The sequence below is a fragment of the Shewanella saliphila genome, assembly GCF_014648295.1.
Lineage (GTDB): Bacteria > Pseudomonadota > Gammaproteobacteria > Enterobacterales > Shewanellaceae > Shewanella > Shewanella saliphila.
Genome location: NZ_BMQV01000009.1, coordinates 1 through 57,671, shown reverse-complemented (window position 1 = coordinate 57,671; position 57,671 = coordinate 1). Strand labels below are relative to the sequence as shown.

The following is a 57,671-nucleotide window of genomic DNA, read 5'->3' as shown; positions in this document are numbered from 1 at the left end:
CAGCTTTTGTAAAAAAATTTAAATTCGTGTAAATTAGCAATTCGATCTCGCTGAATATTTATTAAGCATTAGTATCGAATTATATATGGAAGTGAGTCGATTATATGCTAATCTTCCATTAGGTGTGTTTGGACAATTTATGGGAAGACTTTGAATATGAAAAAATCAGTAATCGCGTTAACAACGGTTTTATTAATGATCGGTTCAGCTCATGCAGCTGATGGTACTGAAGCAGGTTCTGGTACTGGCGGTGCTGCTGGTAGTGCTGGTGCAGCTGCAGGTGGATTAGGTGCTGCTACTGTAGGTGGTTTAGTTGTTGCTGGTGCTGTAGTAGTTGGCGTTACCGCTGCTGCTGCAAACGACAGTAACTCTGATGATGGTACAGGTACTGGCACAACTACAACTAGCACTGGAACTGGTACAACTACAGTTACTAACTAATTTGTAATTTTTTTAAAAAAAGCACATTTTTTAATGTGCTTTTTTATTATGTTTTTATTGCAATGCCAAAGCTTAAGGAATTGAGCTCATATGTTTTCCACTTACCAAAAGCTACTCATCTTAATTTTATTTTGTACTTTGACAGGTTGTAGTAATACTTTTGTACAGATTGGTGGCATGTTCAAGGAAAGCGTCATTGGTTTACCTGATGATGATATAACTTCTGTTGATATTGAAAAGAGCCCCTACGCCAGTATCCACGTTAAAATCAACAATGCTCACAGATCTTACGTTCTATTAGCTTTTGCCGAAGCACCTCAAACATTACCAGCAACAAACGTGAGTCCCCAAAATATGGAACTAAAATGGGTATCATCGGATTTTGGTATGCTAGTGACTCGCAATGGTCGCTTATTGAAAACACTAAACTTATTCGACGGCAATCTTCTAGGAATAAACAGTAAGCAACCTGATCCACTTACATTAGGTCTGCACTTAAATAGCACGCCACTGCATTGGCAAAGTACCATCGATTGGCAACCTGGCTATCATATTAACTATGAACAGCGGTCAACATTTAGCTTCGTCGCTGATGAAACGGTAATCATTAATGACAAACCATTAAACCTTAAAAAATTTAATGAGCATATTATTGTTCCGAGTCTCGACCTTGAATACGACAATCAATTTTGGGTTGATGCAACAAATGGCGCTGTCATGAAAAGCTATCAGAAGATAGCCCCTAACCTGCCTTACATCGAAATTACTCTTTTGAAGCCTTATGGATTTAAGGACGTTAAATGAAGCCGTTAATTCAAGTATGCCTATTTTTATTAATGTTGTGCTCGCAATATGGTCATGCCACGACATCAATTACGGTCACCCAAACAGTTCACGATAAATCATCAATGACATTGCAATATGAACAGGCACCACGCTTAGCTCAAGTCATGCAAGACAGTCTGATAAACAGTAACAGTATTGCAATGACTGCTCAGCCAGAAGCAATCTATTGGCTAGGGGCAGCACTATACGATTACAACAGCGAAGGTGTATTTCAGCAAAAACAACGCAATGTATTAAATGCACTTAAAACCCAATATACCGACATGGATAAGCCAGACCATATTCAATCTTTACAATCTTTGTCAGCCTGGGTTAAAAATCAACAGTTTCTAAAACGTGAATTCATTCCGTTAGATTTTGATTCTATTCGATTAAAAGCAGAGTTAAATCCTTTATTAAACGGCTCATATTTACTCACTCTCCCCACAAAACCACAAGATGTCACCATATTAGGTGCGGTTACTCAAAATGGTTCACAGCCATTTGAACTGAGGCAACACGCGAGTGAATATCTAAATAACGCAATGCCATTAGGTGATTCAAATAACAGTTTCGCTTGGTTGATTCAGCCCGATGGGACATTGCACAAATATCCCATTGCCTACTGGAATAAACAGCATATTGATATTGCACCTGGTGCAATTGTCTATCTTGAGTTTCAAGGGGTTAGAGAAAACGAACAAGCATTAAACCAACAGATACTCGAATTATTAAGACATTGGATACGTTAGCCATGAATCAAGCAAAACAAACTGCCTTTTCTGTTTTTGCCATTTCATTCATGGTAAGCGGAATTGCTATCAGCGCTGCAGCGCACAGCGATGAACTATCAACGCCAAAGCTGACACCTTCACAATATGATTTTGGTGGTGTGGGTCTCATTCAAATGCCGACGGGCCGAATGGCGCCTGAAGGTGAATATAATGTCAGTGCAACCTTCAATGAAGATTATTACCACGCTGCAATGTCATTGCAATTATTCCCATGGCTAGAAACCACCATACGCTACACTCAAGTCCCTGACGTACTCTACAGTAATGATCCCAGCTTCAGTGGTGATACCTATTACACAGATAAAGGTATCGACGTTAAATTACGCTTATTGGAAGAAAGCTATTGGATCCCAGAAACCTCTATCGGTGTAAGAGATATTGGCGGAACAGGCTTATTTGATAGCGAATATATCGCCATGACCAAAGGTTTTGGCCCATTTGATGCCACGGTTGGATTTGCATGGGGTTACATAGGTAATCGCGGTAATTTTAGTGACTCAGACAAAGCAACATCAGTAGATTGTAATCGTAACACTGGTTATAAAGGTACGGGTGGCGATGTTGATTTTGAGCGTTGGTTTAAAGGCTGTGGCGCCGTTTTTGCTGGTATTGAATACCAAACCCCCTGGGCACCATTACGCTTAAAAGCGGAGTATGATGGTAATGACTATCAATCTGACTTTGCCGCACTGCGCACTGGTAATGAGTTAACACAAAGCAGTCCTTTTAATTTCGGTTTATTGTATCGAGTTAGTAATTGGGGCGACTTGAGATTAAGTTACGAGCGTGGCAATACCGTCACACTAGGGTTTAGCTTATCGACAAACTTTAATAAATTAAAATCAGATTGGCGCGAATCACCAAAGCAAACCATTGAAGAGAAGCCAGACCTTGCTGATCGCAAAGTTGATTTACCTGAACTCAATAAGCAATTAGCCTTTGATGCGGGCTATAAAGGGGCCAAGATTTACATCAAAAATGATGAAGTTACTGTCGTTGCTACCCAAACTAAATATCGCGACCGAAAGCATGCTCATGATCGCGCAGGGCGGATTTTAGCCAATCAATTCCCGCAAGCGAGTACCTTCAAGATTATTGAAGAAGTGGGCCATCTACCGACCACCGAAACTCATATTGATGCTAAGCAATTCAAAAGTGCATTACAACATGAATATATTGGCGCTAATATTGAAGATAGCACCACCATTGTAGAACCTGTAATGCCTACCGAAATAGCTGATTGGGAAACGCCAAATAAGTGGAGTTATGGTTTTGCGCCCAAATTAGCTCAGTCTTTTGGTGGCTCTGAAAACTTCTATCTGTTTAATTTTGGTATCAATGGCTCAGCAAGCCGTTGGCTTACCGACAATATTGAAATCAGCAGCTCTATTTATATCAATTTATTCGATAACTATGATGAATTTAAATACGAAACGCCGCCCGATGGTACGGACCTTAAGCGTGTTAGAACCTTAGTGAGACAATATGTATCAGACACACCTGTACGAGTGGATAACTTGCAACTAACTTGGCTAGATAAGTTAAGTGAGAATATTTATGCTCAGGCCTATGCCGGTTATCTCGAAATGATGTTTGGCGGTGTGGGGGCTGAGGTACTTTATCGCCCATTAGACAGCGAGTGGGCTTTTGGTATTGACGCAAACTATGTCAAACAGCGCGATCCTGACAACATACTCGGTTTTTTCGAAAATGAAATTAACTATGATGCCGACTCGGGACGTTACTATCGTGCTCAAACCGGCGCATTTACCGGTCATGCAAGTGTCTATTATCAACCAAACTGGTTTGAAGATGTATTACTTAAAGTCAGTTATGGCCAGTATTTAGCCGAAGACCGCGGTTTTACCGTGGACTTTTCTAAACAGTTTGACAGCGGCGTTATAGTGGGTGCCTTTGCATCTAAAACCGATTTATCTGCAGAAGAATTTGGTGAGGGTAGTTTTACCAAAGGGTTTTATATTTCAATTCCTTTCGATGCAATCTTACCCACGCCAGTATCAAACCGTGGCAGCCTAGCATGGCAACCATTAACACGAGATGGCGGCCAGAAACTCGGCCGCAAGTTTGAGCTCTATGATGGTACGGATGCCCGAGCGCCTTGGTTGAACAAACCTAGCACCGTGAAATAACCAACATTTACACTCACAATAAAAAAAGGCAGAACTTTTACGTTCTGCCTTTTTTTATCTTTTGTTAATCACCCGATGACCTGCAACACTTAAGCCTTATCGTATGCCTCAATATAATCCACGATTCTCACCGATGCTAAGCCATCAGTTGGCCCTATGTGCTCCTGAGTATATCGCTGTCTATTGGCTTGATAAGCCTGTGGGTTCGCTAACTGTTCAGGAATCGCTTTGATTAGCGATTTATACTTCTCTACATGTAGCCCTATATCACTATACAACACATTATCTTTACCAAAACGCTGCTCAAAACGATACTTGAAGATACCTCGATAAGACCATTTCAATTTGAAAAAGTTACACACAATCACAGGTCTATCTACGGCAGCAAATTCAAACAATGTACTCGACGCTTCGCTTAATAAAATATCGGCATGCTGAATAAAAGGGAGCAAAGAAATGTCGTTTTCATTGGCAACATAAACGTTTGGATAGGTTGACCACTTAGCTAATTTAGCCCGTTGATTTGCATACTGCTTCCTCACTTGAGTTAATGAGTGAGGCTTAATTAAGATATTATATTCTTTAAAATCATTGGGCCAATCATCAGGGAAGCACTCTAAAGAGCTTGGATTAAACGTCGGCGCGTATAAAATGGTTTTTTTGCTGGTATCTAAGCCTAAAGCGGTTAAATCTAAGCCCAAATCTTGATGTTTAAATAATGGGTCAAGCTTACAAAAACCCACTTCTACAAAATTATCATTTGGATAATACTGTTTGATTTTTGCTAAACGCAGCGAGCCTTCAATAAATCTCACTGTCATTGGCGTAATAGATTTATGGTAATACGAAGGCTTAGGGCCGACACCATGGCCTAATTGAGCCGTTTTAGAGTATTGATGTACTGAATCTAAATGTGGAAATTGATTACCAAAAAATATCCAATCCGGTTTTATCGTTAAATAGACTTGTTCAGCTTCTTGAGTATCAGTGACCCAAAGACACTCGACCCCGACATCATCAAATGTTTTAGCCAGAGCTTCTTGGTCATTTTTACTGCTATAACACACTAATTTTACTGTGTGTCCCCGAAGCGTTAACTCTTGAATAACTGGCATGTACTGCGGAATGTAGTACACATTTAATGTATCGAAAACGATAAACATAATACTCTCTTAATCTTTGATAGATCGGAAAATAGCTGCAGCTGTACAGCCAAAAATTGATTATAACAACAAATTGTTATCTCTGTTAAAGTCACTGATGACGCCATCTTTAAATAGTCATAAACGATAAAATCCTACGAAAACGCTTAGATCCCCATGCTGAGATAGACTCATAGATTCTGATAACTTAAGATATAAGCAAATTTTTGAACAATAAAGCCCTATCATGCCACAATCTACTTTACGAAAATTTGATTACCCACAAAGCTTAATTAAGTCATATCAGCACTGGTATTTGTTACTCAGACCTGATCAACCCACTCTTGGTTCAATGGTGTTAGTGTGTAAAGAAAATGTCCATCAATACTCAGGCATTTCAAGCGAAGCGGCGAATGAACAAAAACAAATTATTTCCGATGTAGAGAATGTGCTAAATCACAGGTTTGACTGCCACAAAGTCAACTACCTTATGTTGATGATGGTTGATCCTGCTGTGCATTTCCATATTATCCCGCGATACGAATTTGCTACTGAATTTTGCGGTAAAGAATTTAGCGACAATCAATGGCCTAAAGCACCAAGCTTAGTTGATGAGTTACAGCTCGACGCTATCTTTAAAGCCGAACTATTAAAAACCCTAAAAAGTGACTTTGCTGCATTAGAACCTTCAAATAAACCCGCATCAAACAAAATGTATCGCCGCATGTATACCTCAGGTTGTTTTGATATATTCCATCAGGGGCATTTAAATATTCTAAAAAGCACCAAGGCATTATGCGACTACCTGATTGTAGGTGTGTCGACAGATGAACTCATTGAGCAATCAAAAGGCCGTCCACCTATCATTCCATTTGAAGAGCGTATTTCGATTTTAGAAGCGAATCGATACGTTGACGAAGTGATCCCTCAAATTGACAAAGACAAACAAAAAGTTGTGGATGAGTATCAAATTGATGCGATCTCGGTAGGGTCTGACTGGAAAGGGAAATACCCAAAAGTGAGTTGTGAGATGGTCTACTTTGACTATACCCCAAATGTAAGTTCAACCGTGTTAAAACAAAAGCTTAATATTACGCCTAAGTAAGCTGAAAAATAAATTAACCTAAGACAAAAAAGACATTACTCGTTTGCAACTCATGAGTCGTAAACGAGTAATATCTGAGTAGCACAAGTTAGTTATCTTTTAGTTACTGCGAATCCATTAACTTTTTCATGCTCCGTATTACAGCCTCTGTTTCTATCATCGCCATTAAATGTTCACCTTTAGCGCGAGTCCCCCATTTAACCTCAGCAGAAAACTGCTTGGCGATAACTTGTGGGTAAACACTCACAGTGTATTGGCGAGAGTGATAAGGCCCAGTGCGACCAGGGTTAGAATGAGCATATAAACCAATTACAGGTGTTCCTTGAGTGACCGCCATGTGTAATGGGCCGGTATCAGGAGCTAGCACCAAGCTTGCTTGTTTTAACACAGCTAATAATTGGGTTAAGGTTGTTTTACCCACTTGATTGTCGAAAGCGTGCTGACTATGAGATTGAATAACATCAGCTAAATTTTTCTCAAGCGCGGTAGGTCCACCACATAACATCACCTTATAGCCTTGCGATATTGCGTAGTCGGCTACAGCAGCATAACGCTCAGGTAACCAGTTTCGCTCCGCTTTACTGGCAGCAGCGCAAATCACTAACACCTTATCATCACCTATAAGCTGAGTAGCAAAGTCAGTATCGGTTTGTGGCACAGGAATATGCCAACTTGGGGTTAAATCCGTCACACCAATGGCTTTAGCAAAGCCCATAAAGCCATCTAACACATGTGGCTCAGCGATAGGTTCAACAGCATGATTGGTCACCAACCATTGACCTTCTTTGGCTCGCGCTTTATCAAATCCGACTCTAATACGCGCCTTAATCATCAATGACGCTATTGTCGCTCGCAATGCCACTTGCATATGCAACAGCACATCAAAATGTTGGTCTGTTAAATCACTACGTAGCTGAGCATAACTGCGCCAGCCTTTAGATTTATCAAAAATAACAAACTTAATGCCGGGTAAATGCTTAAGTAATTGATACTCAACCTTACCAATAACCCACGTAATAGCTAAGTCTGGATATTGCTTTTGGATAGCTTGAACCATTGCCACTGCGTGACACACATCGCCAATGGCTGACAAACGCAGTAAACATAATGAACGTATCGAACTAAAGTCAGCTTTCATTGAATATCCAATATGCGTCAGTGAAAAAGATGGAAGGAATGCAAGTGAGTGATCTTAAGGTATAATGTTATTTCGATCCACAATCAAGCCCGTGCTATTTGATAATTAGATGCAAATAAAAACTACCCAACAAGGCCATATCGCCTGGTGTGAACCCAGTGCAGCTACTCTAACGCCGCAAGATTTCTCTGTGGATGTTTGGCAAGCCAAAGCCGCAGTTGTAGGCCAGTCTAAAGGGCGCTACACCACCTGGTTTGTTAAAGCGGACACAGCGCAAACCTGGGTGCTACGCCATTATTGGCGCGGTGGTCTCATCGGAAAATTTAATCGCGACAGTTATTTATACACAGGCCTTAAACACACCCGTGCAATGGCAGAGTTAGCCATTCTTGAAACGCTGCACCAAGAAGGCTTTGCGGTACCTAGGCCCATCGCAGCCCATGTTGCACGTTCAGGTTTATGCTACAACGCCGACATTATTATTGAGCATGTTGCTGGCGCAAAAGATTTAGTCGCCTATTTAAGCCAACAACCTATGAATGAGCAACAATGGTATGCACTTGGCCAAACGATTGCTAAATTTCACCTACGTGGCGTGTATCATGCCGACCTTAATGCCAAAAATATTTTATTAGCCCACGAGCGTTTTTATTTAATCGACTTTGACCGCGGAGAGATACGTCAACCAGATAAAGGTTGGCAACAAGCCAATCTAGACCGGTTATTACGTTCGTTTAATAAAGAACAAACAAAACTGCCAAGCCTTGCGTTTTCACAGCAATGTTGGCAGCAGTTGATTGAGGGTTATCGAAGCGTAAACGCAATATAAGTAGATTACGCCATCAACGAATCAATAAACGAAAATTGCTTCGTTAACGCACCACGGTTTTGACTTACCACAGCTAATGCGGCATCTGATGCTTGTTGATACTCAGCAGGGTTACACCACTTAGCTGCTAATAACGCAGCAAGCTCCTCAGCACCGGCAACACACTGCAATCCACCAGCATTGGCAAGTAACTCGGTAATTTCAGCAAAATTCCAATGATTAGGGCCAACGTATACAGGTAAGCCCATTGCTGCGGGTTCGAGCGGATTATGCCCACCCCCCTCAATTAATGTGCCCCCCACAAAAGCCTGATCGGCTGCGCCATAGAGCATTAATAATTCCCCCATGGTATCGCCGAGTAACACTTGGGTATCAATACTGACGTCATCATTCATGCTCCGACGGGCCAACTTAAAACCGGCTTGAGTAATGGTAATGGCCGCTAAATTAAATTGTTCTGGATGACGAGGTGCCATAATCAATAATGCATTAGGAAAGCTCACTAACAGCTGCTTATGCGCCGCTAATATCGCAGCAAACTCGCCAGGATGAACACTGCCAGCAACCCAAATGGGAGTGTCGCTTCGCTGCCATTGACTGCGCATTTGCAATGCCTGCTGTTTTTTATTGGGGTCAATAGTGAGATCAAATTTAAGGCTGCCACAGACTTTAATTTTTTGTGGTTCAACACCTAAGGCAATAAAGCGTTCAGCTTCGGCTTGAGTTTGCACTAATACCAACGAGAGTAGTTTTAGCATCGGCGTTGATAAACGGCGTTTTTTAGCATATTTGTCAGCTGACTTTTGCGACAAGCGAGCATTGGCTAACACCATTGTTGCCCCCTGCTGTTTGGCAAAATGCAGCAAGTTAGGCCACAACTCAGTTTCCATAATAATAAAATGTTTGGGCTGTGTTTGGCGTAAAAAACGTTTAACCGCATAGGCAAAGTCAAAAGGCAGATAACAATGCTGCACCTTATCACCCAATGCTTTTATGACTTCAGCGGAGCCGGTTGGGCTGGTCGTGGTGACGGTAAATGTATATTGCGGATTCTGCGCCATAAGTTGTTTTATCAGTGGCACGGCCGCCAGGGTTTCACCCATCGATACACTGTGGATCAATACATCGGTACGCTGTAGTTTCGCAAAACCAAAACGTTCAGACCAACGACGACGGTAATCAGGACTCTTAATCGCTCTAAAAACCAAATACATTACGACCAGAGGCAGTAAAAGATACAAAAATAAAGAATATAGGGCACGGTTCATGTTAAGAAGAGTCATCGATTTTTGCTTGTCAGATAAGCACAATGTTAACATAATCATATTGAGTCGGCTTAATGAAATGTTATTGCTGTATAAGCCAAAATCCTAAGCTAGAAATGAATATGGAAATCATATGAAAACGCGCGACAAGATCGTTTTTGCCAGTTTAGAACTGTTTAATGAACATGGTGAACGGAGTATTACTACCAACCATATCGCCGCTCACTTAGGCATTAGCCCGGGAAACTTGTACTATCATTTTCGTAATAAAGAAGACATTATCAATTCGATTTTTGCCCAATACGAAAATCACTTAGAGTCAGGCTTTAAGCCTTATGACGATGTACCCATTACCATCGAATTATTAATGGGTTACTTCGATGCCATGTTTTATACCTTATGGCAGTTCCGCTTTATGTATGCCAACTTAGCCGATATTTTAAGCCGTGACGAAGCACTTAAAAAACGCTACTTACATGCCCAACAGCAAGTGCTTACACGCTCAAGCGATATTTTACGAAAATTAAAAAAAGACGGCTTTCTCGACGTTGACGATAATAAAATTACCGCCCTTGCTGACACCATAAAAATGATGGTCAGCTTTTGGATTAGTTATCAGTTAACCCAATCAAGCACATCAAGCATCACTAAAGCCACCTTATATGATGGTTTATTACGGGTACTGATGATTTTCCAGGCTTACGAAACACCGGCATCTTCGGCAACGTTCAGCCGTTTAGAGCAACATTATCTCGATATCGCCAGCCAAGAGCGGCATCAAGCCGCGTAATCAAAAGCTGACGCGATAATGACATACTTAAAGGTATACCGCTGTCTTTCAATCCGCAGATATTCGACTACAATTGTGCTCAGGTATTTGCGGATTTCTATGTGTCAAAATCCACAAATCAACATCCATTGAACGTACATATTTTATATTAGTTTTTTTAATGTGAATAACGACTACCCCTAATCTAATTCATGTTGGTCTGACGACTAAAAAAAACGCTGTGGAGCGGCAAAAATAAAGGTTAGAATGCCAGCAACTCCAAAACACCCTATCAATTACAGCGGTGTTTTACTGCGTGATTTGGATAAGCATAATAACCATATTTAGGAGAACACAGGTGGCATCTACCTCTTTCTACGACCGTATTAATCAACAAATAGCTGACGTTAAAGCAGATGGTTTATATAAAAGTGAACGCGTTATTGCTTCAGCCCAACAGACAGCCATTGAAGTTAATCACGAAAAAGTCATTAACTTCTGCGCCAACAACTATTTAGGTCTAGCCAATCACCCAGAACTTATTCAGGCAGCCAAAGCAGGCTTAGACAGCCACGGTTTTGGTATGGCATCTGTGCGTTTTATTTGCGGCACTCAAGACACTCACAAGCAATTAGAAGCGAGCTTGAGTGAGTTTTTAGGCATGGAAGACACCATTCTTTATTCTTCATGTTTTGACGCTAACGCCGGTTTATTCGAAACCTTATTAGATGCCGATGACGCGATTGTGTCTGACGCGTTAAACCACGCCTCAATCATTGACGGTGTACGTTTATGTAAAGCCAAACGTTTCCGTTATGCCAACAACGACATGGCTGATCTTGAAACACAATTAATTGCTGCTCAAGCAGCCGGTGCACGCAATATTTTAATTGCCACCGACGGTGTATTCTCAATGGACGGCGTGATCGCTAACCTCAAAGGTGTGTGCGACCTTGCCGATAAGTACGGCGCATTGGTGATGGTAGATGACTCACATGCCGTTGGCTTTATTGGTCAAAACGGCCGAGGCACCCATGAATACTGCGACGTAATGGACCGTGTAGACATTATTACCGGTACATTAGGTAAAGCATTAGGTGGTGCGTCAGGTGGATTTACCGCGGCCAAAAAAGAAGTGGTTGAATGGCTACGCCAACGCTCGCGCCCTTACCTGTTTTCAAACTCATTAGCGCCATCAATCGTTAGCGCCTCAATTCGCGTACTCGAAATGCTTAAAACAGGCCAAGATTTACGAGAAGCAGTATGGGAAAACAGCCGTTATTTCCGTGAGCAAATGTCAGCAGCAGGCTTTACATTGGGCGGCGCCGACCATGCGATTATTCCGGTTATGATTGGCGATGCGAAGTTAGCCAGTGACTTTTCAAACAAGTTGCTTGCTGAACATATCTACGTCATTGGCTTCTCGTTTCCTGTGGTACCTAAAGGCCAAGCACGTATTCGCACCCAAATGTCTGCCGCACACACTCGCGAGCAACTCGATCATGCTATCGACGCCTTTACCCGCATTGGTAAAGAAATGGGTATTATCTAACTCGCTCATATCATTAAGCTCGGGAATACTAGGTTACTAAGATGAAAGCATTAAGCAAATTAAAGCCTGAAGAAGGCATCTGGATGGTTGATGCACCAAAACCAGAAATGGGTCATAACGATCTATTGATCAAAATTAGAAAAACCGCCATTTGTGGCACCGACGTGCATATCTACAACTGGGACGAATGGTCACAAAAAACCATTCCTGTTCCTATGATTGCAGGTCATGAATACGTGGGCGAAGTGGTCGATATGGGCCAAGAAGTGCGCGGCTTTGCCATTGGCGACCGCGTCTCTGGCGAAGGCCATATTACTTGTGGTTATTGTCGCAACTGCCGTGGTGGTCGTACTCATTTGTGTCGTAATACCTCTGGCGTAGGCGTAAACCGTGATGGTGCCTTTGCAGAATACCTTGTATTGCCAGCCTTTAATGCGTTCAAAATTCCGGCAGATATCTCTGATGACTTAGCCGCCATTTTTGATCCATTTGGTAATGCGGTGCATACTGCATTGTCATTCGATTTAGTCGGCGAAGATGTATTAATTACCGGTGCAGGCCCTATTGGTATTATGGCTGCCGCTGTGTGTAAGCATGTGGGCGCACGTCATGTTGTGATAACTGACGTTAACGAATATCGCCTAGACCTAGCCCGCAAAATGGGTGCGACTCGCGCGGTTAACGTGGCCAAAGAAAGCTTAAAAGATGTGATGAAAGATCTCGGCATGACCGAAGGGTTCGATGTCGGCTTAGAAATGTCTGGCGTACCATCAGCATTTCACGCCATGTTAGACACCATGAACCATGGCGGCAAAATTGCCATGCTGGGTATTCCTGGTGGCGAAATGGCCATTGATTGGAGCAAAATCATTTTTAAAGGCTTAATCATCAAAGGCATTTACGGCCGTGAGATGTTTGAAACCTGGTATAAAATGGCCAGCTTAATCCAATCAGGCTTAGACTTAACCCCAATCATTACACATCATTTTAATGTGGATGATTTCCAGCAAGGCTTCGATGCTATGCGCTCAGGCCAATCTGGCAAAGTGATTTTAAGCTGGGATTAATCCCCAAGATTATTATCACCGGCACTCTCAAGGGGTTGTATTTATACAACCCCTTGTTGCAAACTGGCCTCCATACAATCGCAATTCGTACACTTTATAGGTAATACCATGTCTGGTTTTAAACACTTGTCTGTTAATGAGCTAATCCATATGTCTGAGGCATCTAACGAGGTGCAGATTGTTGATATTCGTGACGCAGCTAGCTTTACAGCGGGTCATATTCAACACTCAGTTAATTTAACCAATGAAAACTTAGCCCATTATATTGCCGCTGCAGATATGGATAAGCCGCTTGTGGTTGTGTGCTATCACGGCATGAGTAGCCAAAGTGCTGCCAACTATTTAAATGAACAAGGTTTTGATGATGTATACAGCCTTGATGGTGGATTCAATGCCTGGAGCCTCGCCCACTCATGATAGAAATTGGCCTACTTCCTAACGCCCGTGCAGCACAAGCATTTATTGATTACCTTAAAGGGTTGAACATTCAATGCCATGCAGTGCAACACGCCCAAGGTGTTGGCCTAATTATTATCCATCCTGAAGATGAACAACGAGCTCGCGAAGAACTACTGCACTTTGCCAACAACCCTAATGACAGCAAATATTTACAAGCATCTTGGGATAATGGTGACACCTCTACGCAATTTAACTATGGTCCAGGCGCTAAAGGATTGTTGCAGCAATTTCTGACCGGCGCAGGCCCGCTGACCTTGATAACTTTCTTTATCTGTGTCGTAATATTTGCAGGGATGAACTTAGGCTTTGCTGACGCGATATATAATCAGTTATCGTTTTTTGGCGCCGTCCCACAAAGTGATATCAGCCAAATATGGCGAGTATTTACACCAAGTTTAATGCACTTTTCTGCCATGCATATTGTGTTTAATTTACTGTGGTGGTGGTATTTAGGTGGCAAAATTGAAACCCGCCTCGGTGTTAGGCCGCTGCTATTTTTATTAGTTATTGCAGGCACTATTCCCAGCGTGGTGCAATTTTATATGACCGGCCCCCACTTTGGCGGCTTGTCTGGCGTTGTGTATGCGGTGGTAGGATATACTTGGTTAATGGGTGTTAGACAGCCTCAATGCGGTATCAGCTTACCGCAAGCCTATATGGGCTTTATGATGGTGTGGTTGGTGCTTGGCTTTACAGACATACTCGGTATGCCAATTGCCAACGGAGCCCACATCGGTGGCTTACTCGTAGGCCTTGCTCAAGCTTTGTTTGATAGTCGTAAACAGTCGTCCAACAACGAATAGTCTTAAACAAAAACCACCTTGAACGGTGGTTTTTGATTCAACATCTGCAACGATTAATCAATCATCTCTAACACTTTATTCACCAGCTTTTCGATGCCTATGTGGGCCTCTAAAACCGATGTGGCGAGCATGTATGCGGGTGTACTCACCACCTTATTAGCCTCATCAACCACTATGTCTTCAACGGTGACCTCTTGATGCTTACCCCCCATTTCATTAAATGCATGGGCGATGTCGCTATCATTGCCTATCGTACCGAGCGCCCCTTGACCATATATGTGCGGGATCATCACAGGTGAAATACACACAAAACCAACCGGTTTACGGGCAAGAGCAAACTCACGAATAAAAGTTTCTACAATAGGGTTAATGTGGCAACTGCTGCCTGTCGTGGCAAAGTTAGATAAATTCTTGGCCGCACCAAAACCGCCAGGGATCACTAACCCATCATAGTCATTAATATCTAAGCTGCTGGCATTGAGCACTTCACCACGAGCAATACGAGCAGACTCAACCAACACGTTGCGAGTTTCTTCAGTATCGACCTCACCGGTTAAATGATTGACCACATGCATTTGATTTATATCTGGGGCAAAACATTGATATTGAGCACCCGCTCGCGTAATCGCAAGCAAACTTAAAACGGCTTCATGGACTTCTGTACCATCAAATACGCCACAGCCACTGAGCAACACGGCTATCTTTTTCATGCTATTCACCTTCAACTTTTTATTGAGCTTTAATTAACAATGTAAAAATTACAACATAATTCAAACAAAACGGTTGATCTGATTAAAAATCGTGCTAACTTAGAACGTCGAATTTTGCTGTTGGGCTTTTTTTAGCCATAAAACATCATTGAAATTCATTGTGACTTAACTGACATCAATAAAAAAGTCCACAAATTAGTTATATTTATTGAAATTAATAAATAGCTCACAAAAATAAAAATAATATATAAATTTCAACTAGATACATATTTCGTTTCAAGCCGTAAGAAATTCTATCCAACAACGTTGATTATTTCACTCACAGACTTATCCACAGGCTGCGAGGCTTTTTTCGTGGCTAAAATTCACTACACAGGTACCTAACCAAATAAGCCAAACTCACCAACCGCGCGGCTTGTCGGACCTTTGAGTTTATCCACACTCAAGTAGATAAATTGGTGACAATCTCACAAGTACCTTGAGGTGCTGTGGGTATAATGTCATCCTATCTGTCTCGCAAAATACACAATACGAAAAACACATTATGCCAACAATTCCTAGTAATCCGCTCGTCCTCGTCGATGGCTCTTCTTATCTTTATCGCGCCTATTATGCGCCGCCTCATTTAACAAATTCAAAAGGTGAAGCGACGGGTGCGGTTTATGGCGTTGTAAACATGCTGCGTAGTTTATTAAGCCGCTATAGTCCAAGCCATATTGCTGTTGTTTTTGACGCTAAAGGCAAAACCTTTCGTAATGACATGTACGATGAATACAAAGCACAGCGTCCACCAATGCCAGATGACCTGCGCCATCAAATCGAACCGTTATATCGCATTATTCATGCAATGGGTTTGCCGCTGATCAGTATTCCAGGTGTCGAGGCCGACGATGTGATTGGCACCATAGCCTTGCAAGCGAGCAAAGAAGGCAGGGCCACGTTAATTAGCACCGGCGATAAAGACATGGCGCAGTTAGTCAACGAACACGTCACCTTAATTAACACCATGACAGATACCATCATGGGCCCAGAAGAGGTCAAAGCTAAATTTGGCGTTGGCCCAGATCGCATTATTGATTTTTTAGCATTAATGGGTGACAAAGCCGATAACATTCCTGGCTTACCAGGTGTAGGTGAAAAAACCGCATTAGCTATGCTGACAGGCGTAGGCAGTGTGGAGCAGCTTTTGGCTAATCCACAAAGTGTGCTTGAAGCGGGCTTTAGAGGCGCCAAAACCATGCCAGCTAAAATTATCGATAACGCTGATATGCTTAAGCTCTCTTATGAACTTGCTACCATCAAAACCGATGTCGAATTAGAGCAAGACTGGCATGAGCTGAATGTTAAGCCACAAGATCGCGATGAATTAATCAAATGTTTTGGTGAAATGGAGTTTAAGCGTTGGTTAGCAGAAGTGCTAGACAACAAACAACCTACAGGCACTGTTAGCCAAGATAGTGACGAAGAAATTACCGTCTCAGCCGCTATCGAAGCCGAATATGAAACCATTCTTAGCGAAGCAGCATTAGACAAATGGATTGATGAACTCAGTAAAGCTGAACTGATTGCCGTTGATACTGAAACCACCAGTCTCAATTACATGGAAGCCCAGCTTGTGGGATTATCCTTTGCCACTCAGGCAGGCAAAGCAGCATATCTGCCATTAGCCCATGATTACCCGGATGCCCCACAACAACTCGACAAAGCCGCAACGCTTGAAAAGCTGCGTCCTATTTTAGAGGGTAAAACGCCACAAAAAGTCGGTCAAAACCTAAAATATGACATGAGTATTTTAGCCAATGCAGGCATTAAGCTTGGTGGCGTACGCTTTGACACCATGCTTGAGTCTTACGTGTTTAACTCGGTAGCATCACGCCACGACATGGATGGCTTGGCACTCAAATATCTAGGCCATAAAAATATCAGTTTTGAAGACGTTGCCGGTAAAGGTGCCAAGCAGCTGACCTTTAATCAAATAGACCTAGACACTGCCGGACCTTACGCCGCAGAAGATGCCGATATTACCTTGCGTTTACATGAGCATTTATGGCCGCGCGTAGAAAAAGAATCAGCATTAGCCTCAGTATTTAACGAATTAGAACTGCCGTTAATTCAGGTATTGTCAGACGTTGAGCGCCAGGGGGTGTTAATCGACTCAATGTTACTGAGTCAGCAAAGTGGCGAACTGGCTCAAAAACTCGACGACCTTGAAAATAAAGCTTACGAAATTGCCGGCGAGAAGTTTAACCTCGCATCGCCTAAGCAGTTGCAAACGCTCTTTTTTGAAAAGCTTAACTACCCAGTTAAAAAGAAAACCCCAAAAGGTGCCCCTTCAACCTCAGAAGAAGTATTAGTTGAATTAGCCTTAGACTATCCGCTGCCTAAAATTATTCTTGAGCACCGTAGCCTGGCTAAATTAAAAAGCACCTACACAGATAAATTACCGCTGATGGTCAATGCCACCACCGGCCGCGTTCATACCAGCTATCATCAAGCCAATGCTGCTACCGGACGTTTGTCGTCAAGCGAGCCTAACTTACAAAACATCCCTATTCGTACCGAAGAAGGTCGCCGTATTCGCCAAGCCTTTATTGCCCCTGCCGGTCGTAAAATTTTAGCGGCCGACTATTCGCAAATCGAATTACGCATTATGGCCCACTTATCTCAAGACAACGGCTTATTAACCGCATTTGCTGCAGGTAAAGACATTCATAGAGCCACCGCTGCAGAAGTCTTTGGTGTTCACTTTGAAGAAGTCACCACCGAACAGCGTCGCCGTGCTAAAGCCGTTAACTTTGGCTTAATTTACGGTATGTCTGCATTTGGTTTAGCCAAACAATTAGATATTCCGCGTAACGAAGCACAAACCTACATCGACACTTATTTTGCTCGCTACCCAGGTGTCTTAAAATACATGGAAGAAACACGTGCTGATGCCGCCGAGCAAGGTTATGTATCAACACTGTTTGGCCGCCGTTTATACCTACCAGAAATTAACGACCGCAATGCAATGCGCCGCCAAGCCGCTGAACGCGCCGCGATTAACGCGCCGATGCAAGGCACCGCCGCTGATATCATCAAAAAAGCCATGATTGCGATTCACCAGTGGATTAATCAAGACACGCAAGGTGAAATCACCCTCATTATGCAGGTACACGATGAATTGGTATTTGAAGTTGACGAAGCAAAAGCTGACGCACTTAAAACCAAAGTGTGCGATCTAATGGCACAGGCAGCAGCTCTTGATGTGCCATTGCTTGCAGAGGCTGGAATAGGCGATAACTGGGACGAGGCCCACTAAGGCTTACATTTACATACCTCCTTACGAGTGCTGACTCGCCCACAACAATGCCGCATTGCTATCAATGCGGCATTATTGTTTAAGGCGTCAAATGACCTCTCAATATGACTAACCTTGTGTTCATATCAGCATAAAACTGACAACAGCTTATCGTTCTGGTTAACAAATAAGCAACGATTTGAGGTCAAACTCACAGTTATTGTGTCTTTTTATGAAAAACAGTTTTTCATTTTAAGGCGAATGCGCTATTATCTCATTCGTAGGGTACAGAGGTTAAGATGTTCAATCTTTCAAACCTTTATTTCACTAACAATAGTGACTAGCCAAATTCGGCGCCCCAGCAACTTAGGTTGCTGGGGCTTTTTTTTAGTTTTTTTTCGCTTAAAAATATATTTAGAGTAAATACTTTAAATTCATAAAAAAAGCAGTTATTCTATGGTCATTGAGGGTCGTCAAATTGAGTTGATGGCACTTGAGTCTTGTTGAATTTAGCTTCTCCCCAAAAGAGCTAATTTTTTGTACCGATAGCCATTTGGCCGTCGGTTTTTTTTTGGATAATTTTCATCAAAAACAGATATAAAAAAACCGACTCAACGTCGGTTATTTCAAGGTGTCTGGTTTTATTTCATCAACATTATTCTTGCTCGGTTTGCTCACGTAACGCTTGCTGCTCAGGCAACCATGCTGGATGACACCAGTCATTCAAGATACTCAACACCTTTGGCTTACCTGTGCCTTTTAATGAAGAAAATGGTTCAACTTTTACTTTATCGCCATAATCAGCTAATGCTTTACGCACTTCGTTAACGGTTTTCATTTTAGTGCTTTGGGTCAATTTATCAGCCTTGGTTAACAAGGCTAATACTGGGATATTGCTTAATACAGCCCATTCAATCATTTGCATATCGAGATCTTTAAGCGGATGACGAATATCCATCAATACCACCACACCACTTAAACAAGCACGCTTTTGCAAATACTCGCCTAATGCTTGCTGCCATTTGTTTTTAAGCGCTAACGGTACTTGGGCGAAACCATAACCCGGTAAATCCACTAAACGGCGATCAGCATCCAACTCAAAAACGTTAATCAACTGGGTACGACCTGGAGTTTTACTGGTACGAGCTAAACTTTTTTGTTCAGTAAGCGCATTTAATGCACTTGATTTACCTGCGTTTGAGCGTCCAGCAAAAGCAATCTCAACCCCGATATCCCCAGGAAGATACTGATCTAAATGCGCAATATCAGGCGCACTGATTAAAAATTTTGCCTTACGGAAATCGATACGAGATTCGGTCACTAGTCACTCCAATTAAATTACTTTCAGTAAATGCATTACCATAAATGTTTAACAATTGCTTACTTTTGCACGTTTTCGTGTAAAATATTACCCTGATCACATTATATACCCAAGCAATGCTGATATGTGTGAAGTAGTCATAGTTGATCTCGTTGTACTCGAGCGTCGTAAACTACATCAAAAGCACTTGGGGAAAATCATTTTACCACGCTTGCGGGTCTTCCTAGTAAGCTCAGGACAATAAATTAACAAGAAGTTGGAACGCCATGAAAAAGTTAGCTCTTGCGCTGTCTGTAGTAGCCACTATGTCATCACCTGCTATGGCTGAAGGTAATGCTGAAGCCGGCAAAACTAAAGTAATCGTATGTTCTGCCTGTCACGGTGTTGACGGCAACAGCATGATCGATATGTACCCAAAGCTTGCAGGCCAACACCCTGCATACCTTGAAAAACAATTAACAGAATTCCGATCTGCCATGCAGACTGGCGGCAAAGAAGGCCGTATGGACCCAATTATGGGCGGCATGTCTATCGCGTTAACCGATACAGACATCGCTGATATCTCTGCATTCTTCGCCAGCCAAACTCAATCAGTTAATCCAGCGGTTGAAGGCACAGAAGCAGGTGAAAAACTCTACCAAGGTGGCGACGCTGCTCGTGGTATCACCTCTTGTATCGCATGTCATGGTCCAGATGGTAGTGGCGCAGCTGCAGCTGGCTTCCCAATGGTTGGCGGCCAACATGCTAACTACATTAAAATCCAGTTAACTAAGTTCCGTGATGGTACTCGTAACAACGATTTAAATGGCATGATGCAAGATGTTGCTAAAAAATTATCTGATGCAGATATCGAAGCACTATCTAAATATATTTCAAGCATTAAGAAATAATAGGCAGAGTTCGAGATAATAAAAATGAGCATATATTGCTCATTTTTATTACCCTTAAGTTAACGTTTACGTAAACTGATCGCATTAATACTTGACATAGTTCACGGTTTTAGAGTTAAATACACCCCGTACCGAGGTAAACCCAACTGTTTGGACCATAAATTTAATAACATCAAACAGATTTCGGACTGATACATTTAAGATATAAGAATAAAGAAAAGTCATAACAATAATAATTTAAGGCCACTCACAAATACTAATAACATGAGTCGCGATTTCAGTTTGAAATCCAGGTCGTAAAATTTGTAAGGAACAGACCGACTGGTCAACTCGCTATTTAGCACTGCCTTACACAACAGAGTAACCCTTTTGGTGTTATTTGAATGATTCAAATAATCGCAAATCCAGCATTTTGTTGAGGATGCATCCATAAGAAGCTTGCTCGAAGGTACAAAAAACAAGGATGGTTGACTGATAGTCACAGAAGACAAAGAGGATAATGATGTGTCATTGAAGACCATCTACGGAAGCTGTAGTCAGGACGGCGACAGAATATAAAAAAGCGTCAGCGATGACCAATAACAACTAAAAAAGCACGGACAGCAAAACAAAAGTTAAGATCTGACCGGGATAGTCACATAGCAAGTACGGATACTTGGAATCAGAATAAGGTGCATTTAAGCACTGTTTTATAAGGTGGCAGTTTACTGCCACCTTTTTTTATGTGTTTTTTATCGCATATCTACAGCCAATGGTTATATCTATCACTTGGACATTGGTATAGTTTATTGTTATACCTACCCTTATTAGAATGTGATCTATTTTAGGCTGCGTCACTAAAGCCAGTACAATGGAAATGACTATAGGTATCGTCATCAACATCAAAGGCATTGAGACGCTATGTTTGCCAGAGGATTCCTCAAAAGGCTACCGCGAATATCCCGCTGATAATTTTCGCTATAAGAGCAAATGCTAATGCGGATCGGTAATATCACTATATATTGTTTACTAAGGTGCTGCTGTCGTTAATGAGCCCATGCCCACTGTGTCATCATTCAGCCAATTTTTTTGTTCAAGACAAAAAAAGAGCTTTTTACGCTTGCCCACAATGCGACTTAGTCTTCGCTAGCCCAAACTCACACCTTATGCCCAACCTAGAACGTCAGCGTTATGGTCGGGCACAAAAAACCTCTAAACAAAAACAACTATCACAATTTATTTTACCGCTGTTAGCGCAAATCGCCGAGCAACAAACAGGCAGTTTAAAAGGCCTAAACTTTGGTAGAATATTAGATGAAAAAAGTCAGCTGAGCATTGTTGAAGCCGGCCATCAAGTGAATCAATACGACCCATTCTTTGCTGCCGATCAGTCTGTGTTAAGTCAGAGCTACGATTTTGTTTGTTGTTACCGAGTGTTTGAGCACTTTAGGCATCCCATTCGCGAGTGGACATTATTAAGCCAACTGATTAAGCCTAATGGTTGGTTAGCCATTAGCACCCCGCTACTCACAGACAAAGCCCTATTTGCGAAGTGGCATTATAAAAATAATCCCACTCATGTGAGCTTCTATCAGCAAACAACATTCGAATATTTAGCTTCTCACAGTGATTTTGAGCTATTATTTGCAGCAAAAGATCTGGTTTTGATGCAAAAATCGTCAAAACCTGATATAAAGCGCATCCTTATTTAGTGCCTTGGAGAAATTACTCTGCAAGGACGTGTTTAGAAAACCTAACGAGAACATCATGGCTCGCAGTAAAAAAACTCGCAAAGGCGGCGAAAACGGCCCTAAGTTTGCCCCAAGAGTAAAAAAAACCGATCGTAAAGCGGTCGATGGTAAAAAGTCAGAATCTGGCCGTAAATCTGGCAGCCGTCATAACGAAGCGTTACTTAAACAAGCTTCAGGCAGTGGCGCAGCAGTAACAAAAGATGCACGTCATGGCAGTAAAAAACCTGTTGCATTATCATTGCCAACATCAATTACTGAGCCGTTAGTGGTTAAGCCTAAACAGCCTAAAATAACTGACGAGCAAAAATTGCTAAAGCTTGAAGAAGATCCAAGACTGAATCAGTTGCTTGACCAACTGGAAGAAGGTCGCGATCTGTCTGACGCCGATCAAAAATGGTTAGATATTCAATTAGACAAAATCGAGCAGTTAATGCAACGTTTAGGACTAACTGAAGGCGGTGAAGCACCTGCGCCTAGCCCTAAAAAGCAACTGACAGACGACGAGCTATTAAATCGTTTTGAGTCAGGTGCAGATCTGCTTAAAGATTATCAAAAACAAGACTAAACCACTCAATGAATTTCATTTGAATGGGATAAACTGGCGCACACCTAGTTGGTTGGGTACATACTCAATCAACTAGGTTCGCGCCAGTTTTGTATTCAAAAAAGGATAAATTGTGCCAACAATCGCCATTATTATTGCATTACTCATTATCATCGCCCTTGCCGCGTACGCCACTCACCTATTATTAACCCTTAAGCGCCGCACTGAGGCCAACCAAAAAGCGCAAGCAGAGCGTCAAGCCAAAGCTGAAGAGCGTAGACAGCAAATCCTTACCGATATTCGTTATATTGCCGCAGCCATGTTAGAAGACCGCTGCGAGCTTTCTGAAGGTGTGGTGCGCATTGGTAAACTGTTTGATGCATTATCAATGTCAGAACAAGTGGCTGGTGACTTTCCTAACCTATTTGTTCACTATGACATCATTCGAGATCATCCCATCATGGACGCGCGTAAGACCCTGCCAAAACAACAGCGGATGAAATATGATTTAGAACGAATGAAGTCTGAGGCAGAGCTAGAGCAAGTCATTTTAGATGAAGCCAAGCGCATCGCAGAGTTCGATAAGCCGACCACTCACTAACTCTCCCTTATTATCCATATTGCATATTGCTGCGGGCATGACTTATTGAGTCAGTCCGCTACAGCAAGCCTCATAGTCAATTGGCGAAGAGTTGATTATATGCTTTAATCACTAAACGCCTCGATTTGGTGCGTCATATCTAGAAAACCAATAACAAGAAGCGTAAACGCTCTGATTAGGACTCCACTATGTTAAACACTTTGTGTATAAGATTACTGCGTCTGCTGGGGTGGACGTTTGAAGGACAGTTCAATAAAACTCAACCGTGCGTAATGATAGTTGGCCCCCATACCAGTAATTGGGACTTTATTATTGGGATTATTGCCCGGAGCGCATTAGGTACAAAAATCCATTTCCTAGGTAAGCACCAATTGTTTATTGCGCCTTGGGGATGGCTATTTCGTGCGATGGGTGGCAGCCCTGTTGATAGGCGTAAACATAATAACCTCGTCGATGCTGCTGCACAGTTGTTTCAACAAGATCCCAACTACAAGTTAGCGCTGGCACCAGAAGGCACACGTAGCCCTGTTACTCGCTGGAAAAGCGGTTTTTATCATATTGCAGTTAAAGCACAGGTAGATATTGTCCCAGTAGGGTTAGATTTTGGCCGCAAAACCATTGTGCTCTCGCCGCCCCTAGCTCCAACAGGCAATATTGAGGCAGAAATGAATCAATTGATGGATTTTTATCGCACCATTACTGGCTATCGCCCCAAAAACATCCCCGTTTACCAATTACAATCGCCCACTGAGCGACGCTAAACGATTTACAACGCGCTTTCTAGGCTTTGCTCAGCTAATACGTAACTTCCACCCAGGCGTGTCGATTGGGTTGGAGTGATAATTCTTGTGAGTGATAGTACAAGTCGAGTGGATGCTTGCGATACAAACACTGGCGACTCACCGTAAAAAGTTACCCCTGCAAAATCAAAACGACTACGATCACTTTGCATTTGGCCAAGTATTTCAGTGTCTGTAGCATTAATGACACTGCGAGTGATTTGCATGCTGTGATTAGCCGTACCAATACGACTTGCTGATACGGTGACAATAGAGTCCGTTATGGATAGATGCGTCACATCAACATTATCAAAGCGCGCCAACTTACAATCGTTCAATATTATCTGCTGATATTGACCGCTAAATTCACTCTGATCATCTTGAAAGCAGCGGCCCATTCGCTTACTGTTATGTTGCGGTCGAGCTTGTCGAGGTTCAATCATGGCGTTAAGGCTAGCCAATAACATATGATTAAATTCATGGGGATGAGATTTCATCGGCACATGACCAGCCTGGTTAATCACCTGCAACCGAGATAGGGGTAAAACATGTTGCAACGCATAAGCTGTGCGCAGCGGCGCGACATTATCTTGACCACCCCAAATAATGTGAGTTGGCGGAACCGCTTGATAACTTAACACCGAGAAGTTTTGTTCCATCAACGCTAGTGCGGCATTAACATTAGTTTGCTCGCCAATGGTCATATTACGTAGCGACGAATCACCACTAAAAATCCGTGTTGGGTCAAAACCTGTTCCGGATTTCTCCAATATCTTATCGGCAAGATTGTCTACCCGAGCCAAAACTCGTCTAACACTTTGAGGTAAATCTGCTTGGTCATTATCGCGAGTCGAAATCCGCTTAATATAAGCGGTACGATCTAAAATACCGGCCGCATCGACCAACACCAATTGCTGGATACGCTCAGGATATTGGCTGGCATAATACACACTGATAGCCGCGCCCATAGAGTGACCCACAAGATTAACCTGGCCATCGTGGCGATATTGAGTTATCAGCCAATCGATAACTTTGGCGTATTGTTGCGGCGAGTAAGTAAATACCGCCCCTTGAGATAAGCCAAATCCGGGTAAATCGATAGCCACCACATGATATTGCTTAGCAAGTGTGGGAATGACCGTTAACCAATCTTTAGATGCTAGGTCACCTAAGCCATGAATAAGCACCACAGTGTCGCGATGCTCAAGACCGGCTTGCAACACAAATACAGGCGCTTGATGGCTGGGCGCGATAACGCGCTCATAGGTATAATCTGCAGGGTAGTCAGCTAACTCAGCAGGGCTAAGAGGCTTCAGGCTAGGCGCTTTTTCATCACCACTGATACTACGATGAATATCACTGAGCCAATTGGCTTGTACAGGCAAGATGACACAGGTAATGGCTAGCACGCAACAGACTAACAAGCGCCCCAGTTGGAATAACTGACGCTGTAAAACAGCACCTTGTCTATTACGACACTTAGCCACAACTCGCATCCTTACCGAATGACTATTGCTGTTCGCAGTATTGTTTAATGCTGCGGATATCATTTCCGGTCGGTATTTGAAATGCACGTAAACCAAACTCAGGCAACACTGCGAAAACATGGTCAAAAATATCAGCTTGAATCCCTTCGTAATACGTCCAGCGGATATCATTAGTAAAAATATACAGCTCTATCGGTAAACCCTCGGTGGTTGGCGCCAATTGCCTCACCATTAAGGTCATGTCTTTATGAATTTTGTCATGACGACGCAAATACTCTTGTAAGTACGCCCTAAAAGTACCGATATTAGTTAAATGACGCCCGTTAACTTTCATATCAATATCGCTAATATTGGCATTTTCCGCACTAATTTCGCTGAATATTTGTGGTAAATACTCTTTTAAGTAATTCACTTTACCTAAACGAATACGTTCTTCGTCTGTTAAAAATTTAATGCTGTTAACGTCAATATTCACTGAACGTTTAATACGACGTCCGCCTGACTCAGACATGCCCCGCCAGTTTTTAAAAGCATCAGACACCAAAGCATACGCAGGGATCATGGTGATGGTATTGTCCCAATTGCGCACTTTTACGGTCGTTAATGTTACATCTTCTACCGCACCGTCTGCGGCGTACTTATCCATTTGGATCCAGTCGCCTTTGCTCACCATGCGGTTAGCCGCAAGCTGAATACCGGCAACAAAGCCCAAAATAGTGTCGCGAAACACCAACATCATAAAACCAGTAGCGACACCTAAACCGCTAAAAAAGTAAATAGGCGACTGGTCGGCCAGTATCGAAAAAACGACCACTAAACCTATAAAAAATAAGAATAACTTGGTTAGTTGAACAAAGCTTTTAACCGGTAATCTACGGTTAACATGATTAACATCGGCAATTTCATCGCCGGCATTCAATGCGCTATAAATCGCCCGTATTATAAAGACCACCAGCAATGAGCTGAGTAAACGGTCAATAATGACACTGGCAAACTCATGTGATGTCAGCACAATTGGAATTAACACATCTAGCAGCACAATAGGTACTAACAACGCTAGGCGTTCTAGTACATTAAAGCGCATAAAAATATCATCCCAGGTGACTGATGAACGGCGAATAACCGCATTAAGTCCATGCACCACAAATCGATGAGTAATGTAATAACCTATGCCAGCAATAAGCAAACAAGCAAAAATTAATACCGATGTCGCCACACCATCCGTTGGCTGACTGTCAATGCCTAGCTGGGTTAACCAAGAGGCAACCTCTACCCTAAATTCTGTATTCACTCACAAATCCTTAGCCACATAGTCCTTTACACAAAGGAACGTTTAACACCCTGAAGGCAAACAAAACCGAAGGTTTTACTGCAAGCATTATGCACTTAATTGAGCATTCAATTCAGTACATTCATTCAATAAAGTTAACTCAACATACCACTGACGATAATCAAGGGGAGTTTAGCAAACAAAAAGGACCTCGCGGTCCTTTTATTACTTAACCCTAAAAGCTTGAGCTAACAGCTTGGTCTAAAATCTTGATTTAAAAGTTTGATTTAAAAGCTTGGCATTAATCCTTGCGGTAATAGTCGATTAAAACTGGCATTAGTCAGCAAATCGACCGCATTTTCGATGTCTGGGGCAAAGTAGCGGTCTTGCTCATAAAACGACACGATTGCCCTTAGGTCGGCTTTTGCCTTAGCAATGGCGGCACTGGGCTGTAATGGGCTTCTAAAATCCAACCCTTGCGCCGCAGCGAGAAGTTCAATCGCTAACACGCCACGGGTGTTTTCGCTCATGTCTCGCAAGCGTCGCGCGGCAAAAGTGGCCATCGACACATGGTCTTCTTGGTTTGCCGACGTAGGCAAACTGTCTACCGAGGCTGGATGAGCATAGGTTTTGTTTTCAGACGCCAGTGCCGCGGCAGTTACCTGGGCAATCATAAAGCCTGAATTCACCCCACCATTATTGACTAAAAATGGCGGTAATTTTGACAGGCTAGAGTCAATTAGCAGTGCCATACGACGCTCAGCAATCGCGCCCATTTCGGCAATGGCAATCGCCAGGTTATCTGCTGCCATTGCCACCGGTTCTGCGTGGAAGTTACCGCCTGAAATAATGTCGCCAGTATCTTGAAACACTAGCGGATTGTCGGTTACGCCATTGGCTTCAGCACCTAGTACTTCTGCCGCTTGACGAATTTGAGTTAAACACGCGCCCAATACCTGTGGCTGACAACGCAGTGAGTATGGATCTTGTACTTTTTCACAATTACTGTGACTTTGGCTGATCTCTGATTCACTTGTTAACAAATGACGAAATATCGCCGCCGAATCAATTTGACCTTTTTGACCACGCGCCGCATGAATACGTGCATCAAATGGGCTTCGACTGCCCATTGCCGCCTCAACACTCATGGCACCAATCACTGAGCTGGCGGCAAACAAATCTTCTGCATTAAATAAGCCTTCTAACGCTAATGCGGTCGATGCTTGGGTGCCATTTAATAACGCCAAGCCTTCTTTAGCGGCCAGCTCAATCGGTGCTAATCCAGCAATCTCAAGTCCTTCGCTTGCCGATATAATTTGCCCTTTATAGGTCATTTCACCTTCGCCTAATAATGGCAAACACATGTGTGCTAATGGTGCTAAGTCGCCCGATGCACCGACAGAGCCTTTTTCGGGTACGCACGGATATACGCCGGCATTCACTAACTGAATTAAAAATTCAATCACCTCTAAACGAATACCAGAAAACCCACGGCTTAATGAGTTAATTTTTAACACCATCATTAAACGCACCGTGGCATCTTGCATATATTGGCCAATACCTGCGGCATGAGACAACACAATTGAACGCTGCAAAACTTGTAAATCTTGCGGCGCTATTTTGGTGTTGGCCAACAAGCCAAACCCAGTGTTAATACCATATACAGTACGACCTTCACGCAGCACTTGCTGGACAATTTCAGCACTTTGATTAATGTCTTTAATCGCATCTTTGGCAAGCGTTATCTTGACGCTATTGCGGCTAATGGCGCGGGTTTGTGCCAATGTTAAGGTACCTGGGATCAATTCAAATGAGTAAGTCGACATGGGTTACGCTCCTAACATTGGCAGGTCTAAGCCTTGCTCTTTGGCACATTTTTTTGCAAGGTCGTAACCCGCATCGGCATGACGCATTACGCCAGTTGCAGGGTCATTCCACAATACGCGCCCTAGCCTAACAGCCGCCTCATCGGTACCATCGGCCACAATCACCACACCAGAATGCTGACTAAAACCCATGCCGACACCGCCACCATGATGCAACGACACCCAGGTGGCGCCACTGGCGGTATTTAATAACGCATTCATTAATGGCCAATCTGACACCGCATCTGAGCCATCGAGCATGGCTTCGGTTTCACGATTGGGGCTGGCAACCGAGCCTGAATCTAAATGATCTCGACCAATGACTACTGGCGCCGACAGCTCGCCATTTTTGACCATTTCATTAAACGCTAACGCTAAACGGGCACGGTCTTTTAAACCGACCCAGCAAATACGTGCAGGCAGACCTTGAAACGCTATACGCTCACGGGCCATATCGAGCCAATTGTGTAAATGGGGATTATCAGGAATTAGCTCTTTAACCTTGGCGTCGGTTTTGTAGATATCCTCAGGATCGCCAGACAGCGCAACCCAACGAAATGGTCCAATACCTTCACAAAATAACGGCCGCACATACGCAGGCACAAACCCAGGAAAATCAAAGGCATTTGTTACACCTTCATCAAAAGCCATTTGACGAATATTATTACCATAATCGGTCGTTGCCGCGCCTGCGGCTTGCAATGCCAACATGGCTTTCACTTGCACCGCCATCGACTGTTTTGCGGCTTTAACCACAGCGGCTTCGTCAGTTTTACGCATTTGCGCTGCGTATTCTAAACTCCAGCCTTGCGGTAAATAACCATTTAACGGGTCGTGCGCGGAAGTTTGGTCGGTCACCACATCAGGGGTAATACCGCGGGTCACTAACTCGGTAAACACATCAGCAGCATTGGCTAATAAGCCAACTGAAACGGGCTTGCCGTTTTGGTTTGCTTGGTAAATCATCGCTAAGGCTTGGTCTAATGATGTGGCTTTTTTGTCGACGTAACCCGTGCGCATGCGAAAATCGATGCGGGTTTCATCCACTTCACAGGTGAGCACCGAATAACCCGCCATTGTGCCCGCTAACGGCTGTGCGCCGCCCATGCCGCCTAAGCCGCCGGTTAAAATCCACTTACCTGCAGACGAGCCATTAAAGTGTTGTTTTGCCATGGCAACAAAGGTTTCGTAAGTACCTTGGACAATGCCTTGCGAACCAATGTAAATCCACGAACCGGCGGTCATTTGGCCGTACATCGCCAAACCTTTTTTATCGAGCTCATTAAAGTGCTCCCAGTTAGCCCAATGTGGCACCAGATTTGAGTTAGCAATAATCACTCTTGGCGCATTGGCATGAGTGGTAAACACCCCAACAGGTTTACCCGACTGCACCAATAAGGTTTCATCGTCTTCAAGGCGCTGCAATACCTCAATAATTTTGTCGTAACTTTGCCAGTCTCGCGCGGCGCGGCCAATACCGCCATATACCACTAAATCTTCTGGGCGTTCAGCCACATCGGGGTGAAGGTTGTTCATTAACATCCGCATTGCCGCTTCAGTTAGCCAACTTTTACACTGTAATTGAGTACCGTGTGGCGCAATAATGCGACGGCTTGGGTCGTGTCGTTTATCCATAATGTCCTCTTCAACCGATTAATTCGGTTTGGTTTTTTATTGGTCTTGTTGTAATAAATTTTAGGTCTTAGGCCTAGGTTTTAGGTATTAATCTTATGGCTGCTAACTGGGTACGATAAATTCATTGATTGGCATTATTTATTCACCAACGCAGAGGTTAATTTAAACTTACTGCCGGGATGCACTAGCCGTGCAAAGCTCACTACACCTTGGCGTGACCAGGTGCGGCGTAAAATTTGTAAACAAGGTTCAGTGGCCTCTATTGCCAACCTTTGCAGTAATCGTTCATTGGCCATGATGGCTTCAACGGTATGGCGCGCTTCAGTTAACGGCGCTACGGCAGAGAGATATTCGTGAGGCGTCTGTATTGTAAAGTCTTGCTCTAGATACTTTGGCACGAGTTTGGGATTAACAAAGCGCTCTTCTACTTGCAGAGGTAAACCTTGTTCGCAATGCACTAGCACTGAATAAAATACCGGGTTGCCAACCTCAAGCCCCAATGCATTAGCCACAGCAGCACTGGCATCAATCTGCTTTAACTCAAGCTGCTTAACGCTATAACCATGGCCACGGTCTTTGATTTCATCGGCAATATTACGAATGACCAATAACGATGACTGCGACTTAAGCCCTGCCACAAAAGTGCCCACGCCTTGAGTACGCTCTAACACGCCTGAGTCCACCAGTTCAGTTAACGCCCGCCTTGCGGTCATGCGGCTACACGCAAACAGGTCCGTTAATTGGTTTTCAGACGGCACGCGATCGTTTTCTTGCCATTCACCGGTTTCAATCCGTGACAAAATAAATTGTTTAATTTGAGCAAACTTTGCTTGAGCCATATCTTCACTTCCAATACTGACAAAATTGCCATAATTTATTTATCTGTGGCTTAGCCTACCTTGTATATACAAGATTAAACAAGTATTGTTTAACAATAGATAGAAGACAAATTCTTGCGATCAAAAAGAGGAATAACATGGTGTGGGATCAAGTATGGATAGATATCAATATCGCCACCATGGACCCTAGTATCTCTGGTGCTTACGGGGCGATACTGCAAGCTGCGATTGCCGTAAAAGACGGTAAAATTGCCTGGGTCGGCCCACGCAGTGAACTGCCCGAATTTGACGTTTTGGCAACCCCAGTTTACAGGGGTAAAGGGGGTTGGATAACCCCAGGGCTTATTGACGCACACACTCACTTGGTGTTTGCCGGCCATCGCGCCAATGAGTTTGAGCAACGGCTACAAGGCGCCAGTTATCAAGATATTGCCCGTGCTGGCGGCGGTATTATTTCAACGGTTAATGCCTGCCGTGATGCCGATGAAGCAGAGTTATTTGAATTAGGTCGCCAACGCTTAAATGCCCTAGCCAGAGAAGGGGTCACTACTGTTGAAATTAAGTCAGGATACGGCTTAAATACCGCAACCGAACTGAAGCTATTGCGAGTCGCCCGTGAGCTTGGCGAACATCATCATATCGATGTTAGCACCACATTTTTAGGCGCCCATGCCATTCCGCCAGAATACCAGGACGATGTAGACGGCTATGTCGACCTTGTGATTAATGACATGCTGCCCGCGGTTATTGCAGAAGGTTTAGCGGATGCTGTTGATGTATTTTGCGAAAATATCGCCTTTAATCTGGAACAAACCGAGCGAGTCTTACGCGCTGCTAAGCGAGCAGGTTTACAGGTAAAACTGCACGCTGAGCAATTATCTAATATGGGTGGTAGCACCTTGGCCGCAAGTTTGGGTGCTAAGTCAGTTGATCATATTGAGTTTTTAGACGAGGCGGGAGTTAAGGCCATAAGCGAAAGTGGTACCTGCGCGACGTTATTACCTGGGGCTTTTTACTTTTTACGCGAAACCCAATTACCGCCCATCGATTTACTGCGTCAATACAAGGTGCCGATGGTGATAGCCAGCGACTTTAACCCCGGCTCATCACCGATTTGTTCAACTTTATTAATGCTTAACATGGCTTGTACCTTGTTTAAGTTAACCCCAGAAGAAGCCCTGCGAGGCGTTACTGTTAATGCCGCCAAGGCATTGGGGCTCGAGCATCGCGTTGGTAGCATTACCGTTGGCAAGCAAGCTGACTTTTGTTTATGGGATATCAACACCCCCGCACAACTCGCGTATGCCTACGGGGTTAATCCTTGTTTAAACGTGGTCAAAAACGGCCAGGTAGTTGCCTTACCCCGTTAATCGCATTTCAAGCCGTATGTTGTTGGCTTTTATAGACAGCATATGGCTCTTTCTCCTTCGATACCAGTAAGACCAGCAAGATAAAATCAATAATTGCGTGATTTTAAGATCTATTTCATTTAGGCTAGGCACATTATGAACGATCGTTCAAAATTTTTTTATTGCTAACCTAACCCATATTGACAGAGGTATTATGAAAATCCGCACACTATTATCAATTGCTAGCGCGTTTTTGTTGCTTAACAGCAGCCATGTTTTCGCCAATGAATCAACTGATTCAGCCACTGAACTCACAAAGCCTAAAGTGATTATTTTTGATGTGAATGAAACCCTGTTAGATCTAGAAAACATGCGTAAGTCGGTCGGCACTGCCTTAAATGGTCGTGACGATTTATTGCCATTTTGGTTCTCAACCATGTTGCATCACTCTTTAGTGGTTTCAGCCACTGGCGAGTATCAGTCGTTTGGTAATATCGGAGTTGCATCACTCGAAATGGTGGCCGAGATTAACGGCATTGCAATCACTCACGAACAAGCTAAAACCGCTATTGTTACGCCATTACGCTCTTTACCAGCGCATCCTGATGTTGCTGAGGGTTTAGCAGCATTAAAAGCTCAAGGTTATAAGCTAGTCACCTTAACAAACTCATCATTAGAAGGCGTTCAATTACAGCTTAAAAATGCAAACTTAAGCCAGTATTTTGATGCCAACTTAAGCATCGAGTCTGTTGGTGTATTTAAGCCGCATTTAAGCACTTACCAATGGGCCATTAAAGATTTAGGCGTTAACGCTAACGAAGCCTTAATGGTTGCAGCCCACGGTTGGGATATCGCAGGTGCTGAAAAAGCAGGTTTACAAACTGCGTTTATTCGTCGCCAGGGTAAAGTGTTGTTCCCGCTTGCAGCAGAGCCTGACTACAACGTGTTGGATGTGAATGATTTAGCTAAAACATTAGCTACATTTAAATAAGCATCAGCACCGCAATCGCCTAATCCTGTTAGGCGATTTTTCAATTATTTTAGCCCTTGCCATTAACGATTAATTAACATTTAATAAGTGTTGATAAATTAATCGCATAAAGGGATGAAATGATGAAAAAAGGTTATTTAGCACTGTTGATAACATTGGGCACTTGCAGCTTGAGTGCAAACACCCTAGCGCAAACCACATTGGTGCATGATGTTAACGGCTACACCTTAGTTAACGGTAAATTACAGACCTTTAATGCGATTCAGTTCACCGACGATAAAATCGACCGACTCTTCACCAAAGACCAAACGTTACCTACCGCTAACGATATCACCACCATTGATGGTAAAGGCAAAACCTTACTGCCAGGATTAATCGACGCCCACGGTCATGTGCTCAGTTACGGCTTAAGCTTATTAACCGCCGATTTAACCAACACCAGTAGCGAACAAGACGCGGTGTCACGCGCACAAGCATTCATTAAGAAAAACCCAACAGACGGTTGGTTAATGGGTCGCGGTTGGAACCAGGAGTTATGGTTTAGCAAACAATTTCCCAGCAAAGAAAGTCTAGATAAAGCATTTAGTGCTAATCCGGTGTCATTTGGACGGGTTGATGGACATGCGATTTGGGTTAACAGTAAGGCACTAGCATTGGCTGGCATTTCAGCCAGCACCGTCTCACCTGAAGGCGGCGAGATAGTTAAGGACGAGCAAGGTAATCCTACTGGTGTGCTTATCGATAATGCGATGAACTTGGTGTTTAAAATCATCCCCGATCTTAATCAGCAACAGCTTGAGTCTACGTTAACCCTAGCAATGGACAGCTTAGCCTCATACGGTTTAACCAGCGTGCACGATGCGGGCATCAGCATTAACAACATTAAAGCCTACCAGCAATTAGCTGCAAACAATGCCATGAGCGTGCGCGTTAATGGCATGCTGTCGGTTGAAGACCCACGCTTTGATACGGTATTAAAGCAAGGTCATATCAACACCAGCGACGACATGTTTAAAGTCGACAGTGTAAAAATATCTGCCGACGGCGCTTTGGGTAGCCGCGGCGCGGCGTTAATTAAAGAGTACTCAGACCAACCCGGCCACAAAGGCTTAATGCTGTATTCAGACGAGCAATTAGGCAAACTCATTTTACGGGCGATGAAAGCCGGATTTCAGGTTAACACCCATGCCATTGGCGACAATGCCAACCAGGTCGTGCTTAATAAATATCAAAGCACGATTGCCAAAACCGACTCTAAGGCATTACGCCATCGTATTGAGCATGCTCAAATTCTCGACCTTGCTGACGTCCCCCGCTTTGCCCAGCTCGATGTGATTGCTTCGGTACAAGCCACCCACGCCACCAGCGACAAAAACATGGCTGAAAACCGTTTAGGTAAGGCCCGCCTCGCCGGTGCGTATGCATGGCGCAAACTGTTAAATGCCAATGCCGTCATCGCCAACGGGTCAGATTTCCCTATCGAATCACCGAATCCATTCTTTGGATTGCATGCTTCAGTCACCCGTCAAGATCATCTCAACAAACCTTTAGACGGTTGGTTAGCGGGTGAGAAACTGTCACGTATTGAAGCGTTTAAAAGCTTCACCATCGATGCAGCTTATGCCGGCCACCAAGAGCAGTTACTAGGTACGCTAGAATCCGGCAAGAAAGCAGATTTTATCTTGGTTGAGGACGATTACTTCGCTATCAACCCACAACAAATATGGCAAAACAAAGTCATCGCCACCTGGGTAAACGGCCGCCAGGTGTTTGTGAAAGGAGAGGAATAGAGCTTCTAAATCTATTTCCTTATGTGCCAAAGTGACACGCAGATTGCTTTTTGAGCAATTTAACCACATAATACTTATGTGACACTTTGGCACAACTAGAGAGAATATTATGGCCGCTACGTTACCTCGCATCACCGCTAGAGTTGATGCTGACACCCAAGATTTATTAACGAAAGCCGCGGCGCTTGCTGGCATGTCGAGCATTAATTCATTTGTGTTAAATGCTGCAATCGAAAAGGCCAAACAAGTGATTGAACGTGAAGAAACGCTAAAGCTTAATCAAGCTGATGCCACTTTACTTATGGAAGCCCTAGACCGCCCAGCAACCGCAAACTCAAATCTACAAGCCGCTTCTGAACGTTATAAAAGCAAAAACCAATAATGAATACGGTACTGTTAGATAAGGCAAAACACGATAGAAACCGCTTTAACTGTGGCAGTGACGCACTTAATAACTACTTGAAAGTTATGGCGAGTCAGCAAGCTAAAAAAGACAACACCAGAACCTTTGTTTTAGAAGATGATATCAATAACGCTCATATTATCGGTTTTTATACATTAACAATGACCCCGATAGACATAAAAGCCCTGCCACATAAGCTACAAAAAAAGTATCAATCTTCAACTTCAGGCGGCCTCATCGCCCGCTTAGCAGTAGATGAGCGTTACAAAGGCCAAGGGGTTGGTGAATGGTTACTTATTGATGCATTACAAAAGTTGCTCACTGCGAGTGACAGCGTAGCATTCCCAGTGGTGATTGTTGACGCAAAAGATGGCGCAAAGCACTTCTACCAACGCTATGGATTCCAAGCATTTCAAGATGCAGAACACAAACTGTTCATCACCATCGCAGATGTAAGAGCGAGTTTAAGTTAGTTTGAAAACTTAAAGCCAAGAATGTATCACTGAACACTCATTTCATAGGTTTATCATGGCATTTACTCTCCGACACGCACCTGTACATCCCTGTTGCTCAACCACTTGTCTGATGTGAAGGGATTAACAAATGTGTGATGGCATGGATGCCAATGAGCAGCCCTGGGGCGGACTATCGGCTCGCAAATCACCATGACTAACCTGTTAAGTATTTTGGTAGCTGTTGGATTTATCCAATTCCGAATCTAGGTTAATGGTTATGTTTTTGCTATAAGAACTTTTTGATGTTAGTTCTGACTGTATAACCATTTCGACTAATTAATAACTAGGTATTTATATGCAATGTAGTAGTCCTTCACATCTACTTGCTATTCCACCAACGTTTTACTTTGCTCAGAATTGCGCATAAATTAATATTAATTCCAAATAATCCTGGTTTGGCTTCAATTATAGGGGTGGCCTCATCCATTACTTTAACGGTTGCTTCTGCGGTATAAACCATATCGAGTTCTTTTATTTTCCAAGATGCTAATTTTATTGTAAACCGAGAGTATTCCTGCCCAAGAATAGCTTCTTTATGCCAATCAAATTCGACAGTATCTGGCGGGAGCTGAATAAAATCATTTTTCATGTCAGAGAAGCTATGAATATAAAAACATCGCTCATTTTTTGTATAAACCATCCCTGACTGTTCAAATCTGGAAAATAGAAACTCACCGAAGCCTTCATTAACCTTTGTAAAAATGAAATAAAAATCATCAGGATACCAATACAAATTATGAACAAGATTATTAATTTCATCTTCTGTTTTCAAATCAGATGGAGTTAAACTAATTAGTCTTCCTAATTTCTCAACACTTACAGGAAGAGGTAAATCTTCAGGCCACTTTGGAATATCTGAGTTCATCACGTCCCCGTAGGTATAACGTTTCAGTATTTATGTGTTGCGCTGTTTGCGACTGCATAAATAGCTTATTGGACCTAGCCTATGCCGAGTCAATATTGTTAGGTAACCCTTATTTAAATAAGATGCTATCGGAATTCACTTATAAACGATAGTTATTTTTTGTACAAAAATTCAGCTAATCGATTGTTATAATTACACCTTTTTAAATAGTATTTTGTGACTTCTATTGCCCTTACTACTAATTCCGCCTCATTTCGCTGATCTAAAACCATCAGGATTCAACGACATTGAGGCCGTTGAAGAAAATGACGTGAGTTAGCCATGGATGGCGAACTAGCTTTAGAGGGGAAGGGACGCCCCATCTGAAGCGTTAGCATTTTCGAATAAGGCTGAAGAACACTCAGACGAAGTTAAAAGCTGGATTCTACCACGTCGCGAAATTATCGCTTCTCAGATAATTTTGATGTGGCGGCTGGGAGATCCAAGAGGGAACAGCCGTTGGTTTCCTCTTGGTCTGGTGTGGGCGAAGCGCCACGACGTTAGTGGCCACAGGCCATAAACAAAGAGCTGGACTCCAGCTCAAAACAAACCTCTATGCTTTAGTAAATTGAAGATAAAGCTTATCTTTAAGCACAGATCGTTCATGTTTTGCTTGATGCATAAACTCATCACTCGTTGGGGAATTTCTCAACTCTAATTTACGAATTTCAGTGTCTAAATCATGATAACGACGTGCATTTGCTGCAAACTCGCTGTCACTATCCGTTAACGTTAAAATGGTCACTGTGTACTCAGGAAAATCGACTAATAACGCATGGCTTTCACCTAACATATCTCGCTCCTTTATATTTAACCGTATTAATAAACAGTACTAATGAAAGTGCTAAATTGAGAGTATTAACAGACTTAAGATTAGACTATATTTCTGTGCCCAGTAAAATCGTGATCTAGGCCGAAAAAACAAAGGTTCTCGATTACCTCAACTCCATTCTGGTAACATTAATTAAAATGCTTAATAAACAAAATGATGATAATCATCACGCTAAATTTAACAGCTTTAAACTTTATCCTTAAAGCGACCTGTCCCTCATTGCGATAGAGCAATTTAGCATTATCTAAACCTGGCTCACATCTTGTACTAAAAGTCGCCCAACCTAGGGGCAATATCTGCAATAGCACTAGCCTTAGCGGCCAATAAAGCATAGGATCATCATTAAGTTAATTTATTGTTTGGGAGTCACAAATCTTATGAGTATTAGAGCTATCATCGTTGATACCGCCGGTACCACTACCGATCTTAACTTTATTCAGGATGTGTTATTTCCATATTCACGCACTGCAATGCCAGAGTTTCTTGAAAAGAATCAACATAATGTATTGGTTGATTATTGCATTAGCGACATTAAAGACATCGCGTTAGAAACCGATGCATCTTTAGCGCGCGTGACCGAAATTTTACAACAGTGGATTGACGAAGACCGCAAAATCACCCCATTGAAAACCTTACAAGGTTTGATTTGGAAGCAAGGCTACAATAATGCTGAGTTTACCGGTCACATCTACCCAGATTTTATTGAGTCGATTGAACGCATTACCCAAAAAGGTATCCGCATTTATAGCTTTTCGTCAGGCTCGGTTGATGCGCAAAAATTGCTATTTAGCCACTCAGATTCTGGCGATTTAACGCCTTCATTCAGCGGCCATTTTGATACCCGTACCGGTAACAAATTAGACAAGCAAGCCTACTGCAATATTTGCAACACCATTAGCTTAAAGCCAAAACAAATTTTATTTGTGTCAGATATGGCTGAAGAGCTCAAAGCAGCTGAGGCAGCAGGCATGACAACGTGCCAAATGCTACGTTTACCTGAGCAGGTAAAAGCAAAATGTAAAACAGTGACGAGCTTTAACGAATTGCAATTCGACTAACCTGTCACGCTAAATGCTATCCAATAAAAAACGACCTTGATGGTCGTTTTTTGTTTTCGCTAATAGCTAACTCATAAACTCTGCTTAACCAGGAAAGGCCGGAGAGATACATTTTTTCACTTCAAAATGGTAACCATATTCGCCATTGGTATCTGGAGTGATCTCTAAAATTTCATAATCATTAAGCTCAACAACGTGCGACTTAGCAGACTTTTTACAACGTGACTTGGCATTCGCCTCAAGCTGAAATGCAAATAACGCAATCGCTTTACGTACACTGGTAAAATATTGGCTGCGTAAATGGTTATACGGTTGCTTGGCGATTTCATCGATAGCCTCTAACTCTTTTTCGCGCTCTATTTCTGTCGCCGTTTTCACTTTTGGCTCTGGTTTAGGGTTAACCTCTTTCGCAAGACCACTCGCCACTAACGCCAAATCATTTTCGACAACAATGGCTTCTTCCGGCTGGGCCTCAACGAGTTGCACAACTTGTGGGTCATCTAAGGCTTTTTCTATTTGGCCATAAAGATCCATTAACATGGCTAAGTGATACAGCACCACCGCCGCCAACACGACTCGCACCCAAAATGTGGTGTGATGAAAGTGTTGATGATTAATTAACCTAAAATTAGTCACACCAAAAGGACGCAGTAAAAATGACACGCTAAACATTAGCGGAAAAATAAGCTGTAAAAGTAATAACACAATGCTGCTCATAATCACGCTCCAGGCGGGAATATAAAGCAAAATGGCAAAGTTGTGGGTGTAATTAAAACTGCTCGAGGCAACGCCCACCACATCATTTACCACCGAACTTGAGCTGGCTAATGCAAAGTTCGCCACAATGGCATAAAACAATAATAAAACGGCTTTACCTGCCAAACTGTGCCACATACGTTCAAACAAGTGCCAAAATTCAATCGACATCGCGATGACACTAATAATTGCCACCCACACCACGGAATCAGTAGCAAACAACAATACAATCGCCACTAAATAGAGTTTTTGAGGGAGGCTCAGTTGAGTTTGCAGCCTGGTAAACCGCGCTGAAAACACCGTCCAACCAGACGATAACCATCCGCTAGATGTGGTGAGTAAACTCTGTTTTGGCAAAATAAAATCCTTATAAATTGTCGACCAGTGGCCATAGCCCTTGTTGTTCTGCATTGTGACTGGTAAATTAACGGCCAATTCAAACAAGCGTTTAATTTCATCTTGTACAAGGTATCCCATGGAAGACTTTTTAGCTAAACACTCTATCAGCACCAAAATCCAAGTTGCATGGGGTGAAATGGATGCGCTGCAACACGTTAATAACTCAGTCTACTTTAAGTATTTTGAAACGGCGCGTCTCGATTTCTTTAATCAAATTAACTTACTTGCCGACTTAAAAACCACAGGTGTTGGGCCAGTGCTCAGTGAAACGAATGCTCGCTTTAAGCGTCCGATCACGTTTCCAGACTCTATCATCGTTGGCATCAAAATTAGCGACATCACACAAGACCGCTTCGTGATGCATTACACCGTATTCAGTCAATCGCAACAATCTGTCACCACGCACGGTTGGGCAAAAGTCGTCATGTTTAACTTTAAAACCGGTCAAAAAGCCAAACTCACGCCAGAATTACTTGCTGCCTTGTCGCAGCATCAGTAAGTTTTACTCTTACGCAATTAATACCATAAAAGGATAACAGCATGAGCAATCAGGATTTGGTCGTCGTGCACCAGGAAGAACAACATCGTTTTGTGGTCAACACCCAGGGCGTTGAGGCAGTGCTTGAATACCATTTGGTGGGCCAAGATATTGATTTTCATCGCACCTTTGTTCCACCGGTATTACGCGGCCAAGGGATTGCAGAAAAGCTCGTGCGCACTGGGCTGGCATGGGCAAAATCGGAAGGTGTTAATATCAATGCCAGCTGCAGTTATGTGGTTAAATTTTTACGTTAATTAACCGTTAGTCAGCCCCGTTAACGCCGCTAATTGCTGACGCACATTGTCGGCTAATGGTTCGCTTTTTTCGGTTTGGTAGTTGTAATGCACCATGGTAGTGGTGGCTTCGGCGGTTTTTTTACCGTTTTGCCAGCAGCTTTGTAAAATATCAAAACTGCTGTTGCCCAAACGGCTAATGTGGGTTTTGACTGTCACTTCAGTGCCGTAGTAAGTTGGCGCGGTAAAGGCGATGGTAAAACCGGCAATAATCATGTTCCATTTGGTTAAATCTTGCCCCGGATTCACAATATCAAAAATTGGCTCACGCGCCGCTTCAAACCATACTGGGATCACAGTGTTATTAATGTGCCCTAATGCATCGGTTTCACAAAAACGCGGTTTAAGGGTCATGCTAAATTGAGTCTCTGCCACAAAATATCCTTTATTATTCTTATGTATAGTGGGCAACCATTCTAACGACACTTGTTGCTACAGGTCATCAAAAAAATCTTTATCGCGAATATATTTGTGCATGTAATGCGAAACAAAAGGCGACAACAACCAACTGGCAAAACTTAATAAAAAGCGTTTAATCGGCGAGATATTGTCGTATATACGCTCGTTGTGCAGCCACAACATACGCCCAACATGATGAAACATCCCCGGTAGGGGTGGTAAAAATGTCACCACATCAACACCACAACAAATTCGATATGTACGCCGATGGAGTAAATATTGGTGCTGAAAACTGAACAATCTGAGTGACTCTGATTGGTCACATAATTAATGGAATTGGTATAAGCCATTCGTGTACGGTTTGCGAGCCCCTAAACACCACCAGCACTTCAGGGTGATCATCGCGCCACAAAACCCGCGCACAAATATGCCCTCAACGATTGGCTATTTCGGCATAATTATCAGGTGAGAACCCTAAACTTTGTGGATCAAAGTCGGTTTGGTACGTTACCTTGCAGAGCACTGCGTAACGTTCATATTGATAGCGCTTAAGCTTTTTCACATCCTGTAGCCTGCCAGATAAGACAGGCTTGAGCATAAGACAAACAGATGACAGTTCAGTGAATACATAACAAAAAGGACGCCCTACGGCGCCCTATTGTTAAAGCTTTTCGCAATGATTAGCTACCATACATGGCATTAATTTCACTGTGATATTTGCTGTAAATCATCTTACGGCGCAGTTTTAACGTCGGAGTAATTAGTCCAGATTCCATTGAAAATGCTTCGTGCAATAAAGTGAATTTTTTAATCTTTTCAAAGCCGGCTAACTCATGCTGCAGCTCGATTAAACGCTGCTCAAAATGCGCGACCACTTGCGAGTGACGCAGTAACTCAATAGGGTTTTCAACATGAATGCCCTGCGCTGTAGCCCAGCTATTTAACGCTTCAAATGCCGGCACAATAAGGGCTGACACGTAATTACGTGCATCGGCAACAATAGCCACTTGTTCGATAAATGGGCAACAAGCAACCTTACCTTCAACGCGCTGTGGGGCAATGTATTTACCGTTAGAGGTTTTCATTAACTCTTTGATGCGGTCAGTAATGTATAAGTTGCCTTGTTCATCGATACGCCCTGCATCACCGGTTTTTAACCAACCGTCTTCAAAGGCTTCGGCGGTGTCATCGGGGCGATTGTAATAACCGCGCATTACAGTGTCGCCGCGTACTAAAATCTCATCGTCTTTGCCCAGCTTAATTTGCATGGCTTCTAACGGCTTACCGTTTGAGCCTGGCACACGATTATCGAGGGTATTACAGGTAACGGTCGCGCAAGTTTCGGTCATGCCGTACCCACACAATACAGGCACGCTAATACTGTGAAAAAAACTGCCAACATTAACATCTAATGCTGCACCGCCCACTGGCATAAACTTAAGTCGGCCGCCGAGCACCTGTTGTAATTTGCTGTAAACCAGCTTGTTAGCCAGTTTCCACTGGGCACTTAGCCATAAACTCGGTTTAGCGCGGCCTTGATTGACTTCAAATTGACGCTTACCCACTTTCATCGCCCAGGAAAATAATGCTTGGCGTGCTTTAGGTGCTTTACCAACTTTGTCGTGTACGGCACTGTATATTTTTTCTAAAAATCGTGGCACGACACATAAGGTGTGTGGCTTAACGGCAACAAGAGCTTGTTTAATTTTATTGGTGTCATTTAAGTAAACATTATGACCGCCACGGCATAATACATACATGCTCCAGCCACGTTCAAATACATGGCTTAGCGGCAAAAAGGCTAAAGACACATCACCGGCGGTAAAAGGCAGTTTTTGGTCATGCTGGCTGATCATCGAGGCAAAATTGCGGTAATCGATCATCACCCCTTTTGGGTTGCCTGTGGTGCCTGAGGTGTAAATTAGCGTCAGTAAGTCATCCAGATCAGTATTGGCTAATCGGCTGGTTAACTCCTGGGTTACGCTTGGATTAAATTGTGCGGTTAATAGCGAATCAAAATACAGGTGATTGTCGGCTTTTAAAGTTACATTGGCATCAAATACGACAATCTGCTGCACGCAGTCGGCTTGCGCGGCAATGTCACACGCCATGTCATATTGTTGCTGATCACCGGCAAAAATTAATTTAGCTTGGGCATCGTTAACAATAAACACGGCTTGTTCAAGTGTACTGGTTGGGTAAACAGGTACCACCACATTACGCGCTTTAAGTGCACCAATATCGGCACAAGTCCATTGTGGGCAGTTTTGCGACAATATCACCACTTTGTCTTGCACTTGTAAGCCAAACTCAATCAGCAATTGGGCAACCGAGTCAGTTAAGGTATTGAATTTATTCCACGTTACTGTGTGCCAGGGTGCTGGCATTTCAAAGCCTTCTAGGGCAATGCTGTTGCCTAAAGACTGACTTTGCTGTTGCAGAAGTCGTACGACGTGGTATTGATTTAATGACATTTAACAGTGACCTTTTTAGCTTACAAGTGTTCCGCTTTTCGCATTCTACCTGAAGCTAAAAAAAATCATAAGAGCTTTTGCTCTATTTGTGCGATTAACATCACGTTCACAAGCAAAACTGATAAACAACAAACACCGCTTTAAGGCGCGGTAATACCGTGCTTCCAAAGCTGTCGCTTACCCCACATCAATGCCAACACACCGACGACGGTTAGCGGAATATCCAACAATAGCCACGGAGTAATACTGTCGCCATCTCTTAGCGCAGCAAAACTCATAGACACCACTATCGAGTGCACAAACACCACTAACATCGCCGCTGTGGCTTGATGACTATTTCGGCTTGCCGACCCAGTGCCGAGCATAATGGCACAGCCCCAAAAGGTACTTAAACTTAAGTGAACTAAAAACATCAGGTTGAGTTGCGGTTCAAACAAGGATTTTAGTAACCCTATTGCGGTCACTATCAACACCATCGCCGCAATAAAACGATATTGGCTGCGGTAAAAAGCCTCTTTCATCCCGCTTAATCCGCTGTAACAAGGCAATAAAAATAAGGTTTCGGTGGCACGCCAACGTTGAATACGGCTCCAATGAATAATCGCACAGCTGATCACTGAAAATTGAGCAATTAAAAACACAGTTGGTAGATTAAAATCGAACAGCCACGAAATCAGCATTAAGACGATGGCGATAACAGGCAGGGTTAACATCATCATGGTGAGCACAGGGCCAATAAAGAAATTCATTGGATGAAACAGGCGCTCGAATTTACCCACCCACGCGACACCTTTAATGCTTGGTAACCACATCCAGCCCATTTGCACGGCATTGAGGTACACCACCCGCGCATCGCTGTTCCAGCGCAGTTGCCGACATAAGCCAACCACACGATAAAACAGCATGGCAACAATGATTAAGCTGGCCCACTGCGACAAACGAGAGGCGAGCTCATCTAAAAATGGCACCGCAATAAACAGCGCAAACGATAAATGAAAATAATGACTGCGCCACAAGCATAACCATACAAAGCCAAGCCCTACCGCAACGGCTAACCACAATTGCGCTATGACGTCATATGCCGAAAAAATCACACAGGCCAACACCTGAAATCCAATAACCGCCAGCGCTATGCTCAGCGCCTGTTGCAATACATTGGCTTGATAACCGGGTATTAATTGGCTGGTCTCTGTCGCCACTAAGCGATTTAACTGCCAAGCAATACTGGCAGCCGCTGAGACAGTCGACATAGCAAAAACCAAACTCACCACGTCGGCTTTTCCGCTAATTAACAACGCAAGTCCAAGCACGAGTCCAAGCAGGCTCGTACCTAAAAAACTGACGCTACCTAAGTCATATAACCACAGACGCAACATACCCTGATAGGGTTTACGCCATGCGGCTAGTGGGCTTTGAGGTTGCTGCGCACTCATCGGTGCAGCTCCATAAATAACTGTTCTAAATTTAATGATTTTTCATTTTGCACACCAGTAATAACATCCGAGTTACCCTGGGTGTCCACCAGCACAGTTTGGCCAGTTTGGCTTAATATTCTGTAGCTTGCAGGTAGTTTAGTGTCGTCGTTAATAGTGAGTAATTTCACTTCTTCACGCAGAGCATCAATTTCTTTAAACAGCACTAAGTCGCCTTTTTTGATTAATGCTACATGACTGGCGACACGCTCTAAGTCTGAGGTGATGTGCGATGAAAACAATACCGCCGAACCCGATTCTAGGGCAAGATCGAACAGGTCACCCATAAATTGGCGACGAGCGATAGGGTCGAGGCTAGCGACGGGTTCGTCGAGTAACAACAAGGTCGGCCGATACGCCATCGCCATAATCAAGGCTAACGATTGGCGCTGACCGACAGACAGTTTTTGCACGGCTTGAGTAACATCTAAATCAAAGCGATTTAACCAATCTTGTTCTAGGGCGATGTCCCACTGCGGGTAAAAACTGCGGTGCAATTCTAAGGCTTTATCTATGGTAAAGCCTTCGTAGCCAAAGGGCTGTTGTGGCACATAGCCGATATGCTGTTTTGCTTCAATGGAGAGATTTTCTGGCGATTCGCCCAGGGTATTAATGTTGCCGCTATCGATATCAACAATTCCTAACGCGCAGCGCATTAATGTCGATTTACCCGCGCCATTTTGACCTAATAATCCCACAACCATCCCAGGGTAAAGTGTTATCGATAAATCGGCTAACACCTTATGCCCGGTTGCAGACTTAGTTGTCTCGGCATAGGTTTTATTGACTAAAGTAAACTGTAAAACGGGCTTATCTTCGGCTTCCATGTTCGACTTTCCTACCAAAATTTAGCTTAAATGACGGCTATTCTTTTTGCCAAAATTGCTTCAATAACTGTTGCAACTCGTCGTATTCAACACCTAATTGTTGTGCTTGCTCAACTAATGCGCTTATCTGCGGCGCTAATAAACTGCTGCCTGAGGCGTTATTTGCTGATGTTCTCGCGGCCACGCGTGACGGCTGGCCACGACGACGTTCAACCCAGCCCTGGTCGACAAGTTGTTGCATCGCACGCGACACTGTCATTGGGTTTACCGCCAAATGTTCGGCCAATTGGCGCACTGAAGGAAGTACATCTTCAGGCTGCAATTGACCGCCAACAATTAAGCGCACGATTTGATCATGCAATTGTCGATAAATGGGTTCGCCACTGCTGGGGTTGACATTCAGTAATTCTAACATTAGCCTTTAACAACTGTATTAATACATTGATACACTCATACACTAGGTGTTAAGGTATCATAATCGTCATGAAATGCAAAAAGGAAACGTTCCGATGATCAACAGGAAGTTTGTCAACACAACCTCAATATCGCGATTACGCGCTTTAGGTTTATGCCAATCGGCAACTCGCGCTAGTCGCTGGGTCGCTGTTGCAGTGGCTATTTTACTCGCTAACCACAGCGTTGCAGATACCGCAGACACACTCGTTGCTGCGCCAGCTAAAACAACCACATGTTATTTAGATGGCTTAGATGAGCAGTTTCAGTGCGGCAAAATCAGCGTACCTGAAAACCCAAAGCAACCTGACGGTAAGCAAATCGACATTCACTTTGCGATTTTACCTGCAATTAAAAACACCCACCCAGATGAGGCATTACTCGCCATTGCCGGTGGCCCTGGCCAATCGGCTATCGAAAATGCCGCAGGGTTTGACCGTATGTTGACCAAAGTACGTCAACAACGCGATATTTTACTTATCGACCAGCGCGGCACAGGCCAATCGAATATTTTGAGTTGCGACGACGGTGATTTAAATGCACTCAACATCAATGAAGACGACCTCGACATGCTGGCGATAACCGAAGAATGTTTAGCGGGGATCGATGCCGACGTGACTCAATACGGCAGCAATACCGCATTAAAAGACTTTGAGGCAGTACGCGAGTTTTTAGGTTATACCAAGCTGCACTTATACGGTATTTCTTATGGTTCACGCATGGCTCAGTTGTATATGCGCCATTATCCTGAAGCATTAGCCACGGTAACATTGGACGGTGTGGTACCTATGCAACAAAGCGTAGTGGCCATTGGTAGTTCAATTGAGCGTGGTTTAAACGTGCTATGGCGTGACTGTAAAAGCAATCCTGAATGTCAGCAGCAGTTTCCTGATTTAGTCGACGAGTATAATAAAGTCGATCAACAGCTCGCCGATGCACCGATTAGCCAAAAAGTGCGCGACCCACAAACTGACGAGCCTAGCGACTTTTTGCTCACTCGCAGTAAGTACTCAGGGGCTATCCGCATGGCAATGTATATGCCCAATACCCGTTCGCTTATTCCTCACGCAATACACCAGGCAGCACAAGGTAACTACCAGCCCATTTTAGGTATTTACTCCTTAACGGCCAACAGTACAGGGATAGCAATGGGTATGCATGCATCAGTGGTATGTGGTGAGGATATTCACCGTATTACCGAACAAATGCGTAAAGACGCTAAAGAATCTTACATCAGTGGCAGCATGTTAGACGGGTTAGAAAAAACCTGTGATGCATGGCCAACAAAGCAAGAAGATGACAGCTTTAGTAACCCAATCGACAGCGACATTCCTACTTTATTATTGTCTGGCGAACTCGACCCAGCAACACCACCAAACTGGGGCGCTCTGGCACAAGAAAAACTCACCAAGTCGAAGCATTTTATCGCGCCTTACGCAACTCACGGTGTGGCCTATCAAAGTTGCGGTAACGATTTAATTGCGCAATTAGTTGATCAAGGCTCAATAAAAGAGATTGATGGCGAATGCTTACAAAAAGATGTGCGCCGCAGCTTTTACCTTAATGCCAACACAGTAGAAGCATTACCGATTGCCAGCACCGACACAGATATTAAAACCGACACAACAGCGCCAGCAAACACTGCTGCAGATAAGGAATAGTCATGATTACTGTTGCAAACTTAACCAAAAAAATTGGCGATGTGCAGGCGTTAGACGATTTAAGTTTTAGCGCTGAAAATGGCCAAATCACTGGTTTACTTGGGCCAAATGGCGCCGGTAAAACCACCTGTTTACGCACCTTGTTTGGTTTACTCAAACCAGACTCAGGCACCGCAGCTGTTGACAAGATTGACGTCGCGGTTGACCCAATAGGCGCAAAAAAACAATTAGGCTTATTCCCCGACCCATTTGGTTTGTACGAACGCCTTACGCCGCGTGAATACATTAGTTTCTTTGCCGAGTTAAGCGGTATGTCGCGCAAGCAAGCCAAAGAAGCCACCGCCAATGTCATTGCCCAATTAAAGCTAGAAGACATTAGCGACCGTCGTTGCAAAGGCTTCTCGCAAGGCCAACGGATGAAAACGGCATTGGCGCAAGCCATCGTGCATCAGCCAAGCAACATCATTTTAGATGAGCCGACCCGCGGACTTGATGTGATGAGCACCCGCTTACTGCGTGATATTTTATTGCAACTAAAAGCACAAGGACATTGTGTGTTGTTTTCAAGCCACGTAATGCAAGAAGTTGCCGCTTTATGTGACCGCGTAATTGTAATGGCAAACGGCAAAGTGGTCGCCATTGGTAGCCCTGACGAACTGTGTCAGCAAACGGGCAAAGACTCACTAGAAGATGCATTTATCGAACTTATCGGTACTGACGAAGGGATTGCAGCATAATGAAAATGATACTAGCAATGGTGCGCAAAGAGCTTATTGATGCCGCACGAGACAAACGCTCTGTCATGGCAGGTTTATATTATGCCATCGGTACGCCACTGATCATGTGTGGCCTATTTATGGTGTTAATTGGTCAACTATCTAGCCCAGAAGATCTTAGCATCAACATTAAAAATGCCAATAACGCACCAGATTTAGTGCGTTACCTCAGCAATAACGGCATTAACCACGCAGACGATGAACAGGCGAATAAAATCACCTTAACCATTAGTGATGATTATGCCGCCAACATGGCGAAAGCTAAGCCTGCAGAAGTATTATTGGTTGCTGATAACTCAGATGAAAAGATCCAAAAGTCTATCCGCCGTCTTGAGCGACAGCTACAGGCTTACAGTGCAGAAATGGGCAGCTTACGCTTAATTGCCCGCGGGATTAACCCAGGCATTACCCAACCAATCAAAATCAATGTTGAAGACAAGGCTACAGCAGATTCTAAAGGTGGAATGATCTTAGGCTTGGCGATTTTCACCATGATGTATTCGGTGTTTATTTCTGGCATGAACCTCGCCATCGACACCAGTGCTGGCGAACGTGAGCGTAACTCACTGGCATTGCTGCTCAGTCACCCAATGAGCACACGTGAGTTGGTGTTGGGCAAAATTATTGCCGTGACCTGTTTTGCGATGCTGGGATTAATCTTAATCTTGCTGGTGTCTAAGGTGGCGTATCCTTTTGTGCCTTGGCAAGAAATTGGCTTTACCGTCAACATTAGCCATGACTTTATGGGGTTAATGTTGTTAATCGGTATTCCTGTCGCACTCATGGCAGCTACCTTGCAATTGTATGTGTCGTTTATGGCCAAAACCTTTAAAGAAGCGCAGTCATACTTAACCATGGTGTTATTTGTGCCGCTGGCACTGTCAATGGCAGCCAGCTACAACATTGCCCCAGACGTATTGCAGTGGTTACCAGTATCAGGTCAGCAACAAGCATTAATGGACTTTATTAAAGGCCGCGAAATCCCAATGATGCAGTTAATCGTGTCATCAGTGGCCACCTTAATCATTGCTGTAGCTCTCGCAGCAGGGTTAGAGAAGTCATTAAAAAGTGAAAAAGTGGTCTTTGGGCTGTAAGCCATAGTTATAAAATAGTTAATAGATCTACTCGCCTTAATTATATGAATTAAGGCGAGGATTTTAAGACGATAACATTGACAAAAAACAACATAAATTAAGGAGTGATTATGAACGAAGATATGGCGATTATCGCACTGGTATTTATCGTAATTGTCGGTACTACGGCATCCGAAATGTTTAAACAGTATTTAAAGCATAAGCAAAAAACAGAGGTCGATGGTTTGGCCGACATGAAAGCACAAAACCAGGCATTGATTGAGCGCATACAAGTGCTGGAAAGATTGGTAACCGACAACGACTTTGAGCTCAAGCAACAGTTTAAAAACTTGTAGTGTTGCAGCTCGGTCGCTCATACCAACCTTTGCCAACAAGCATAGCCAGACATAAAAATGCCGTCATATTTGACGGCATTCTTTTTGATATAAAGCAGTGGTGATTAAAATAGTGTATCTGCAATATCTGCTAACACTTACTTTGCTTTAGGTCTAAATGGCTTAATGACCGCTTCATCACACTCTAAAAATGGACCATCCATTAAGTCAATACAATACGGAATAGCAGGGAATACCGCGTCTAAACATTCGCGGATAGACTTAGGCTTGCCCGGTAAGTTCACAATTAACGAGTCATCACGTAACCCTGCTGTTTGACGCGACAAAATAGCCGTTGGCACAAACTTTAACGACTCGGTGCGCATTAGCTCACCAAAGCCAGGCATCATTCTATCGCACACGGCTTCAGTTGCTTCTGGGGTGACATCGCGTTTAGCCGGGCCAGTACCACCCGTGGTGACAATTAAACAGCAATCTTGATTGTCAGCTAAATCAATTAAGGTCGCTTCAATCACATCTTGCTCATCTGGGATCACCTTATACACAGGCTCCCACTCAGAGGTTAAATACTCATTTAATACATCAATAATGGCTTTGCCAGACAAGTCTTCATATACGCCAGCGCTGGCACGGTCGCTTACTGTGACGATGCCGATTTTAGCTTTGCTCATGGTAATTTTCCCTAATTGTGGGGGGTGATTAACCTCGGTTCGCGTTGAGGTTAAATCAGTAATGCTGTTATAGCTTGCTAATCTACCAAAAAACATCGACATCACAAAGTTACTCACTGATAAATGCAAACTGACTCAAACAATGACATCAACCAAGTGGTTCTTTATACTGACTGCAGTAAGCAAATATTGGATTTTACTATGCAAAAACAACAACGTGGTTTTACCCTAATTGAATTAGTGGTCGTGATCATTATTTTAGGGATTTTGGCGGTAGTCGCCGCGCCGAAGTTTATAAACTTAAAAAGTGATGCGGTCATTGCCAATTTAAATGGCTTACAAGGTGCATTAAAGTCGGCTAACACTCTGGTGTATTCAAAAGCCGTATTGGCTGGTCAGGAAAAACTCGACCCAGGTTCGGTGACCTTGAATGGTAGTGCAGTGAGTACAACATTGGGATATATCACTTCTTCACCAGCCAATCTGCCATTAGCGTTAGAAGGATCATTTGAGACAATGGCTGGTGCAACGAGTGAGTTTAGCGCTGACTGGGGTTTGTATGATATTCCAAATACAGGAACATTCATTTTTCCACAGGGATACAACATAAGCAGTAGCTGCAACTTGCAATACAATGTTGACTCGACTGAAACCGAACCAGCCTTTTACAACCTGACAACTAGCGGCTGTTAATTTCCCCAGCCCTATTGAACCCCAATATAAGCCCGCAATATTGATACTGCCAGCAATGACTCGCGCAGTATCAAGGTTTCGTTTACAGCCATGCATACATTGAAAGCATTAACGCTTAACGTTGACGGTTAAAATACCTTCAGCAGCCATAGTCGCGACTTTTTGCAACTCATCAAGGCTTGCCCCTTCAGACGCTTGCATCGACAAACCTTGAAACAAGGCTGTCATCAGGCTAGCCAATACCACAGGTTCGCAACCCTCTTGCAATTCGCCTTGATTTTGAGCCAATTCAAAGCGATCAACGAGCCGTTGTTTATGTTTTGATTTACGCGCTAACACCGTTTGTTTAATTGACTCGCTCGCCTCATTACATGAAAACGTGCTGTTAATTAACGCGCAACCTTGTGGGTGGCTACAGTCAGTAAACTGGGCGGCGGCACCAAGCAATAATCCACGGATAACATCGGCAACGCGCTCATGCTGAAAAGCAATATTGAATAGCGAGTCTGGTCGATTTTCATATAAGTCGATCGCTTTAAAAAATAACTGTTCTTTATTGCCAAAGGCAGCATAAAGGCTGGGTTTTTTAATGCCCATCGCTTCTGTGAGCTCACTTAAAGAAGTCCCTTCATAACCATTACGCCAAAACACATTAAGCGCTTGCTCTAATGCCAAGTCGATATCGAACCCACGTGGGCGACCGACACAAGCTGCTTTTGTTGTTGTCATAAATCGTACCTCTTATGTTAGCGAGCCCCTAACGACTATCGCGTTAACTTACATAGCATTAACGTAAATTTTATGTTAAATCGCCCGCGTATTTTAGCACAAAATTCAACCATTCAAAGGCTTAATAAATGTGCCGATTAATCGCCTTAATATAATGTTGCCAGCCACTGACAACATGACTTCAACGCCACTAACCCTCTAAATGTCTTCTTACAGTTGTTCATCATCAGATGAATTGAACACGCTGTCAAAATAATTTCATACCAATCGGTACAAAATACATTGACAGAGGTATTTTAATCTATATATTACCGTTCGGTACAGAAAAATTTTTACCAATCGGTATAAAACTGTAGCCACAGACAAAAAGTAACGCAACCAATAGCCCGTTAAATGACGTAAAAGCTATTGATTAGAGGACAGCAACATGACTATGTTTAAATCAATTCAATCTACTTTGTTAGTAAGCCTAGCGGCAGTACTGCTAGTGGCTTGTGGGCAACAACCTGCAGCACAACAGGCTGGTGCTGCGCCTGCCGCCCCTGAAGTGAGTGTTGCTAACGTATTGCACGAGCGCATTACCGAATGGGACCAATTTACTGGACGCTTACAAGCACCTGAAGAAGTCACCCTAGTGCCGCGCGTATCGGGTTACATTGAGTCGGTAAACTTTACAGAAGGTGCCTTGGTCAACAAGGGCGACATATTGTTCACCATTGACTCAAAAGTATTTAACGCAGAAGTTGAACGTCTTCAAGCTGAGCTAACCAGTGCAAAATCGGCCCATGAATTGGCGAAAAACGACTTTGACCGTGCCAACAAATTATTCAGTCAACAAGCTGTGTCTGAAGAGCTTATCGATACTCGTCGTAGCACAATGCACCAAACCGCTGCTGCGGTCGCATCTGTTAAAGCAGCATTAACCAGCGCAAAATTAAACGTTGAATACGCCCAGGTGACCGCGCCCATAACTGGCCGAGTGTCTTACGCCAACGAAACCGCAGGTAACTATGTCACGGCAGGTCAAACTCAGCTAACCAGTTTGGTTTCAACAGCCAATATGCATGCCTACTTTGATATCGACGAGCAAACATACCTTAAGTATGCCTCGCTATCGGGTGAGAACAAACGCCAAGACCCACGCTCAGGTAACAACACTGTATTAATGGCCCTAGCCAATGAAACTGAGTTTACCCACCAGGGTGTAATCGACTTTGTTGATAATGCCGTTAACCAACAAACCGGTACTATTCGCGTACGAGCCACATTTACCAACTCAAGCAACATCTTAATGCCAGGCTTATTTGCGCGCATTAGCATTGCCGGTAGCGCGTCTTATCAGGGTATTTTGGTTGACGATAAAGCCATCTTTACCGACCTAAGCAACAAGTATGTTTTAGTGGTAAACGAGCAAAACACCCTTGAATATCGTGGTGTAACGTTAGGCGAAAAAATTCACGGTTTACGCATTATTACTGCCGGTTTACAACCAGAAGACACCATTGTGGTTAACAGTCTGCAAAAAGTGCGTCCTAGTGTAACCATTACCCCTAAATTGACCGATATGGCAGAAAGCAGCCAAATAGAAGCGCTGCACCAAGCACAGTTACTATTTGATAATCAGCCACTCACAGCACAAATTGCTGATGAAGCAAGTCAAGGCTAAGGAATACCCCCATCATGTTGTCGCAATTTTTTATTAAAAGACCGATTTTTGCCGCAGTGCTATCGCTATTGTTTTTTATCGCTGGCGCACTGGCTGTTTGGCAATTACCGATCACCGAATACCCAGAAGTGGTTCCGCCAACGGTCGTGGTTACCGCCAATTACCCTGGGGCAAACCCAAAAGTAATCGCAGAAACAGTCGCATCACCGCTGGAACAAGAGATAAACGGCGTTGAGAACATGCTTTATATGTCCTCTCAAGCCACCTCTGATGGCCGTATGACATTAACCATCACCTTTGCCATTGGTACCGATGTTGATTTAGCCCAAACCCAGGTACAAAGCCGAGTTGAACGTGCAAAACCGCGTTTACCAGAAGATGTACAGACTTTAGGGATTGTCACCGAGAAATCATCACCAGACTTAACCATGGTGGTGCATTTAACCTCGCCCGATAATCGTTATGACATGCTGTATATGTCTAACTATGCGGTGTTAAAAGTTAAAGACGAACTTGCCCGTATTGAGGGTGTGGGCGCTGTGCGTGTATTTGGCGCCGGTGACTACAGCATGCGTGTGTGGTTAGACCCCAATAAAGTAGCCGCAATTGGTTTATCACCTAATGATGTGGTTGCGGCAATTCGTGAGCAAAACCAACAAGCTGCCGCAGGTAGCCTAGGTGCTCAACCCAGTGGCGACAGTGATTTCCAACTGCTTATCAATGTGAAAGGCCGTTTAGCCAACGTTGAAGAGTTTGAAGACATCATTGTTAAAGTGGGCTCACAAGGCCAAATCACCCGCTTAAAAGATGTTGCCCGTGTTGAACTAGGCGCATCAACTTATGCACTGCGTTCAATGCTAGATAATAAAGATGCTGCGGCAATACCGGTGTTCCAAGCATCTGGTTCAAACGCGATTCAGATTTCTGATGACGTTCGCGCCAAAATGAAAGAAATATCAGCCAGCTTCCCAGAAGGCCTAACTTACGACATCGTTTATGACCCTACGGTATTCGTACGCGGTTCAATTGAGGCTGTTGTACACACTTTGCTTGAAGCGCTATTGTTAGTCGTCTTAGTCGTAGTACTATTTCTACAAACCTGGCGCGCGTCTATTATTCCATTAGTAGCGGTACCTGTGTCGTTAGTGGGTACCTTTGCCTTTATGCATTTAATGGGCTTCTCGCTTAATGCCTTGTCGTTATTTGGTCTGGTACTGGCGATTGGTATTGTGGTCGACGACGCGATTGTAGTGGTCGAAAACGTTGAGCGTAATATTGAAGAAGGCTTATCACCTTTAGCTGCAACACAAAAAGCCATGAAAGAAGTGACTGGCCCAATTATCGCCACCACATTAGTATTGGCTGCGGTGTTTATTCCAACGGCATTTATGTCTGGTTTAACGGGTCAGTTTTATAAGCAGTTTGCCTTAACCATTACTATTTCGACCTTTATTTCAGCAATAAACTCGTTGACCTTAAGCCCTGCATTGGCGGCATTGTTACTTAAGAGTCATCATGACAAGCAAGACTTCCTTACCCGTGGTATGGACAAAATGCTTGGCGGTTGGTTATTTGCGCCATTTAACCGTTTCTTTGCAAAACTGTCTGACGGTTACGGCTGGGTCGTGAAAAAAGTCATCCGTTTTGGTGTTGTTGTAGGCGTGTTGTATGTCGGCTTAGTCGGCGTAACAGGTTTGCAATTTGCTAGCACGCCAACAGGTTACGTACCAGGGCAAGACAAACAGTACTTAATTGCCTTTGCACAATTACCTGATGCGGCATCGCTTGATCGCACCGAAGCAATTGTGAAACAAATGGCAGGGATTGCATTAGACCAACCCGGCGTTGCACATGCTGTGGCGTTCCCAGGCTTAAGCATTAATGGGTTAACTAACAGCACTAACAGCGCGATTTTGTTCACCCCGCTAGATGACTTTGCCGACCGTAAAGACCCATCGCTTTCAGCAGGGGCAATTGCAGCGGCATTAAACCAAAAATTTGCCGCGATAGATGGCGCATTTATTGCGATTTTCCCACCACCACCAGTACGCGGTTTAGGTACTATTGGCGGCTTTAAATTACAAATTCAAGACCGGGCAAACTACGGTTACGATGAGCTATATAAAGTCACCATGCAAGTGGTACAAAAAGCCAGAACAACACCTGAGCTGGCGGGAATTTTCTCTGGATATCAAGTCAATGTACCGCAACTTGAAGTTGAAGTTGACCGTACCAAAGCCATGCAACAAGCCGTGTCGTTAGACGAATTGTTTGCCACACTACAAGGTTACATGGGCTCGGTTTACGCCAACGACTTTAACCAGTTTGGCCGTACATATCAGGTGAATGTACAAGCAGACGAGCAGTTTAGACAAACACCAGAGCAGATCGCTCAGCTCAAGGTTCGCAACAACCAAGGTGAAATGGTGCCTATTGGCTCATTTATTAACGTGGCTAATGTGGCCGGCCCCGATCGTGTGATGCACTACAACGGTTTTACCACTGCCGAGCTTAATGGCGGCGCAGCACCTGGGTTTAGTAGTGGCGAGGCGCAAGCTGCGATTGAAAAAATCCTGGCCGAAACCTTACCAAACGGTATGACTTACGAGTGGACTGAAATTACTTACCAGCAAATATTGGCCGGTAATGCGGGCGTGTATATTTTCCCATTAATCATTTTATTAGTGTTTATGGTATTAGCCGCGCAGTATGAAAGCTTAAGTTTACCGTTGGCGATTATCTTGATTATTCCGATGACGATTCTGTCGGCAATCAGTGGTGTATTAATTTACGGCGGCGACAACAACATCTTCACCCAAATCGGACTGATCGTTCTGGTGGGGCTGGCGACCAAAAACGCCATCTTGATTGTTGAGTTTGCTAAAGAGTTGCAAGACACAGGCATGACGCCGTTAGAAGCCATTCTTGAAGCGGGCCGCTTACGTTTACGCCCAATTCTAATGACATCTATCGCCTTCATTATGGGTGTGGTGCCTATGGTGTTCTCGAGTGGCCCAGGGGCAGAAATGCGTCAAGCCATTGGTGTCGCAGTGTTTGCCGGTATGATTGGTGTGACTATATTTGGTCTACTGCTCACACCACTGTTTTACTACGCATTAGCAAAACGCGCTAAAACAGTAGAAGCATAATCGTTAGCTAAGCTATTAAGCTAACAACATCGAGTAGGGTGAGGCGTCACCGCCCCATCCCTCTCACAGAACCGTACGTACGGACCTCGTATACGGCTCATGCATACTTCCATTCAGCATAGTTGCTGAACACATACCCTGTCCTATCATG

General features: G+C 43.6%; 53 protein-coding genes. 32 read left to right on the top strand and 21 right to left on the bottom strand.

The features are described 5' to 3' along the window. Positions 1-156: 156 nt before the first annotated feature. From IEY48_RS06670 to IEY48_RS06655, 4 genes are all read left to right on the top strand, one after another. Complete coding sequence (locus IEY48_RS06670; RefSeq protein ID WP_188918526.1) at positions 157-441, top strand: hypothetical protein; 285 nt, start codon at positions 157-159, stop codon at positions 439-441. A gap of 90 nt (positions 442-531) precedes the next feature. After that, on the top strand, positions 532-1,245 hold the full coding sequence (locus IEY48_RS06665; RefSeq protein WP_188918524.1) for a YjbF family lipoprotein: 714 nt from the start codon (positions 532-534) through the stop codon (positions 1,243-1,245). Further along, positions 1,242-2,018: a capsule biosynthesis GfcC family protein gene (locus IEY48_RS06660; protein WP_188918522.1), complete on the top strand. Its 777-nt coding sequence runs from the start codon at positions 1,242-1,244 to the stop codon at positions 2,016-2,018. Before IEY48_RS06665 ends, IEY48_RS06660 begins: the two co-directional genes overlap by 4 nt. A gap of 2 nt (positions 2,019-2,020) precedes the next feature. Further along, on the top strand, positions 2,021-4,210 hold the full coding sequence (locus IEY48_RS06655; protein ID WP_188918520.1) for a YjbH domain-containing protein: 2,190 nt from the start codon (positions 2,021-2,023) through the stop codon (positions 4,208-4,210). A gap of 89 nt (positions 4,211-4,299) precedes the next feature. On the opposite strand, the gene IEY48_RS06650 is transcribed toward IEY48_RS06655, so the two are convergent. Then, entirely contained in the window at positions 4,300-5,373 is a 1,074-nt protein-coding gene (locus IEY48_RS06650; RefSeq protein ID WP_188918518.1) for a CDP-glycerol glycerophosphotransferase family protein, read from the bottom strand. A 226-nt stretch (positions 5,374-5,599) separates the two neighbouring features. On the opposite strand from IEY48_RS06650, the gene IEY48_RS20400 reads away from it, so the two are divergent. Continuing rightward, positions 5,600-6,457, top strand: a complete 858-nt coding sequence (locus IEY48_RS20400) for an adenylyltransferase/cytidyltransferase family protein (protein WP_229786344.1) — start codon at positions 5,600-5,602, stop codon at positions 6,455-6,457. A 103-nt stretch (positions 6,458-6,560) separates the two neighbouring features. Here IEY48_RS20400 and IEY48_RS06640 read toward each other — a convergent pair whose 3' ends face one another. Next, entirely contained in the window at positions 6,561-7,595 is a 1,035-nt protein-coding gene (locus tag IEY48_RS06640; protein WP_188918516.1) for a glycosyltransferase family 9 protein, read from the bottom strand. A 109-nt stretch (positions 7,596-7,704) separates the two neighbouring features. On the opposite strand from IEY48_RS06640, the gene IEY48_RS06635 reads away from it, so the two are divergent. Then, positions 7,705-8,424 (top strand): 3-deoxy-D-manno-octulosonic acid kinase, encoded by a 720-nt coding sequence (locus IEY48_RS06635; protein WP_188918514.1) that lies wholly within the window; start codon positions 7,705-7,707, stop codon positions 8,422-8,424. Between the two features lie 5 nt (positions 8,425-8,429). On the opposite strand, the gene waaA is transcribed toward IEY48_RS06635, so the two are convergent. Beyond that, positions 8,430-9,692 carry a lipid IV(A) 3-deoxy-D-manno-octulosonic acid transferase gene (waaA, locus tag IEY48_RS06630; RefSeq protein ID WP_188918628.1) on the bottom strand — a complete coding sequence of 421 codons (1,263 nt, stop codon included), beginning with the start codon at positions 9,690-9,692 and terminating at the stop codon, positions 8,430-8,432. A gap of 130 nt (positions 9,693-9,822) precedes the next feature. On the opposite strand from waaA, the gene IEY48_RS06625 reads away from it, so the two are divergent. The 5 genes from IEY48_RS06625 to glpG all read left to right on the top strand — a co-directional run bounded on the left by IEY48_RS06625 (position 9,823) and on the right by glpG (position 14,339). After that, entirely contained in the window at positions 9,823-10,479 is a 657-nt protein-coding gene (locus tag IEY48_RS06625; protein ID WP_188918512.1) for a TetR/AcrR family transcriptional regulator, read from the top strand. A 337-nt stretch (positions 10,480-10,816) separates the two neighbouring features. Beyond that, positions 10,817-12,010, top strand: a complete 1,194-nt coding sequence (locus IEY48_RS06620; RefSeq protein ID WP_188918510.1) for a glycine C-acetyltransferase — start codon at positions 10,817-10,819, stop codon at positions 12,008-12,010. A gap of 41 nt (positions 12,011-12,051) precedes the next feature. After that, positions 12,052-13,077 (top strand): L-threonine 3-dehydrogenase, encoded by a 1,026-nt coding sequence (gene tdh / locus IEY48_RS06615; protein WP_188918508.1) that lies wholly within the window; start codon positions 12,052-12,054, stop codon positions 13,075-13,077. A 108-nt stretch (positions 13,078-13,185) separates the two neighbouring features. After that, positions 13,186-13,494, top strand: a complete 309-nt coding sequence (glpE, locus tag IEY48_RS06610) for a thiosulfate sulfurtransferase GlpE (RefSeq protein ID WP_188918506.1) — start codon at positions 13,186-13,188, stop codon at positions 13,492-13,494. Continuing rightward, on the top strand, positions 13,491-14,339 hold the full coding sequence (gene glpG / locus IEY48_RS06605) for a rhomboid family intramembrane serine protease GlpG (RefSeq protein WP_188918504.1): 849 nt from the start codon (positions 13,491-13,493) through the stop codon (positions 14,337-14,339). Before glpE ends, glpG begins: the two co-directional genes overlap by 4 nt. 53 nt (positions 14,340-14,392) lie before the next feature. Here the strand turns inward: glpG and elbB are convergent, their stop codons facing one another. After that, positions 14,393-15,049, bottom strand: a complete 657-nt coding sequence (gene elbB / locus IEY48_RS06600; protein WP_188918502.1) for an isoprenoid biosynthesis glyoxalase ElbB — start codon at positions 15,047-15,049, stop codon at positions 14,393-14,395. A 544-nt stretch (positions 15,050-15,593) separates the two neighbouring features. Here elbB and polA point away from each other — a divergent pair. Next, on the top strand, positions 15,594-18,350 hold the full coding sequence (gene polA / locus IEY48_RS06595; protein WP_188918500.1) for a DNA polymerase I: 2,757 nt from the start codon (positions 15,594-15,596) through the stop codon (positions 18,348-18,350). A 634-nt stretch (positions 18,351-18,984) separates the two neighbouring features. Here polA and yihA read toward each other — a convergent pair. Next, positions 18,985-19,650 (bottom strand): ribosome biogenesis GTP-binding protein YihA/YsxC, encoded by a 666-nt coding sequence (gene yihA, locus IEY48_RS06590; protein WP_188918498.1) that lies wholly within the window; start codon positions 19,648-19,650, stop codon positions 18,985-18,987. Positions 19,651-19,916: 266 nt separating this feature from the next. Between yihA and IEY48_RS06585 the strand changes: the two genes are divergently transcribed. From IEY48_RS06585 to IEY48_RS06565, 5 genes are all read left to right on the top strand, one after another. Next, a complete protein-coding gene (locus IEY48_RS06585; protein WP_188918497.1) occupies positions 19,917-20,540 on the top strand; it encodes a c-type cytochrome in 624 nt (207 codons plus the stop codon). A gap of 1,028 nt (positions 20,541-21,568) precedes the next feature. Beyond that, on the top strand, positions 21,569-22,231 hold the full coding sequence (locus tag IEY48_RS06580) for a class I SAM-dependent methyltransferase (protein WP_188918495.1): 663 nt from the start codon (positions 21,569-21,571) through the stop codon (positions 22,229-22,231). 55 nt (positions 22,232-22,286) lie between these two features. Beyond that, the gene (gene yihI / locus IEY48_RS06575) at positions 22,287-22,835 is read left to right on the top strand and encodes a Der GTPase-activating protein YihI (protein WP_188918493.1); all 549 of its coding nucleotides are present in this window, start codon (positions 22,287-22,289) and stop codon (positions 22,833-22,835) included. Positions 22,836-22,947: 112 nt separating this feature from the next. Beyond that, complete coding sequence (locus IEY48_RS06570; RefSeq protein WP_188918490.1) at positions 22,948-23,415, top strand: DUF2489 domain-containing protein; 468 nt, start codon at positions 22,948-22,950, stop codon at positions 23,413-23,415. 188 nt (positions 23,416-23,603) lie between these two features. Next, entirely contained in the window at positions 23,604-24,176 is a 573-nt protein-coding gene (locus tag IEY48_RS06565; RefSeq protein ID WP_188918488.1) for a lysophospholipid acyltransferase family protein, read from the top strand. 5 nt (positions 24,177-24,181) lie between these two features. On the opposite strand, the gene IEY48_RS06560 is transcribed toward IEY48_RS06565, so the two are convergent. The 5 genes from IEY48_RS06560 to hutC form a co-directional block, all read right to left on the bottom strand. Beyond that, complete coding sequence (locus IEY48_RS06560) at positions 24,182-25,681, bottom strand: alpha/beta fold hydrolase (RefSeq protein ID WP_188918486.1); 1,500 nt, start codon at positions 25,679-25,681, stop codon at positions 24,182-24,184. 22 nt (positions 25,682-25,703) lie between these two features. Next, on the bottom strand, positions 25,704-26,972 hold the full coding sequence (locus IEY48_RS06555; RefSeq protein WP_188918484.1) for a mechanosensitive ion channel family protein: 1,269 nt from the start codon (positions 26,970-26,972) through the stop codon (positions 25,704-25,706). A 266-nt stretch (positions 26,973-27,238) separates the two neighbouring features. Continuing rightward, the gene (gene hutH / locus IEY48_RS06550; RefSeq protein WP_188918481.1) at positions 27,239-28,777 is read right to left on the bottom strand and encodes a histidine ammonia-lyase; all 1,539 of its coding nucleotides are present in this window, start codon (positions 28,775-28,777) and stop codon (positions 27,239-27,241) included. 3 nt (positions 28,778-28,780) lie between these two features. Continuing rightward, positions 28,781-30,451 carry a urocanate hydratase gene (hutU, locus tag IEY48_RS06545; protein ID WP_188918479.1) on the bottom strand — a complete coding sequence of 557 codons (1,671 nt, stop codon included), beginning with the start codon at positions 30,449-30,451 and terminating at the stop codon, positions 28,781-28,783. A gap of 134 nt (positions 30,452-30,585) precedes the next feature. Beyond that, positions 30,586-31,290: a histidine utilization transcriptional repressor HutC gene (hutC, locus tag IEY48_RS06540; protein WP_188918477.1), complete on the bottom strand. Its 705-nt coding sequence runs from the start codon at positions 31,288-31,290 to the stop codon at positions 30,586-30,588. A 137-nt stretch (positions 31,291-31,427) separates the two neighbouring features. On the opposite strand from hutC, the gene hutI reads away from it, so the two are divergent. The 5 genes from hutI to IEY48_RS06515 all read left to right on the top strand — a co-directional run bounded on the left by hutI (position 31,428) and on the right by IEY48_RS06515 (position 36,296). After that, entirely contained in the window at positions 31,428-32,660 is a 1,233-nt protein-coding gene (hutI, locus tag IEY48_RS06535) for an imidazolonepropionase (protein ID WP_188918475.1), read from the top strand. A gap of 193 nt (positions 32,661-32,853) precedes the next feature. Further along, positions 32,854-33,630, top strand: a complete 777-nt coding sequence (locus IEY48_RS06530) for a haloacid dehalogenase type II (protein ID WP_188918473.1) — start codon at positions 32,854-32,856, stop codon at positions 33,628-33,630. A gap of 119 nt (positions 33,631-33,749) precedes the next feature. Beyond that, positions 33,750-35,420 carry an amidohydrolase gene (locus IEY48_RS06525; RefSeq protein ID WP_308424888.1) on the top strand — a complete coding sequence of 557 codons (1,671 nt, stop codon included), beginning with the start codon at positions 33,750-33,752 and terminating at the stop codon, positions 35,418-35,420. A 109-nt stretch (positions 35,421-35,529) separates the two neighbouring features. Further along, positions 35,530-35,802: a type II toxin-antitoxin system TacA family antitoxin gene (locus tag IEY48_RS06520; RefSeq protein ID WP_160052169.1), complete on the top strand. Its 273-nt coding sequence runs from the start codon at positions 35,530-35,532 to the stop codon at positions 35,800-35,802. Beyond that, positions 35,799-36,296 (top strand): GNAT family N-acetyltransferase, encoded by a 498-nt coding sequence (locus IEY48_RS06515; RefSeq protein ID WP_188918625.1) that lies wholly within the window; start codon positions 35,799-35,801, stop codon positions 36,294-36,296. The genes IEY48_RS06520 and IEY48_RS06515 overlap by 4 nt, the downstream gene beginning before the upstream one ends. Before the next feature lie 361 nt (positions 36,297-36,657). Here IEY48_RS06515 and IEY48_RS06510 read toward each other — a convergent pair whose 3' ends face one another. Next, positions 36,658-37,203: a hypothetical protein gene (locus IEY48_RS06510; RefSeq protein WP_188918466.1), complete on the bottom strand. Its 546-nt coding sequence runs from the start codon at positions 37,201-37,203 to the stop codon at positions 36,658-36,660. A gap of 592 nt (positions 37,204-37,795) precedes the next feature. Beyond that, entirely contained in the window at positions 37,796-38,035 is a 240-nt protein-coding gene (locus tag IEY48_RS06505; RefSeq protein ID WP_160052170.1) for an HP1242/YdcH family protein, read from the bottom strand. 416 nt (positions 38,036-38,451) lie between these two features. Here IEY48_RS06505 and mtnC point away from each other — a divergent pair, with 416 nt between their 5' ends. Continuing rightward, complete coding sequence (mtnC, locus tag IEY48_RS06500) at positions 38,452-39,132, top strand: acireductone synthase (protein ID WP_188918464.1); 681 nt, start codon at positions 38,452-38,454, stop codon at positions 39,130-39,132. A gap of 84 nt (positions 39,133-39,216) precedes the next feature. Here mtnC and IEY48_RS06495 read toward each other — a convergent pair whose 3' ends face one another. After that, positions 39,217-40,245, bottom strand: coding sequence for a hypothetical protein (locus IEY48_RS06495; protein ID WP_188918462.1), 1,029 nt, complete (start codon positions 40,243-40,245; stop codon positions 39,217-39,219). Between the two features lie 118 nt (positions 40,246-40,363). Between IEY48_RS06495 and IEY48_RS06490 the strand changes: the two genes are divergently transcribed. Together IEY48_RS06490 and IEY48_RS06485 are read left to right on the top strand one after the other, a co-directional pair. Continuing rightward, entirely contained in the window at positions 40,364-40,786 is a 423-nt protein-coding gene (locus IEY48_RS06490) for an acyl-CoA thioesterase (protein WP_188918460.1), read from the top strand. A 41-nt stretch (positions 40,787-40,827) separates the two neighbouring features. Continuing rightward, complete coding sequence (locus tag IEY48_RS06485; protein WP_188918458.1) at positions 40,828-41,082, top strand: GNAT family N-acetyltransferase; 255 nt, start codon at positions 40,828-40,830, stop codon at positions 41,080-41,082. Here IEY48_RS06485 and IEY48_RS06480 read toward each other — a convergent pair whose 3' ends face one another. From IEY48_RS06480 to IEY48_RS06455, 6 genes are all read right to left on the bottom strand, one after another. Continuing rightward, positions 41,083-41,475 (bottom strand): acyl-CoA thioesterase, encoded by a 393-nt coding sequence (locus IEY48_RS06480; RefSeq protein ID WP_283106206.1) that lies wholly within the window; start codon positions 41,473-41,475, stop codon positions 41,083-41,085. A 78-nt stretch (positions 41,476-41,553) separates the two neighbouring features. Further along, positions 41,554-41,751, bottom strand: a complete 198-nt coding sequence (locus IEY48_RS20395; RefSeq protein WP_229786343.1) for a hypothetical protein — start codon at positions 41,749-41,751, stop codon at positions 41,554-41,556. 449 nt (positions 41,752-42,200) lie between these two features. Next, entirely contained in the window at positions 42,201-43,994 is a 1,794-nt protein-coding gene (locus tag IEY48_RS06470) for an AMP-dependent synthetase/ligase (protein WP_188918454.1), read from the bottom strand. 140 nt (positions 43,995-44,134) lie between these two features. Beyond that, positions 44,135-45,427: an ABC transporter permease gene (locus IEY48_RS06465; RefSeq protein WP_188918453.1), complete on the bottom strand. Its 1,293-nt coding sequence runs from the start codon at positions 45,425-45,427 to the stop codon at positions 44,135-44,137. Further along, on the bottom strand, positions 45,424-46,293 hold the full coding sequence (locus tag IEY48_RS06460; RefSeq protein WP_188918451.1) for an ABC transporter ATP-binding protein: 870 nt from the start codon (positions 46,291-46,293) through the stop codon (positions 45,424-45,426). The genes IEY48_RS06465 and IEY48_RS06460 overlap by 4 nt, the downstream gene beginning before the upstream one ends. A 37-nt stretch (positions 46,294-46,330) precedes the next feature. Next, positions 46,331-46,708, bottom strand: a complete 378-nt coding sequence (locus tag IEY48_RS06455; RefSeq protein WP_188918450.1) for a GntR family transcriptional regulator — start codon at positions 46,706-46,708, stop codon at positions 46,331-46,333. Between the two features lie 94 nt (positions 46,709-46,802). On the opposite strand from IEY48_RS06455, the gene IEY48_RS06450 reads away from it, so the two are divergent. From IEY48_RS06450 to IEY48_RS06435, 4 genes are all read left to right on the top strand, one after another. Then, positions 46,803-48,407 carry an alpha/beta hydrolase gene (locus IEY48_RS06450; RefSeq protein WP_188918448.1) on the top strand — a complete coding sequence of 535 codons (1,605 nt, stop codon included), beginning with the start codon at positions 46,803-46,805 and terminating at the stop codon, positions 48,405-48,407. Positions 48,408-48,409: 2 nt separating this feature from the next. Beyond that, complete coding sequence (locus IEY48_RS06445; RefSeq protein WP_188918446.1) at positions 48,410-49,144, top strand: ABC transporter ATP-binding protein; 735 nt, start codon at positions 48,410-48,412, stop codon at positions 49,142-49,144. Then, a complete protein-coding gene (locus IEY48_RS06440) occupies positions 49,144-50,277 on the top strand; it encodes an ABC transporter permease (protein WP_188918444.1) in 1,134 nt (377 codons plus the stop codon). The genes IEY48_RS06445 and IEY48_RS06440 overlap by 1 nt, the downstream gene beginning before the upstream one ends. 110 nt (positions 50,278-50,387) lie before the next feature. Further along, entirely contained in the window at positions 50,388-50,612 is a 225-nt protein-coding gene (locus IEY48_RS06435) for a hypothetical protein (RefSeq protein WP_188918442.1), read from the top strand. A gap of 137 nt (positions 50,613-50,749) precedes the next feature. On the opposite strand, the gene mog is transcribed toward IEY48_RS06435, so the two are convergent. Further along, on the bottom strand, positions 50,750-51,283 hold the full coding sequence (gene mog, locus IEY48_RS06430; RefSeq protein WP_188918440.1) for a molybdopterin adenylyltransferase: 534 nt from the start codon (positions 51,281-51,283) through the stop codon (positions 50,750-50,752). A gap of 201 nt (positions 51,284-51,484) precedes the next feature. Between mog and IEY48_RS06425 the strand changes: the two genes are divergently transcribed. Beyond that, positions 51,485-51,976, top strand: coding sequence for a type II secretion system protein (locus tag IEY48_RS06425; protein ID WP_188918438.1), 492 nt, complete (start codon positions 51,485-51,487; stop codon positions 51,974-51,976). 108 nt (positions 51,977-52,084) lie between these two features. On the opposite strand, the gene IEY48_RS06420 is transcribed toward IEY48_RS06425, so the two are convergent. Beyond that, positions 52,085-52,705 carry a TetR/AcrR family transcriptional regulator gene (locus IEY48_RS06420; RefSeq protein ID WP_188918436.1) on the bottom strand — a complete coding sequence of 207 codons (621 nt, stop codon included), beginning with the start codon at positions 52,703-52,705 and terminating at the stop codon, positions 52,085-52,087. A gap of 427 nt (positions 52,706-53,132) precedes the next feature. Here IEY48_RS06420 and IEY48_RS06415 point away from each other — a divergent pair, with 427 nt between their 5' ends. Both IEY48_RS06415 and IEY48_RS06410 read left to right on the top strand, forming a co-directional pair. Beyond that, entirely contained in the window at positions 53,133-54,371 is a 1,239-nt protein-coding gene (locus tag IEY48_RS06415) for an efflux RND transporter periplasmic adaptor subunit (RefSeq protein ID WP_188918435.1), read from the top strand. 11 nt (positions 54,372-54,382) lie between these two features. Beyond that, positions 54,383-57,520, top strand: a complete 3,138-nt coding sequence (locus tag IEY48_RS06410) for an efflux RND transporter permease subunit (RefSeq protein ID WP_188918623.1) — start codon at positions 54,383-54,385, stop codon at positions 57,518-57,520. Positions 57,521-57,671 lie beyond the last annotated feature (151 nt).

What these genes read in the sequence shown, in the direction of transcription:
- IEY48_RS06670 (WP_188918526.1), top strand. Translation starts at nt 157, where the DNA reads ATGAAAAAATCAGTAATCGCGTTAACAACGGTTTTATTAATGATCGGT.
- IEY48_RS06665 (WP_188918524.1), top strand. Translation starts at nt 532, where the DNA reads ATGTTTTCCACTTACCAAAAGCTACTCATCTTAATTTTATTTTGTACT.
- IEY48_RS06660 (WP_188918522.1), top strand. Translation starts at nt 1,242, where the DNA reads ATGAAGCCGTTAATTCAAGTATGCCTATTTTTATTAATGTTGTGCTCG.
- IEY48_RS06655 (WP_188918520.1), top strand. Translation starts at nt 2,021, where the DNA reads ATGAATCAAGCAAAACAAACTGCCTTTTCTGTTTTTGCCATTTCATTC.
- IEY48_RS06650 (WP_188918518.1), bottom strand. Translation starts at nt 5,373, where the DNA reads ATGTTTATCGTTTTCGATACATTAAATGTGTACTACATTCCGCAGTAC.
- IEY48_RS20400 (WP_229786344.1), top strand. Translation starts at nt 5,600, where the DNA reads ATGCCACAATCTACTTTACGAAAATTTGATTACCCACAAAGCTTAATT.
- IEY48_RS06640 (WP_188918516.1), bottom strand. Translation starts at nt 7,595, where the DNA reads ATGAAAGCTGACTTTAGTTCGATACGTTCATTATGTTTACTGCGTTTG.
- IEY48_RS06635 (WP_188918514.1), top strand. Translation starts at nt 7,705, where the DNA reads ATGCAAATAAAAACTACCCAACAAGGCCATATCGCCTGGTGTGAACCC.
- waaA (WP_188918628.1), bottom strand. Translation starts at nt 9,692, where the DNA reads ATGAACCGTGCCCTATATTCTTTATTTTTGTATCTTTTACTGCCTCTG.
- IEY48_RS06625 (WP_188918512.1), top strand. Translation starts at nt 9,823, where the DNA reads ATGAAAACGCGCGACAAGATCGTTTTTGCCAGTTTAGAACTGTTTAAT.
- tdh (WP_188918508.1), top strand. Translation starts at nt 12,052, where the DNA reads ATGAAAGCATTAAGCAAATTAAAGCCTGAAGAAGGCATCTGGATGGTT.
- glpE (WP_188918506.1), top strand. Translation starts at nt 13,186, where the DNA reads ATGTCTGGTTTTAAACACTTGTCTGTTAATGAGCTAATCCATATGTCT.
- glpG (WP_188918504.1), top strand. Translation starts at nt 13,491, where the DNA reads ATGATAGAAATTGGCCTACTTCCTAACGCCCGTGCAGCACAAGCATTT.
- elbB (WP_188918502.1), bottom strand. Translation starts at nt 15,049, where the DNA reads ATGAAAAAGATAGCCGTGTTGCTCAGTGGCTGTGGCGTATTTGATGGT.
- polA (WP_188918500.1), top strand. Translation starts at nt 15,594, where the DNA reads ATGCCAACAATTCCTAGTAATCCGCTCGTCCTCGTCGATGGCTCTTCT.
- IEY48_RS06585 (WP_188918497.1), top strand. Translation starts at nt 19,917, where the DNA reads ATGAAAAAGTTAGCTCTTGCGCTGTCTGTAGTAGCCACTATGTCATCA.
- IEY48_RS06580 (WP_188918495.1), top strand. Translation starts at nt 21,569, where the DNA reads ATGAGCCCATGCCCACTGTGTCATCATTCAGCCAATTTTTTTGTTCAA.
- yihI (WP_188918493.1), top strand. Translation starts at nt 22,287, where the DNA reads ATGGCTCGCAGTAAAAAAACTCGCAAAGGCGGCGAAAACGGCCCTAAG.
- IEY48_RS06565 (WP_188918488.1), top strand. Translation starts at nt 23,604, where the DNA reads ATGTTAAACACTTTGTGTATAAGATTACTGCGTCTGCTGGGGTGGACG.
- hutH (WP_188918481.1), bottom strand. Translation starts at nt 28,777, where the DNA reads ATGTCGACTTACTCATTTGAATTGATCCCAGGTACCTTAACATTGGCA.
- hutU (WP_188918479.1), bottom strand. Translation starts at nt 30,451, where the DNA reads ATGGATAAACGACACGACCCAAGCCGTCGCATTATTGCGCCACACGGT.
- hutC (WP_188918477.1), bottom strand. Translation starts at nt 31,290, where the DNA reads ATGGCTCAAGCAAAGTTTGCTCAAATTAAACAATTTATTTTGTCACGG.
- hutI (WP_188918475.1), top strand. Translation starts at nt 31,428, where the DNA reads ATGGTGTGGGATCAAGTATGGATAGATATCAATATCGCCACCATGGAC.
- IEY48_RS06530 (WP_188918473.1), top strand. Translation starts at nt 32,854, where the DNA reads ATGAAAATCCGCACACTATTATCAATTGCTAGCGCGTTTTTGTTGCTT.
- IEY48_RS06525 (WP_308424888.1), top strand. Translation starts at nt 33,750, where the DNA reads ATGATGAAAAAAGGTTATTTAGCACTGTTGATAACATTGGGCACTTGC.
- IEY48_RS06520 (WP_160052169.1), top strand. Translation starts at nt 35,530, where the DNA reads ATGGCCGCTACGTTACCTCGCATCACCGCTAGAGTTGATGCTGACACC.
- IEY48_RS06510 (WP_188918466.1), bottom strand. Translation starts at nt 37,203, where the DNA reads ATGAACTCAGATATTCCAAAGTGGCCTGAAGATTTACCTCTTCCTGTA.
- IEY48_RS06505 (WP_160052170.1), bottom strand. Translation starts at nt 38,035, where the DNA reads ATGTTAGGTGAAAGCCATGCGTTATTAGTCGATTTTCCTGAGTACACA.
- mtnC (WP_188918464.1), top strand. Translation starts at nt 38,452, where the DNA reads ATGAGTATTAGAGCTATCATCGTTGATACCGCCGGTACCACTACCGAT.
- IEY48_RS06490 (WP_188918460.1), top strand. Translation starts at nt 40,364, where the DNA reads ATGGAAGACTTTTTAGCTAAACACTCTATCAGCACCAAAATCCAAGTT.
- IEY48_RS06485 (WP_188918458.1), top strand. Translation starts at nt 40,828, where the DNA reads ATGAGCAATCAGGATTTGGTCGTCGTGCACCAGGAAGAACAACATCGT.
- IEY48_RS06480 (WP_283106206.1), bottom strand. Translation starts at nt 41,475, where the DNA reads ATGACCCTTAAACCGCGTTTTTGTGAAACCGATGCATTAGGGCACATT.
- IEY48_RS06470 (WP_188918454.1), bottom strand. Translation starts at nt 43,994, where the DNA reads ATGTCATTAAATCAATACCACGTCGTACGACTTCTGCAACAGCAAAGT.
- IEY48_RS06465 (WP_188918453.1), bottom strand. Translation starts at nt 45,427, where the DNA reads ATGAGTGCGCAGCAACCTCAAAGCCCACTAGCCGCATGGCGTAAACCC.
- IEY48_RS06460 (WP_188918451.1), bottom strand. Translation starts at nt 46,293, where the DNA reads ATGGAAGCCGAAGATAAGCCCGTTTTACAGTTTACTTTAGTCAATAAA.
- IEY48_RS06455 (WP_188918450.1), bottom strand. Translation starts at nt 46,708, where the DNA reads ATGTTAGAATTACTGAATGTCAACCCCAGCAGTGGCGAACCCATTTAT.
- IEY48_RS06450 (WP_188918448.1), top strand. Translation starts at nt 46,803, where the DNA reads ATGATCAACAGGAAGTTTGTCAACACAACCTCAATATCGCGATTACGC.
- IEY48_RS06445 (WP_188918446.1), top strand. Translation starts at nt 48,410, where the DNA reads ATGATTACTGTTGCAAACTTAACCAAAAAAATTGGCGATGTGCAGGCG.
- IEY48_RS06440 (WP_188918444.1), top strand. Translation starts at nt 49,144, where the DNA reads ATGAAAATGATACTAGCAATGGTGCGCAAAGAGCTTATTGATGCCGCA.
- IEY48_RS06435 (WP_188918442.1), top strand. Translation starts at nt 50,388, where the DNA reads ATGAACGAAGATATGGCGATTATCGCACTGGTATTTATCGTAATTGTC.
- mog (WP_188918440.1), bottom strand. Translation starts at nt 51,283, where the DNA reads ATGAGCAAAGCTAAAATCGGCATCGTCACAGTAAGCGACCGTGCCAGC.
- IEY48_RS06425 (WP_188918438.1), top strand. Translation starts at nt 51,485, where the DNA reads ATGCAAAAACAACAACGTGGTTTTACCCTAATTGAATTAGTGGTCGTG.
- IEY48_RS06420 (WP_188918436.1), bottom strand. Translation starts at nt 52,705, where the DNA reads ATGACAACAACAAAAGCAGCTTGTGTCGGTCGCCCACGTGGGTTCGAT.
- IEY48_RS06415 (WP_188918435.1), top strand. Translation starts at nt 53,133, where the DNA reads ATGACTATGTTTAAATCAATTCAATCTACTTTGTTAGTAAGCCTAGCG.